We start from the raw sequence: 57671 nt of genomic DNA, 5'->3' as shown, positions 1-57671 counted from the left end.
TCGGCATGCCACGGTGCTATCGCGCGAATACCGCGACGCGCGCAGCCCTCGATGATGCGCTCCAGCGGCCATTGCCTGAGCGTCGCGGTGTTGAGGGCAAAGTGCTCGAGATGCTGTGAAAGATCGCGCATGACGAGTGCTTCCCTCACGCGAGCGTAGTCGGCATCATCATCAGCGTTTCGCCTTCCTGCACGACTTCGCCGCGCTGATTCAGCACCTTCAGGCGCAACGTCGCGATCCCGCGATCGGGCCGCTTGGTCGGACGTTTGCCGATGACTTCGATATCGACATGAATGCGATCGCCGATCATCAATGGCGCGCGAAACGACCAGTTCCAGCCGAGTGTCGCGAGCCCTTTGAGCAGCACCGGGCAACGCGTCTTCAGTCCGTCGGCGAGCGACAAACCGAGCAGGCCGTGGGCGATGCGCCCAGGAAAGCCGGCCTCCTGCGCGGCCACGTCATCAACGTGAATGTCGTAGTAGTCGCCCGAGACGCCCGCGAAATTGACGACGTGTGTTTCGGTCACGGTGACGCCAGCGGTGAGGTAGTAGTCGCCGGCCTCGATGTCGTTCAATCCGTAAAGGCCCGGCTTCAGCAGACGCCGCGTGTCACTGGCGACAGAGTCGCTCATTGCTGGATCTCCTTCCCGTTAGAGGGCATTGGGGGCATTGAGTGCGTTCACCCGTGCAGATGTGCCGGCGGCATGGCAAACGTGGGGGCATTGACTTCCGACAATGCCGCCGTTGCGCGCATCAGCAGCGGCGCGAGTTCCTGCATGCGCTTCGCGGTCAAGCGGAACATCGGCCCCGCAATCGTCAGCACGCCAATCGGCTCGTCGTCCTTGCCGCGAATCAACGCGGCCATTGCCGAAGTGGCCGCCTCGACACTATTGGTCACCGTTGCGTAGCCGTTCGCGCGTGCACGGCGCAGTTGCTTGAGAAATTCCTCCGGGGTACGCGGTGCGTTCGGGCCGTAATCCTCGTCCCGGCCGAAGCCGGTCTTCATCACCCGCGCGAGCGCTTCTTCGTCGCTCATCGTGGCGAGCCAGACCAGCCCGGACGCAGAGCAGAACAACGGGGCTTCTGCGCCGCTGTCCGGGTCGTAGCGCAGACCTACCCGCGTGCCTAGCGACTTGGACACCCACACCAGCCGCTCGCCGTCGATCAGGCCGAGCCGCGACAGCTCACCCGAAACGCTCGCGAGTTCGTCCATCAACGGCCGCGCGAGGTCGATCAGATTGTTCTTCGATACGAAACGGATGCCGAGCGACACGGACTTCAGCGACAGGCAGTACTGCCCCATCTCCCGTGTCTGATGCACGTAACCCATTTCGATCAGACTGGTCAGCAAGCGATGCATTGCGCTTACCGGAATATCGAGAGCCTCCGAAAGCCGGCTCAACTGCATGCCGTTGCGATCGGTCGACAGCAACTCGAGGATGGCCATGCCACGTTCCAAAGCGACGCTCATACGTTATTTACTCATTGCATGTGAATTGAATGGTTCGCACCGGACCGCGTTTATACACGATGCCCAAAAAATCCGGCCAGCGCGCGAGCCTGCCCTTCAATCATGCGCTTGCCGCCAATCGTCGTCACGCCTTGCGATTGCGCGGCGCGCATCAGCGCGGTCACGTCGGGTTTCGGCACGATGTCGAAAAGCACATGCTGCGCGTTCATACCCGCGATGTCGACGGGTAATGCGTCGTCAGGCTTCATTCCGAGCGGCGTCGCGTTGACAACGAGGTCGTGGCCGTCGAAGGTCGGTTCGGACGCTCGACATACGCACGACGGTGCGGCGTTTGCCACCGCCTCAACGACCTGCCGGACGCGTTCGCCGTCGATATCGCTCAGCGCTATCTCGCGCACGCCGCTTTGCGCGAGTGCGATTGCGATCGCGCGTCCGGCGCCGCCCGCACCGACCAGCAGCACGCGCTTGCCGGCAGGCGGATGACCGGCATCATCGAGCGCGCGCACAAGCCCGGCGCCGTCGAACATGTCGCCTTCCCATCGATTATCGGGCAGGCGGCGCATCGCGTTCAATGCGCCCGCCGCTTGCGCGCCAGGCAACACATGGCTGACGAGCGACATCGCATCGACCTTGAACGGCACAGTGATGACGATACCGCGCAGATTACCGATCGCCATCAGCGAGCGCATCGTCTCACCAAAGCGGTCGCGCGAAACGTGCATCGGTATTAGCAGCGCGTCGATCTGCGCCTGCGCGAACAGCGCATTGACTACCTGCGGCGAACGCACCTGCGAAACCGGATCGCCGACGATCGCGTACAGCGCCGTCGCGCCGGTCACCGGGATGAAGGAGGCCGTGTTCATACGACGCGCTGGGTCTGCGTGCCCAGCCCTTCGACGCTCAGGCGAACCGTGTCGCCACGCTTCAGATAGCGCTCCGGTTTCATGCCGAGGCCAACGCCGGGCGGCGTGCCCGTCGTAATGAGATCGCCCGGCATCAACACGACGAACTGGCTCACGTACGACACGATGGTACGGATCGAAAAGATCATGTCGCTCGTGTCGCTGTTCTGCACGCGCTCACCGTTCACCTCGAGCCAGAGCGGCAGTTTCTGCGGATCGGGGATTTCTTCGGCAGTGACGAGATACGGACCGATCGGACCGAACGACGGTGCGCATTTTCCCTTCACCCACTGGCCGCCGCGTTCGAGCTGGAATGCGCGCTCCGAAACGTCGTTGCACACGCAATAACCGAACACGTACGATAGCGCGTCAGCCTCGCTGACGTAATGCGCACGTTTGCCGATCACAAAGGCGAGTTCGACTTCCCAATCGGTTTTTTCAGAGCCACGCGGCAAGACGATGTCGTCGTCCGGACCGACGATACAGCTTGGCGCCTTATTGAAGAGAATCGGTTCCTCCGGCAGCGGTGCATTGGTCTCTTTCGCATGCTCGACGTAGTTAAGACCGATCGCCAGAAAGTTGCCAGGCTGCGCAATGCACGGACCGAAACGTGTGCCCTTCGGTACTTCAGGCAGCGTGGTCAGATCGACGTTGGCGAGCCTGCTTTCGAGGCCGGCCGCGATCGTTGCGGGATCGATGTCGGCGATCACGGCAGACAGATCCCGATGCGTTCCGTTCCTGTCGACGACACCGGGTTTTTCCGCACCTACGGGACCAAAACGAAACAGTTTCATGCGATTTCCTTGTGTTGAACATCAGCGCGAGGCGCTGAGGCTGTATTGCAGTTGATAGTTGCCGCGAGCGATCGCGCCGACGCCGGCTTGTCGCAATGAATCGTCGGCCAGTTCACGTTCGGCGAGTGAATCGAGTGTCGCTTCGTCAGCGGCTTCGATCAGCAGTACACCGTCGATCTGTGCATCGGGCGTGCCGCGCAATTCGAGCTCGCGCGTCGGCTTCGTTTCGCGCTGCACGCCGTCGAGCAGATGCGCGCCGACCAGGGCGGTACGTGCCGGCAAATCGTCGAGTATCCGAATCAGCGTGCTGATCGCCTTATCACGCGCGACAGACGGAAACGCAAAGCGGATTGTCTGCATCCACGCGCCCTCGCCGATACCTCGTGTGTGCGCGACGCGGCACATTGTTCGCGACGTGTCGACGAAAGTGGCGACTACCCTGGCGGTCCACGGCGTCGGATGATCGAGCCGGTCCCGATAGACCGGCGATTCGAGCACCCCGAGCGACTCGGTTTCGTAGAAGTTGAAATAACGAGGCGAGCCGCGACTCGCGACGTAGCGGCGGCCGCGCAGAAAACCCGGCAGACCGACACGCTCGGGGATATGTTCCGACACATGCCATGCGAGAAATTCCGCGTCGCCACCCGGTGCGATGCCGTTCCAGAATGCGAGCGCTGCGTTACCAAGCATCACGACGAATGCCCTCCTGTTGTGATTGCGCGGACTCGTCGTCTTGCGCGCCCGCATGTTCGATCGGGATGCCGCGTGTTTCACGGGTTGCCAGATAGATAATCAGTACGCCCAGCACATCGCCGAGCAGCGTGTAGAAGAACATCCCTTTCGGCAACGCAACCTTGAAATAGTCGAGCGAGGCCAGCACGATGAACGGCGCAATGCCCCCGCCGATCACGCCGATGTTGTACATCAGCCCCACGCCGGTTGCGCGCACGTTCGACGGCAGATTCTCGGCGAGGATCGTCGGATAAATGCCGGACGCGCCGACAATCCAGAAGCCCGACAGGAACGCGAACGTGCAGCCGAGCGCGATCGAGACTGGCGCGAGATTCACGAGCGCGAACACGCAACAGCAGCCGATCGCGAGCATCATCGCAATTGCATTCTTGCGGCCGACGCGTTCGGCGATAAAGCCCGAACAGAAGAACCCGCAGATCTGTCCGACCGCACCCGCGCTGGTGATCATGCTCACCGACGCCGGCGGCATATGCAGTTCGCGCAGATACGTCGCGAGCAGACCCTGCAGCGGCCACGAGCCGAATTGCAGCAGGAATTGCACGAGGCTCAGCACGAGCACGAGCTTGAGATGCTCGCGAAACAGCGTTGCGGCGGGCGATTTGCGCTTCGACACGAGACCTTTCTCGCGCGCCTTCAGCCACACCGGCGATTCCGGCACGAAACGCCAGATATACAATCCCACGAGCAGGCCCGGAATGATTCCCGCAAAAAACAGAGGACGCCAGCCGAAGTGCGGATAGATCAAACCGTAAAGCGTCGCCGCGAGCACGCTGCCAAAACCCCAACCCGTGTCGAGAATGCCGATACCGATCGCGCGATATTTTTCCGGCCAGACCTCGGCGATCATCGTCGAACCGAGCGTAAGGATCGGTGCCATGCCGAAACCGAGTAACAGCCGGAACGCGAACACCGCCGTGAAACTCCACGCGAGGCCGGTGAACGCTGCGCCCGCCGTGAACCACACGAGCGCGATCAGCATGGGAATCTTGCGGCCGATACGATCGCTCAGATTGCCGAACAGCATACCGCCGAGCCAGCGCACGCCAAAGGTCGCGAGAATCAGCAGCGACGCAGTGTGCAACGTGACATCGAAGGTTTTCGCGATGTCGATCAGCACGAAAGTGATCAGCAGAAAGTCGACGGCGTCGAGCGCCCAAAGGCACCACGCGCCCGCGAGCGTCAGCCATTGCGCGCGATTGATTTCCTGATACCAGCGCCGCTTTGCGGGCGCCGTTGCCGGTTGGTTCACGTTTGTCTCCTTGATTTGTCTATTAGTGGTTCAGCAACGCTTTGACTTTCGGGTGCATCGGCAACGGCTCGTTTTGGAGCCGCGCCTGCAAACCGAGCGAGCGATCGGAAAAGACTTCAGCGGGCATCGTTTTCAGATCGGGCGACACGTCGATCTCGAACGGAATTCGGTCGAGCACATCTTTTTGCAGGTCGATACCCGGTGCAATTTCAATCAGCGTCAAGCCATCGCTCGAGAGCGAAAAGACGGCCCGTTCGGTGACGTAGAGCACAGTCTGCCCACCCTCTCGCGCGTTCTTCGAACTGAACGATATCTGCGCGAGCGACTCGACGAACTTCGAATGACGCCCTTCCGCGACGATCCTCAATTCGCCGCTCTCGACCGCAACCTTCAGACCGCCCGCGGTGAACGAGCCGCCGAACACCATCTTCTTGGCGTTCTGGCTAATGTTGATGAAGCCGCCGACACCGACGAGGCGATCGGCGAAACGCGTGATATTGACGTTACCGGTATGGTCGATTTCGACGCAGGACAGGAATGCGATGTCGATGCCACCGCCGTCATAGAAGTCGAATTGATACGGTTGATCGACGATTGCCGCATAGTTGCGTGCCGCGCCCGCGTCGAGTCCGTTTGCAGGCGCACCACCCGTCAGGCCCTGTTCGTTGGTCAGCGTGACGAGATCCAGAACGTCTTCGCGCGCGGCAACCAGACCGATCCCCGTACACACGCCCGAGCCGATATTGCAGACGGCGCCGCGCCGCAATTCCAGTGCGGCGCGCCGCGCGATTACGCCGCGTTCGTCGAGCGGTAGCTCAGGGAACGTTGTGAGCGGCGTCTTCAGTTCGCCGGCGAAGGAGGGGTCGTAAAAAGTCTGGTATGTCTGCATCTGGTTCGGTTCGACGACGACGAAATCCACCAGATTGCCGGGAATCTTCACGCTTTTCGCGGGCAGCATGCCGCGCTTCGCAAGCCGCTTGACCTGCACGATCACCACGCCGCCGCAGCGCCGCACCGCTTGCGCCATCGACAGCATTTCGCCAAAGATTGCCTCGTGTTCGTGCGAAATGTTGCCGTCCTCGTCGGCAGTCGTGCCGCGCAGCAACGCCACATCCGGTCTGAACGACTTGTAGAACAGCCACTCGCGCCCATCGCGTTCGACCAGCTCGACCAGGTCTTCAGTTGCAATCGAACTTTGTTTGCCGCCCTGATGACGCGGATCGACGAATGTATTCAAGCCGACATGGGTTGTCAGACCCGGCCGCCCACCCGCGATTTCGCGGACCAGTTGCGAGAGCACGCCCTGCGGCAACGTGTACGCCTCGATGCGATTGGCCATGGCCAGTTTCGCGATCGGCGGTGCGTCAACGATAGTCCCGCACACCACGCGCTTGAGCAGCCCCTCATGCGCGAAGTGACTCGCACCCAGCTCATCCCCGCGATTACCGAGACCCACCGGGTGAATCGCCGTGATCTTGCGCGGTGCCCCCTCTTCCTTGAAGCGTCGCTCGATTGCTGCGAGCAGTGCCTCGGGAACCGCCATGCCCGAGCCGGAGCCCGTGATCAATACCGTGTCGCCATCGCCAATCAATCGTGCGGCCTGATCCGCCGTACCCAGCTGCATGCTCGTCTCCGCTCTAATGTTGGAAATGTTTTCCAGAAAGTTTTTTCAGGTTACGACAGGGAATGGGATTCGTCAACGTTTCGACGCGTTTAGACCGGGGCAACACGGTCCGGACAAACCCTGGCAAAAATCCGCTTGCTTTCCGGTCCGTAGACCGCCCTATAATTATTGGAAATTTTTTCTGGAAGAGTTTTCCAGTTTTTTGCCGACGCTGAACCACATTTGCGTTTTGAGCCGGACACCTCACCTCGCGACAACCACAGTCAGGAGTTGGAGAGACATGAAAAAGCACGCGATGACCGCTGCCTTGACGTTGCTGTGCGCGTCTTACGCACATGCGCAAAGCTCGGTGACGCTGTATGGGGTGATCGACGAAGGACTGCAGTTCGTCAACAACAACAAGAACGTGGTGAATGGCCACAACGTCGGTGGACGGCAATGGACGCTCGACTCGACGAATGGCATCAACGGCAGCCGCTGGGGCTTAAGAGGAGCGGAAGGTCTGGGTGGGGGACTGGCCGCTATCTTTACCCTGGAGTCGGGTGTGAACCTGAACAATGGCGCGCTCGGACAAGGCGGTGCGGAGTTCGGCCGGCAAGCCTTCGTTGGAATTTCCAGTGCTACGCTCGGCGCTATAACGCTCGGCCGTCAATACGACTCGATCTTCTGGTACGTGCAGCCCGTGACAACGCTTGGCTACCTCGGCAGCGCCGCCTTCGCTCATCCCGGCGACCTCGACAACACGAACAACTCCCTGCGTCTGAACAATACGATCCGCTATGCCAGCGCCAACTATCGTGGCCTGACCTTCGGTGGCGAATTGAGCCTTGGGGGACAGGCGGGCAACATCACTGCGGGCAGCGGATACAACGCGGGTGTCGCGTACACGAACGGCCCGCTCGCGCTCGGCGCAGCCTACGAGTACTTCAAGAATCCGACCGGCGCAACAGGCAGTACCGGCTTCTTCACCGGAAATCCGAATGGCGCGACTCAGTTGAGCGGTGTGCTGAACAGCGGTTATGTGAGCGCGACGTCGTACCAGGTCATCGCCGCAGGCGCGACATACAGGATCGGCAACGCGATCATGAATATTGGCTACTCGAATGTCGAGTACGGGAACATTACGGCACTCCGGGGCAACAGCGCGAAGTTCAACACTGCTGAAGCGGGCATCAAATATCAGTTCACCCCCGCTTTCTCCGCTGGACTTGGCTACACGTACACAAAGGGCAACGCGGTCGACAACGGTGCGGGCGGCACCGTCGGAAACCAGCATTTCAATCAGTTGGCGGCGCTTGCGGACTATTTCGTGTCGAGACGAACCGACTTCTACGCGGAAGCGTCTGTTCAGAAGGCGTCCGGCGTATCGTCGACCGGAGGCGCTGCGGTCGCGAACATCGGCAACCTGGGCGACTCATCGACGCCGCACCAGGTCGCGGTCAGGCTTGCGATGCGGCATCGATTCTGATCATCGTCGCATCAGTACGCCGTCGCGCCGTCGCTGGTGCCGCCGCGGAAAACCGCGACGATGATTCGGCTCACATCAAAGCAAACGATGCAGTGGCTCAGCGAGTTCCGATTCCAGAATGTTTATCTCCCATTGAATGATGATGCAAACAATCGACCATGTTGGACAACGCAATCAAAGGCTCGGTCTTCGGTGGGGCATACTCGGTGCAGCCACGATTGCGGATTCGGTGATCATGCCCTCGATCCAGCGGATTGGCAGTCGCATCACCATTGTCGCTAGCAGAGACATTGAAAAAGCCTCGCTTCTTGCTCGTAAGCATGCGGTCGATCACGTGACCGCGAAATATGAAGACGTCCTTTCGCATCCTGAGGTGGACGCAGTGTATGTCCCGGTTCCAAACGCGTTGCATTTCCCGTGGACCGTTGCAGCACTTCAGGCTGGAAAACATGTTCTTTGCGAAAAGCCGATCTGCATGAATGCCTCAGAGGTACGGCGGCTGATTGAAGAACGTGATCGCAGCGGCCTGGTCTGCGCGGAGGCAATCATGATCGTCCATCACCCGCAGTGGGAGAGCGTTCGTAAAGCAATCTGCTCTGGTGAGATCGGTGATATTCGGCAGGTTGGAGGCGCCTTCACATACTTTCGCGCGGACCCTGCATCGATTCGCAATAACCTGTCGCTTGGCGGTGGAAGTCTCCGCGATGTCGGCATGTACCCAATCGTGGGGACAGCATTCGCAACCGGTCGGGATCCAGTCGGAGCACAAGGCGATTTGAGCTTCAGTGCGACGTCAGGAACCGATATCGCTTCGGACTGTGTTATTGATTTCGGCGACTTCAAGCTTCGGTCGTTCTGTAGCACGCTAATGGGCCGGAGGCAGTCGATGCTCTTCCATGGAGAGAAAGGCTGGATCGAAATGACAGCACCATTCACCACAAATAACTACCACGACGCGAGCGTGATAAAGCATATCGATGGAGCCGATCAGCTACACATCGAACATTACGGTAGAACGCAAGAACAGTATGAACGGATGTTGCTTGATTTTGAAAAGTCCGTTGAGACTGGCACACCGGTGGCGTATCCGCTGGAACGCTCGCTTATTGTTCAAAGTCAGCTTGACGCTTTATTACAGTAAAAAATCACGCGAGCGCGAGCAGATCATGTTGGGAGCGACGCACGCTGTCGAGGCATTGGAAGTGCCTTTCGCAAAGTACTGACAACTTGAGAACGTCACGCGGACGGTATGATAATCGTCGGAGAACCGGAGGGAGAAAAGAAGAAAATGACGGACATTCGCCGAAGCACCCTACTCCCCGGGCTGGCTGTTGTCGGCCTGTCTGCCTCTCATACGGCATTCGCCAAAGGGAATCGCATCGTCTGTCAGTTAACGCAGCCCACTGGGTCATACATCGGCCATTGCGTTCTCCCCTACGATGTCCATGCATTCAAGATCGGCTTCGACGGTCGCTCCGACAAACTTGGCTATCGCGCACCGCAGCGGTTTCGGTTGACCGCCCCTTCTAGTTGAGCGTCGCCTGCTTCAGAGGGAGCAAACCGTCACCGTCCAGCGGTGTGTCCTCTCGCTGCATTGCGCGACCGTCTGTGTGTCACTCGGCGCCGGACGAAGGGTTTGTCCGACCGATCGTCCATTGGTAGCGTTCCACCACTCGCGCGGCAGCGTACCGAGCTCTATCATTCCAGAACGCTTCAGCTGCCTGGATACGAACATCCTCTCGCTCCAGCGCTTCAGGTGCCCAATAGGCTCTAACGTCGCCAACGGGAAGATCGCCAGTCTCCGATGCAATCGCACGGAACAATTGAAATTCCGGCTCTCCATCAACCTTGGTCCATCGTGCTAATGGCAACATGGCCCTCGCAGTTTCAATGAGACCTAGACGACCTTCAAGAAAATCGGCTGCTCTGGCGCGAATCTTTCGACAATGCTTGCGCCAAAGCTGCTCATTCTTGATTCCTGCTGGGATTCTAAGTTCCTGCGACATCGGTCACTTTGGATTTTGTTAGTTCAACGGCGGGAATTGTTAACCATCTTCGGACTTGTGTCGAATGTCCTGAACTAGCCGAATATCGTCGGACGTAGCAACCGACGCTCTAACGGTCAGATGCTTTGTCATTGGCACGCAAGCCAGTTCCAGTCCACGCGAGCTACGGTAGGTCGATATGGAATCTCCCGCCCAACCACAACGGCGATAGAACGCCGCTGCGTTCAGCGTTGCATCGAGACGCATTGCGGCAAGGCCATGAACGCCGGCCAACCCCTCGAGAAATTGCAGCATCTTGCGCCCAATGCCGAGTCCCATATGAGACGGTCTCACAAAGATTGCATCGATTTGCCCGTTTCCGACCGTAAGCATTCCTGTGCCAACGACTAGTTCTTCATCGATGGCAACGTAAAAGTCGTTTTCGACAACGCTAGCCCATTTATCGGTGGGCGTGCCATCGACCCATTCAGAAAGGGTCGCCTCGGGGTAATACTCGGCGCACGCGGCATGCACCGAGGTTTTGCGGATATCCCAAGCGTCGCAGACGTCATGGCGATTCGCTTTTCGTATCGTCAGCATGCCACGCCCCTCGGCTCGAACAAACGAGTGGACATGCGGGCATAGCCCTGATAGACGGCACCACGTATTGTGTAATGCATGCAATCACTCCTATCTGCGCCAATGGCATTCGGAGCGACTAAAAAGACTCGGCCCCGTCATGACTGGCGGGGCCGTTGAGGAAGTCTATATGTGATGTAAGAACGTCACGATTCCCACGACTCGCCGCCGGGCGTCATGGTGCACATCATCGTTTTGAGCGTGTCGGAGTTCATGCAAACATATTGCATCTCTAAAAGACCACAGTCAACGGGGATCGCCGATTCTCACCAATGTGAACGGCCGACGCCAATGCCTCAGAGACGGCCGCACCTACCCCACAGTCGTGCGCGGCGATCGCACCAGGTGTGCATCGTGGCTTTTTCTGTAGCGGACTCCGGTCGAATTGTTGACGAAAAGTTTCTGATTAACCATACTTCTCCGCCCTTTCAATGGGAGGACAATGTGACGAGCGTTCACATCGATGCACTACCGCGTGCAATGTCAACGGCACGCCTGAAACTTGTGCCGGCATGTGAGCAGTTCACCCCAATTCCGAACTTTCTATCTCCGCAGTCCGAACCCGCTTTCCCATTTCAAAGGCGCGAACCTCATAGCCAAGTTCCCGGTACAGGCTGACCGCCTGTTGGTTGAACTCCCAAACGGCTAGTCTGATGTCAGTGGCACCCTGCTTCCGCGCCCACTCTTCGGCGAGCTTGATAAGAGAACTGCCGACCCCGCGTCCTCTGATTTGTTCTGAAACTGCGACGGACCCGATACGCCCAACGACCATCGGCTGCAACAGCGGGCTCATCGGCTTCACCACCTGAATCGTAATGAAGCCGACAGTTTTGCTACCAAGCTCTGCAAGGAACGTCGCTCGATCTTCTCCCTGGAGGCTGGAAAGCCAGTGCGGCTCGTCGCGGCTGAACTCTGTGGTGGCATCTGCGTAGATGTCAGGGCGTGCTGAGTGATGGCTCGCATTCAGAATTTGACCCAATTCGCAGATTGTCAAAACGTCTTCGATGGTTGCACGTCGATAGCTTATCGGGTTGGTCATCGTCAACTCTTGGGGGAGAAATACGATAAGGGCATCAGACGCTCCACGCCGCGTTTTGCAAGACGAGCCGATAGCCGTCGGCATCCTCGAATGTCCGTCCCGACACGTCCCAATCTGGATTGAACGACTTTACGCGAACAAATCCATTTTCGACAAGACGATTGCCCATTGCACTCCAATCTTGTCGATCCGGTACGTAAAACACGAGCAAGTCCTCAATCGTTGGTCGAGGCAGCACGGGGTGTTCGCCGCAATGGGTGAACTCAAAATGATAGTCCATGCCGGGACTTCCAAGCATCACTCCGTCGAAGCCCTGATGGTCCTGAAACCTCGCGAGCACGGCCAGGTCAAGCCCTACGCAATACATGCGTTCGGTACGGACTAGATCGCGAACGGGCCGAGCGACTCTGAGATGCATCTTCATCGAACAGGCCTTATGAATATGGTTGCAAAGGTATCAAACATCGGCTTGCGATACCAGGCGAGCGAGCGGCCGGAGTTGGCCCGAAGCCAGTCGGTTACCCTAGCTCTTAATTCGCAGGGTCATGGTAATGTCGTCGACTGAGCGCCCGGAAATACGAAATCTGTCATCGCGCCGTCCAATTTCAACAAACCCAAAGTATCGATAAAGGCTGATCGCAGCGTGGTTATCGCTGAACACAGACAGGTCGATCCATTCAATGTGGTTACGTGTCGCGAATTCTATGGCTTTGTTAATGGTCAAACTTTACCAGGTACCGTCGGGCCTACAATTAATCTGGATCGACTCAACGCGCTGTTGCATTGCCCGGTTCCTGACACAAGCTGGCTAATCGCCCTTGTTGCCGAAAACCCATCGCCTTGTATATTGCTCCGGCATGGCTGCTTTCGTCTGCGACCATGACGAGCCGGTCAGACCGTCCGGCGGCCCGCCTGATAACCTCGGTCACCAAGGTTTTGCAAACATTCCGGTTTCGATGCTGTGCCCCTGTAATAACGGACTGGAAACGCCCAATGCCGTCAAGAAAGAACAGGCCAAGGCTTCCTACCTGCTCATTATCGATAAAGGCTCCCCACCAGTTTCCGCGACCACGTTCAATCAGGCTCCTGTAAGCCCTCTGTTGATGCGCCATGTAACGTTGTGAGCTAATGCTCGTTGGCTTTGGCGTGTGGGCGAGTTGCATTCGGGACCAATCGTCCCAGTCGCGCTGCATGGTAAAAGGTCGCACGTTGACCAATGGGTTGGTCGCAACCGGAATGATCTCATCCGGATGGGCCACCAGCACCCGGTAGACAGTCGCGTCGTAACCTTGTTCCACGAATGCGTCGAAGGTCACTTCGCTGTTGGCGCTTTCCGGCCACATAAACGTCCGGTGTGCAATCAGCGGTGGTGTCCCAACGAGGTCGCCGAAGTCATGCTCCAGCAATTCCAGGTCACTTGCTGAGGGTCGCTGCCGCAGAACAAGCATGTTGCCGAAAAAGTATTCGGGCGCGTCCGGTGTGCGGACGACGATATAGTCATCCCGTGACTCGACCACCCCGATATCGCTGTGCAGCAATAGGTCAGTAGCGAGACCAAGGTTACCGGCAAAGTGTCGCATTTCTAGCATCGTTAACAACGAACGGAATTCGTTCCTTCGATTTTATGCGGATTGATCGTTTAGCCAATTGGATCAGAACGTGTTGGCGGCCTCGTCGAAATCCAGCCGCATAAGATGCGATTGTCAGCGATCCAGCCGGTCGTGTCGACCGGCCGAAATTAGTCGATCTTTGCCGACTCACAAGACATCCCAGCGAGGCGCAGCATCACAATGCCGGGACTCATGCCATGGCTGACTCAGCGCACCGGTAACTGGCCCGCGTTCGCACGGCTCGCACACTGGACTTCGTGACTGCGCTGCCGGATCAGCCGATCCTGCCGCAGTCCCCAGAAGTACGTGACAGCGAGACAGGGCAACAGCGACACGATCGAATACGCGACGCCCGCAAGCGGGTTGCCCGTCAGATTGACGAGCGAGAGACTGATCAGCGGAAGGAAGCCGCCAAACAACACATTGCCGAGCTGTTGCGACAATCCGAAGCCCGTGGTTCTGCTTTGCGGCGGAAAGCATTCGGCGATGAACGCCGGCAGCGGCGCCATAATCATCGCCGTCAGGACGGCCAGCAACGCGACGAGCAGCGTCACCATGGCCCAGCCGCCCGCAAGCGCATTCGTCCTGATGCCCGCGAAAGCCGGATACGCCGCAAGTATCCACAGCACGATGCCGATCAGCATCACACGCGAGCGGCCGATCGCATCGGATAGACGGCCGAACACCGGATAAAGCGGCGCGGCCACGACGATAGCAATCCCGAGACACAGGTTCGCGCGCGAAGGTTCGACCTTCAACACGTTCTGCAGGAAGTAAAGCATATACACGATCGACGTATAGAGCGACACCGACGTTCCGCCTTGCGCGCCGAACATCGCGACAAGGATCGCTTTCCACGACGTCGCGCTCGACAAGGTGTCCTGCAGCGGCGATTTCGACAGACGGCCCGCCTGCTTCATCTCGGCGAACACAGGCGTCTCCGTCATGCCGAGCCGGATCCACGTCGCCACCGCGACGATCGGCGCCGAGATCAGGAACGGGACGCGCCAGCCCCAGGATTCGAATGCCGATGCATCGAGCGCGAACTTCAGCGCCGACACGATCGCCAGCGCCAACAACAGTCCGAGGCTCGCGGTACTTTGAAGCACGCTCGTCGCCATACCTTTTCGGCCCGCGGGCGCATGCTCCATCACGTAGACGACGGCAGAGCCGTATTCGCCGCCGAGCGCGATGCCCTGCACCACGCGTAGCGTGACCAGTCCTATCGGCGCGAGCAAGCCGGCCATCGCGTAGGTCGGCAGACAGCCGATGCCCACTGTCGCGATGCCCATGATCGCGAGCGTGATGACGAACGTCTTCTTGCGTCCAATGCGGTCGGCCATCGGGCTGAAGATGATCGTGCCCAACGGCCGCGCTACATACGCGATGCCGAAGGTGGCAACGCCAGCCATTGTGGCGACGGTCCGGTCCGTCGATGGGAGAAACAAGTGCGTCAAAGTCGATGTCAGCGCGACATACACGAAGAAATCGTAGTACTCGAGCATGGTGCCGATGCTCGATGTCGCGATGATTCGCAGCATGCCGGGCTGCGGATCGCGGGCTCCGGAAGTGGTGGACATGGTCGTCTCCTGTGATTCAGTTTGTAAGGCCCCGCGCGATCGACGCGGTGGCCGTATCGCGCATCACATGTGTGTGCGCTTCTTCTCCGCCTGCCGCTCCAGAAACCGGCCAACAGCTTCTTTGTGCTCGCGGCCGCACAATAGAATGGCTTGCATGCTTGCCGCCATTTCGAGCGTCGTCGAAAGCGATGCATCGGCCGCTTCGCGCACGAGCCGCTTCGCCATGCGCAGCGCCGTCGGCGGGTTTTGCGCGATGCGCTTCGCCAGCGACCGTGCGTCGATGTCGAGCTCGTCCTCCGGCACCACCTTCGAAACGATGCCGAGACCCAGCGCCGCTTCAGCATCGATGAACTCGCTGGTCAGCGTCAATTCCAGCGCCTTCGAATAGCCCACGCTCCGCACGAGGAACCACGATCCGCCGATGCCCGACACCAGTCCGAGCCGCAAGAAACTCTCGGCGAACACAGCTTTTGTGCTCGCCACGCGGATATCGCACATCAGCGCAAGATCGCATCCAGCTCCGACTGCGGCGCCATTCACCGCGCACACGGAAGGCACATCGAGACCGCTCAATGCGCGCGTGATTCTGTGGAGGCTGCGATGCAGGCGCTCGCGTACATCCTCGACACTGCCGCTCATGAGATCGGTGCCGCTTTGCATGTCCTTCACATTGCCGCCCGTGCAGAAGTGCGGCGACGACGAACGCAGCAGCAAGCAGTGCACGTCGGGCCGGTCATTGATCTGTTCGAGCACGTCCGACAGCGCCTCCGTCATCGCGACGTTCAGCGCGTTGCCATCGCTCGGGCTGTTGAGCGTGAGCGTGAGCACACCGTCATCGACGGACGATTCGACCAGTGAACCGGCATGATTTGCATGAGTTGACACGAAGAAGTCTCCTGTTTGTTTTCCCGGCCACTACCGGTTCTGAAACGCGGCCTGACGGCGTTCCAGAAACGCCGCCATGCCTTCTTTCTGATCGGCGAGCGAAAAGCCCGCGTGAAATAGCCGTCGCTCGAACAACAGTCCTTCCGACAGCGACGACTCGTACGCGCGATCGACGGCCTCCTTGATCGCGACGATCACCGGCAGCGAATGACGCGCGATCTGTTCGCCGACGCGCATCGCTTCGTCGATCAACCGCTCGCGCGCGACGACCTTCGACACGAGTCCGTAAGCCAGTGCCTCCTGGGCGCCAAGCGGCTCGCCGGTCAGACACGCGAGCATCGCGGTCGATTTTCCGACCGCGCGCGGCAGACGCTGTGTGCCGCCCGCCCCCGGCACGATGCCGAGTTTGATCTCGGGCTGGCCGAAGAGCGCGTCGTCCGCGGCGATGACGATGTCGCACATCATCGCCAGTTCGCAACCGCCGCCGAGCGCATAGCCGCCTACCGCCGCGATGATGGGTTTGCGGACCGTGCGGATACGATCCCAGCTACGGCCGATGTAGTCATCCGAGAAGGCGGTTGCGTAATCGAGCTTCGACATCGCGACGATGTCCGCGCCGGCAGCGAAAGCTTTGTCGGACCCAGTCAAAACGGTCGCGTGAACCTGCGGGTCGGCTTCATTGCGCAGCAGCACGTCGATCAGTTGATCCATCAACGCGTCGGTCAGAGGATTCAGCGGGTTGTCCGACGCGAGACGCACGAGCGCGACCCGCCCGCGTCGTCCGCTGCAGATCATCGCGCTCATGCGCTCACCTTGCGGTCTTCATCGCAGGTGTCGCGCGTTGCGCGGCCCACGCGGATAACCCCGGCGTTCAGCAGGCCCGCGATCTCGCTTTCAGCGAAGCCGTATCGCTCCAGCATCTGCAACGTGTGCTGGCCCGTCAGCGGCGCGGGCAAGTCGGGCGCGCTCGGGCGATCCGATGGACCGAGCGCGAAACCGTGCGTGCGCATCGTGCCCGCGACCGGATGATCGATCGTCTGCGCCAGTCCGCATTCAGCGTACTCCGCTGTTTCGATGACATCGCCGTAGGTTGCGACGGGCGCGCATAGAATGTCGCGCGCCGCGAGCCGTTCCATCCAGTCCGCAGTCGTGCGTTCGACGAAACGCGCGGCGAGTATGTGATGGAGGATCGCGCGATGGCGCACGCGATCATCGTTGGTGGCAAACCGCGGATCCGCTTCGAGCGACGACGAATCGAGCACCTCACATAGCGCGTGCCATCGCTCCGGATGGTAGGCGACCACCATCATCCAGCCGTCCTGCGTTGGGAACGCTTCGTTTGGGCACGCATAAGGCGCAGCACTGCCGGTCTTCTCCGGCTCTCTCCCGGACGCGAAGAACGCGGCGAAGCCGATTTGCTGCAGCATCAGCGTCGCGTTGTAGAGACTCACGTCGAGGTGCTGTCCGCCACCGCCCGCGCGAACCTGATGCAGCGCGCCGAGAATCGCGATCGACGCGAGATAGCCGCCCATCATGTCAGCGACGGGGATCGGGACTTTAAGCGGTTCGGCGTTCGTCGTGCCAAGCGTGCTCATCAGACCGCTGACGGCCTGGATCACGCCATCCACGCCAGGTCGCTTGCGATTCGCGCCCGTCTGGCCGAACGCGGAGATCGAGCAGTAGACGAGCCGGGGGTTCAGTTGCCGCAATGCCTCGAAGTCGAGTGCCATCGACGCCATTACGCCCGGCCGGAAGTTTTCGACCAGCACATCCGCCTCGAGCACCATGCGGCGAACGGCATCGCGCCCTGCATCGGTTTTCAGATCGATCGCGACGCTGTACTTGTTGCGGTTGACGCTGATGAAGGCCGGGCTTTCACCGCTTATCCACGGCGGTCCGATGCGCCGCCCGATCTCGCCGCCGGGCGGCTCGATCTTGACGACGTGCGCGCCGAGATCGGCGAGCGTCATCGAGCAGACCGGTCCGGCGAGGACGTGCGAGAAATCGATCACCCGCACGCCGTTGAGGCTGTCTCTTGGCATTTGTGATTGTCCTGTCTCGTGACTCGCCACTGCGACGAATCATGCTGATGAGAATAGGTACTCACCGGCCTGCCGGACAATCTACAATTTGGAAACAAGCCGTTGACTTTTTGTTAAAAGGTCGGCGACTCGTCAAAGTTATTCGCTGAGCAACGTAAGCAGCCATCGGCGAAAAATCTTCAATGCATCCGATTGCGGACGCCCCGTTGGCCACGCGAAGTAGTAAGTGTGATGCCCGCGATCGAGCTCGAACGAAAACGGTGTGACGAGCACACCGCTTTCCAGTTCACCACGCACCAGCGCCTTCTGCGCGATCGCGACACCGTGCCCTTCTATCGCCGCCTGGTACGCGAGCAGCGACGTTTCGTAGCGCATCTCGCGGCGTCGCGCGTTCAAAGGAAGACCCGCCGCCTTCAGCCACAAGGTCCAATCTTCCGGGCGCGCGAGCGTGTGCAGAAGCGTTTCGCCCTGCAACTGCGCGCGGGCCTTGACCTGTCTGGAAGGAGCTGCGACAGGCACCAGCTCGTTCGCGATCAGACGTTGCACACGCAGGCCGGGCCACTTGCCGTCGCCTAGCTGAATGCCGCCGTCAATGTCCTCACGCGCAAAATTCAGCGGAGCCGGGGATGTCGTGAGTTGCACGTCGATGTTTTCGTGCAACCGATGAAAGCTCGCGAGACGCGGAATCAGCCAGCGCACCGCGAAGGTCGCGGGCGAGCGGATCTTGAGCACGCGCGCACGCCGCTCGGACGATCGCAGGCTGCCGGTGGCTTCGCGCAGCGATGCAAACAGCGGCATGAGTTCCGCCAGATACCGCGCGCCTGCCGACGTCAGTTCCAGCCGTCCTTTCACCCGTTCGAATAGATCGACGCCCAAGTAAGCTTCGAGCGTACGCACCTGCCGGCTGACGGCGGCGGGCGTTACGGCCAGCTCGTCAGCGGCTTTGGAAATGCTCAGCAGGCGCCCGGTCGCCTCGAACGCCCGGGCGGGATTTAACGGGGGAAGCAGTGCTCGACGTTCCATGGCCTATTTGTGTAGAAGCATATGGGGATTGTGGCTCGAAATGCCCGCAGGAAGATCCGGCAGGTGCCAGCTCGCCGAATAGTGAAGCACAGAAGAGCGAGGACGGAGCAAGAGGCTATTCCGGCAGCGTGCAAATCGCGCAGCGTCTTGCCCAACAGAATGCCGGGGCAGAGTCGCGAGGGCCTTTTTTGGTGGCTGAACGGCAAACGGCAGCATACGCCACGGTGCTCGGCTTGACCATTGGGCCGCTTTGGCACTGAATGAGCCGTTCGAATGGCAGCTAACCGCTGCCATTCCGATATGTTCGACTGTGATTTGGCGTTTGCTTCGGGCACGTCGTTGATCAGACCGGAGACCGCTCCCCCTCTCGCAACATACCGATCAAAGCGCGCAAGCCCGCCGGAATGTGTCGACTGCCAGGAAAGTAAAGGAACAGGCCGGGTAGAGCCGGGCACCATTCGTCCAGCACCACCGATAACCGCCTGCGCGCCAGCGCCGCGCACGCATATGGCTCGGGAACATACGCAATGCCAAGTCCATCGATCGCTGCCTCGACCATCAGCGTGCTGTTATCGAGCGTGAGCGCGCCGGGTGGATCGATGACGCACTCCTGCCCATGCTGCGCAAACTCCCAGCGATAGCGTTTTCCGCTAGGAAGACGCTGCCGGATGCAGCGATGCGTGTGCAAATCCTCCGGTGATCCCGGCCGCCCGAATTTGCGCAGATAACGCGGCGACGCCACCGCAACGAAGCGCATGTCCTCGCTCATGCGTACGGCGATCATGTCCTTGGGCAAGGCCTCGCCCAGTCGTACGCCCGCATCGAACCCTTCCGCGACGATATCGGAAAGCCGCCCGTCCGCCACCAGATCCAGTTCCATAAGCGGATATTTCGCGAGAAACGCCGGCACTACCGTGCGCAGCAGATGACGGATCGCACCTTCACTGCCGTTGATGCGCAGCGAGCCGCGCACTTCACCCTCAGAGCGCGAGACGTCGTCGAGCGCATCATCGAGCTCGCTCAACGCGGGACGCAGACGCGCGAGCAGGCGTTCGCCGGCATCGGTGAGCGACACGCTTCGCGTTGTCCGGTGCAGCAAACGCACGCCGAGATCGGCTTCGAGACCGCGCATGGCATGACTCAGCGCCGAGCGCGATACGCCGAGTTCGCCCGCCGCCTGAGCGAAACTGCGCCGCGCGGCAACAGCCATGAAAGATTGCAGGTCCGCTAAAGTGGGTTTGGCCATTGTTGAATATATTTCACCTCGTCATGCCGATTGATAGTGATTCTCACACATATGTTAACGGCCTAGCATAGGGTTTTGATCGTCGAACGGAGATTCGCAATGAGCAAAAACTGGCTGATTACAGGCGCGTCGAGCGGACTGGGGCGCGGACTCGCGGAACGTGTTCTCGCCCGGGGCGACGGCGTGGTCGCGACACTGCGCAAACCCGGCGCACTCGACGATCTGCTCGCATCGCATCCCAGGAGGCTCCGTATCGTCGAATGCGACGTGACGGATCTGGACGCCATGCGCCGTGCCGTCGCCCAAGCCTTCGACGCATTCGGGCGAATCGATATCGTCGTGAGCAATGCGGGGTACGGCCTCTTCGGCGCGGCGGAAGAACTCAGTGATGCGCAGATCGACCGGCAGATCGCGACCAACCTGACCGGCTCGATGCAACTGATCCGCGCTGTCGTTCCGCGTCTGCGCGAGCAAAGCGGCGGGCGCATCGTGCAGGTCTCGTCAGAAGGCGGGCAGATCGCGTATCCAGGCTTCGGCGCGTATCACGCAAGCAAGTGGGGCATCGAAGGTTTCGTGGAGGCCGTGGCGCAGGAAGTCGCGCCCTTCGGCATCGACTTCGTGATCGTAGAGCCAGGTCCGACGCGCACGAATTTCGGCACGGGACTGGATGTCGCGGCGGCGCTGCCGTGTTATGCGGATACGCCTGTTGGTGAAATACGCCGCGCGCTCGACGGCGGCTACTTCGAATTTGCTGATGCTGCGAAGACCGTCGAGGCGATGCTTGCCACCATCGACGAGCCGAATCCGCCGCGGCGTCTAGTGCTCGGCAGGCTCGCCTACGAGCACATTCGTGACGCGTTGACCGGGCGCCTCGCAAGCGTCGAAGCGCAGAAGGCGATCGCGTTGTCTGTGATGGAAGACGCGTAACGAAGCAGCCCTGCAATACTGCGGCTCTTTTACTGAGGATGGCGAACAATCCAATTCATAAGGCGGCGCGGGCATTCGACCCACCTTTTCTATCGGACGGCTCCGCGTCCCGTGCTTACGCGCGGCGGACCACCGGAGACTTTTTGCCTTTACGTGAGACAGCGCGCTGGCCGGCCTCCTTCGCGGAGCTATGACAGCTGCCAAGGAGTTCCACCAGGCGCGTCTCGCATTCGGAAATCGAGTATCCGCGCCGTTGCGAGATCATGAAAGTAAGCGGGCGCATGTGCCATGCGCGCCGTTTAAGTTCGACAAGTGTTCCATTCGCGAGGTCATCGTCAACCAGATGATGCGGCATGTGTCCCCAGCACAAACTTCCTCTCAGCAGATCGTGTTTCGCGCCCAGGTCGTTCACCAGCCACTGGCGTTCACTGGCGACACCCTGTTGCGTCTTTTCCGCATCGGGCTGATTGTCGGTTACGACGAGCTGGATGTGCCGGCCAAATTCCTCTCGCGGGATGGACCCCGTGATTGCGGCCAGCGGATGCGATGGCGCACAGACGGTCACCATTTGCGCTTCGCATAAATGCTGCCTTTCGATGGTCCCAGGGCTTAGCTCCGGCACGTCTGTGATCGTCACCGCCAATGCGCACGTACCATCGAAAACGAGACGCTCTCCGCCCTGCATGGTGGTCATGCGCAAATTGATTGCAACCGTCGGGAAGTCTGCCTGCAAGGTGCGCAGGCATTCGATCAGGTGCGCACGCGGGAAATAGACATCGACGGCAAGCGACACTTGCGGCACCCCGGCTTCGGCAATCGAAACCGCACGCATCTTCATCTCTTCGGTGCGCGAGATCACCCCCCGAGCATCCGGCAGAAGGCTGCGGCCCGCGGCTGTCAGCGTCGCTCGGCGAGTGTTGCGCTCGAACAGCACCACATCGAACGCACCTTCGAGCGCGCTGATCGCGTGACTGATCGCCGACTGTGCACGTCTTAATTCCCGTGCGGCTCCTGAAAAGCTCCCCTGATCGCAGACCGCGACGAAGGCCCGGAGCTGGTTGATGGTGACGTTGTCGAGCATTGTTATCTAAAAAGTAGATGGTTTTAATGCATCTTTAGTCAATTGTCTTCATGGGTCAAGAGCTAGAGAATGGTCTTCTCCATTTTTGAAGGACGCACGACGTGAACAGACTGAATGGCAAGACTGCTGTGATTACCGGCGGCGCGACCGGCATTGGCCTCGCCGCGGCCCGGCGCTTTATTGACGAAGGCGCATTCGTCTTCATCTTCGGCCGCCGGCAGGAAGCGCTCGACGCTGCCGTGGCCGACCTCGGGCCTCGTGCCCGCGCGGTGAAGGGTTCGGTCTCCGACCAGGCCGATCTCGACAGGCTTTACGCAGCGGTGAAGGCCGAGCGCGGCAGCCTCGACATCGTATTCGCCAATGCCGGGGCAGGAAGCGCGCTTCCGCTCGGCCAGATTACTGCCGAGCACATCGACGAAACTTTCGATACCAATGTGAAGGGTGTGATCTTCACGGTTCAGAAAGCGCTGCCGCTGATGGGCGAAGGCGGGTCGATCATCCTGACTGGATCGAGTGCGGGCACCACGGGCGCTCCGGCAATGAGCGCTTATAGCGCGAGCAAAGCGGCCGTGCGCAATCTTGCGCGGACCTGGGCGGTGGATCTGAAGGGCACCGGCATCCGCATCAACGTGCTCTCACCCGGGGCGACGGCGACCGAACTCGCGAAGGAGGCGCTCGGCGAAGAAGGCCAGAAGGTCTTCGCCTCGATGACTCCGCTGCAGCGCATGGCTGATCCCGCCGAGATCGGAGCGGCCGCTGCCTTTCTAGCGTCGTCGGACAGCAGCTTCATGACTGCCAGCGAGCTCGCCGTCGACGGCGGCCTCGCGCAAATCTGACGCGCGATCCAATCATCAACACATCCACGGAAGAAAATCAGATGGGACAAGCTCTTAAAGGAAAAACTGCCCTCGTTACTGGGGCATCGCGAGGCATCGGCCGCGCCATTGCTGAGCGTCTTGCAAAGGATGGCGCGACAGTCGCGCTGACCTACAACGCCAGCAAATCGGGCGCCGACGAGGTGGTCGCGGCGATCGAAAAAGCTGGGGGCACTGCGTTCGCGATCCATGCGGACCTCGTTGATGCGGCGGCTGTCCCGGCGCTATTCGAGAAACTCGACGACGAGTTCACCAAGCGGAACGGAAGCAGAACCCTCGACATTCTGGTCAACAACGCGGGAAATTCCGGCTGGTTAGGCTTCAAAGACGCGACGCCAGAAAGTTGGGATACCTTAATGGCGGTCTATGCCCGTGCGCCCTTCTTCATTGTTCAGGCCGCTCTGGACCGTCTCGCCGATGGCGGACGCATCATCAACATTTCTTCCGCTGCCTCGACCAAGCCCGTGACCGTTGCGCCGGTCTACTCGATGGCGAAGGCGGCCATCAACAACCTGACGCATGCGCTCGCGTCCGAACTTGGGTCCCGCGGAATTTCTGTGAACGCCGTCGCGCCGGGCTACACGCGAACGGACGCGAATGCCGCCTTGCGGGAGGACCCCAAAGTCGTCAAGGCGGCCGAGGCCAACATCGCGCTGGGACGCTTTGGCGAGCCGTCGGAAATCGCCGCCGTCGTGGCGTTTCTCGCTTCCGATGATGGCCACTGGGTGACCGGCCAGACAATCGAGGCGAGCGGCGGCTACAAGCTCTGACCGCGCCGAAAAATCGAAGGAGGAAAGATGAGTTACGCAATTATCGGCTTCGGCAAGATCGGTCGTGCTCTTGCCAGGGCATTTGCCCGAAGCGGCATCGAAGTATCCGTTGCAACCACGCGCGACCCGGAGAGCTTCGCCTCCGATGCGGCGTCGATCGGACCCACGATCGTCCCCCGGACACTGGCGGACGCCGTCATGGCGGACACGATATTCCTGGCGGTCCGTTTCGAGTCGTACCCGGAGGTTGCCAGGGCGCTTCCCACCTGGGAGGGAAAGACCATCGTCGATGTGACCAATGCTTACGGCGTGCCTCCTGAGGCTCTGGGGGGAATGCCTTCTTCCAAAGCCGTCGCACAAGCCTTCCCGGGCGGTCGGCTGGTCAAGGGCTTCAATCATTTGCCTGCTGCCGTCCTTGAAAAGGATCCCGCCGTAAATGGAGGAAAGAGAGTCGTGTTCCTCGCGAGCGACGATAACGGCGCCGCAGCGGAGGTCGGCGCGCTTGCAGAAAAACTCGGTTTCTCGCCGATTACCCTCGGCGGGCTTTCGGAAGGAGGACTGCTAGTACAGGCGCGAGGAAACAGCTGGGGTCAGCTGATCTTTAGGGACCTCGTCAGGTTCGGCTGATGAATCAGACCGTCGCCGGATTCTTGGCCCGCGGGCACATGTCATGAATTGGAACCGGAGAACTTCGATGAGCATTGAAGAGAATGTCCAGGTCGTCAAAGACTTCTTTGCAGCAATCAGCGGCGGCGATAAGCAACGTCTGCTGGAGTTGTGTGCCGAAGATATCGAGTGGATCATTCCGGGCGACAACTGGCCGCTGGCCGGTACGCGCCGCGGGCATGCAGGATTAACGGATCTGCTTCAGACGCAATCCGAAACGGTGGAGACTTCGTTGACGCAGCCCAGTGAATTCGTGGCGCAGGGAGACCGGGTTCTGGTCATCGGCTTCGCAAAGGGAAGAATCATAGCCACCAATAAAACGTTCGAGGACGATTGGGTGTTCGCCATTACCGTTCACAACGGCAAAGTGTCGAAGATCCGCGAGTACATCGACACGCAAGCATTGGCACGGGCTTCGGCACCGGCATGAGCGGCGCCGGTCATTGCTCGCGCAGATAGTCGTACCGGTGCGCGAGCCATCGCGTACCGGTTTCATTCGCCAGAATGAAGTACTGGTCCTTGGTTTCGTGGTCGCGACCGTCGCGCGCAATCACCTGCTCCATGCGAAGCAGTCGTCCAGACCAATCGGGCGTTATTAGCGGCGCGGCCGAGCGACGATGCCCCTTGCCCCGTCGCCTCTTCGATTGTGTACTTCGCCATCGCCGACCAGTCGCGGTCTCATAACCCGGTCGCGACCGCACAGCCACCGCTTTATGCCTGCCAGGAATGACTGTTATCGACGGCGCCTGCCTTCTTCGACAAGGCGCTGACCTCCATCATTTGCTCACCGTCAACCAACAGGACAAAAACGATGAGCAACTTCCAAACCTACACGATCGATAACGCACCGGCCGCTTCGAAGGCCGGCCTCGAAGACACGAAGCGGGCCTTTGGCTTCGTGCCCAACCTTCAGGCGCACATGGCGGAGTCGCCCGCACTGCTGGCCGGTTACTCGGCGCTGTGGGACCTGTTCTCAAAGAGCACGCTGACGCCGCATGAACAGCAGGTCGTCTACCTGACCTCGAACTTCGAGAACAACTGCCACTACTGCATGGCCGGTCACAGCACGCTGGCAAAGATGATCAAGATGGACGCAGGCGTGATCGCCGCGCTGCGCGCCGGCACACCGCTGCCCGATGCAAAGCTCGAAGCGCTGCATCGCTTCACGACGCTCGTAGTGCGCGAACGTGGCTTCGTCCGGGACGCCGATGTCGACGCGTTTCTCGCCGCCGGATACACCCGTCAGAATGTGCTCGAAGTGATTCTGGGCGTGGCGACCAAAGTGATGAGCAACTACACCAACCACATCGTCCACACCGAACTCGACAGCTTCATGGCCGGTAACGAGTGGACCAGGCCGGTCGCCGCCTAAACCGTCTCGGGGAGCCGTTCGCGGCTCCCGTCCGACCCGATACTGAAGCTCAAATACACGAGCATCGCAGCCTCGCAGATCGCAGCCCGAATCTGCGGCCACCCGCTTCCTCAATTTCATACTCCCTCTCACCGAGAACACTCATGTCACTGCAAGACAAACTCGATGCATTCCGGGCCGACTTCAAGGCAGGCAAGCCGCCGTTCAATGCACCGCCGGAGATTCATCCGGTGATGGAGCGCGCTACCGCAGAACTGATAGCAAGCGGACAGGCGAGCCGTGCGATCAAGGCGGGCGACCGCGCGCCGCATTTCAACCTGAAAGATCAGGACGGCAACGACGTGTCTTCCGCTGCGTTGCTGGTGAAGGGCCCGCTGGTGGTGACGTTCTATCGCGGCGTCTGGTGCCCGTACTGCAATATCGAATTGCAGGCGATCAACGAAGTGCTGCCGCAGATTCAGGCCTATGGCGCGAACGTCGTGGCGATCTCGCCGCAAACCGCGGTCAATAGCCGAAAATCGGTGCGCACCAACGAACTGGGCTTCCCCGTGCTGAGCGATGTGAATGGGCAGACAGGCGCCGACTTCGGATTGCGCTTCGCGTTGCCCGACTATCTGGTCGAGTTGTACAAGAATCTGAGGAACGATCTGCCTGCGTTCAATGACGACCCGGGCTGGACCTTGCCGATGCCGGCGCGCTACGTCATCGGGCAGGATGGGATCGTGCTGTATTCGGAGGTCAACCCGGACTACACGCGTCGTCCGGACCCGTCGGACATGTTCCCGGTTCTGGAAAAAGCCGCCTTCATGACGGGTCAAACGCTTTACGTCGACGGCGGAGCGTCAATCGGCAAGCTCGCTTTCTGAGGGTGCGCCGCCGGTGCCGCTGCCAACGACACCGAGTGTTTCTTCGACGAAGGCGACGAACGCTCGCGCCTTCGCACTCACCAGCCGTCCAGCCGGGAACACCGCCCACAGGTCGATCGAGGGCAATTCCCAGTCGGTCAATACCGCTTGAACCGAGCCGTCGGCGAGTTCCGGCGAGAACATCCATTCCGAGGCAATTGCAAGGCCTAGTCCGCCCAGCACCGTGGTGCGCATGCCTTCGGCGGCGCTGACGCTGACGCGCCCGGACACGACTACCGCCACTTCCTTGCCGCTCTGGCTGAACGCCCACGACTCCCCGCCGCCTCGCAACGAGTAGACGATGACCTGGTGCTGACTGAGATCCGCGGGCGTCTTCGGCACGCCTGCTTCGGCGAGATAGGCAGGCGTTCCGACAACCAGTCGACGGCTTTGCGCAATGCGGCGTGCCGTCATCGTCGAATCATCGAGCGATCCCATGCGCAGTGCAACGTCCACGCCTTTTTCGAGCAGGTCGATGGTGCGATCGTCCAGCACGATATCGATCTGCAGGTTCGGATGCCGGTCCAGAAACGTCTTGAGCGCAGGCAGGATGTGCAGGCGCGCGAAGGTGACGGCGGCACTGATGCGCAGCACGCCGGATAGTCCGGTCGACGCGTCGCGCGCGACGTGTTCGGCGAGATCCACCTCTTCGATTGCGCGCCTCGCGTGCTCATAGAAGCGCTGTCCCGCATCGGTTGGCGTAAGGCCGCGCGTCGAGCGCAACAGCAGCCGCACGCCGAGTCGCTCCTCGAGTTGCGCGATCGACTTCGACACGGCCGGTTGCCCCAGTTTGAGCCGCTTTGCGGCTGCCGAGAACGAGCCCGCCTCCACGACGCTGACGTACGTTTCCATTGCTGCCATCCGGTCCATTCGGCTGCTTCCCCTTGAAGGACGATGAAGTCCGTGTCGTGGCTAAGATGTGTTCAGCCGGAAGTCTAGCGCGTCAGGGCATGGGGTCGATGAAATTGCTGGGGACCGGTCTTTGTGATCTGTGGCCGATCACGGTGACAGTCCGCAAAACGGTCGGCCCCGCCGCAGGCAATGCTGCGGCGGGGCCGGTTGGCGATGCGTGCAGGCCGGTTCAGATACCCGGCGCTGCTTTATGCCTCACTGCTTACACATTCGGCGTCGCGCTTTGCGGGTCCGCCGGCGTGGCGGGATCGGGACTCTGAAGCGCCGGTGCATAGAGAATCTCGTTGGGCAGCCGCGGGTTGGCCGTGTCGGTGCTATCTCGCACGCGCGACTGGATGGTCGTGTTATCCGTCAGGCCCCAGAAGTTGTTGGTGAAGTCCAGAGAACGAAGCGTGGACGCGTTATAAGTGCCGTGAGACTCGATCACGAGGCGGTTTCCATTCGGTGAGTCCTTCTTGAAGAGGAACGAGTTCCGCTGCGCAACGCCGGTGGGCGCCTGTCCATTGGCAGGGAACGCGTCGATCAACACGAGTGGATCGACCATGTTGATGAACAGATTGTTTTGCACGAAGACCGACGGATCGAAAGCGAAGGCCGCGGAGTCCACGAACGTATTGCCTTTCACGGTCGCCGACCTGCTCAAGCGCGGGTAGCCGTTCGTGCCGGCTTCATAAGTCGTCACTCCGTTGCGAACAATTGGCGTCACGTTCATGTGCGTGGCCTGGCTGTATGTCATCGAGAACGGCGCGGCGTCGTTGATCTGCACGAACGCGTCCTGCAACACCGCATGCGTGATGCTGACCGTGCCGTTACCCGCGTCCTGCGCCAACGACGTGTTAGCGGCCGTCACGCCCAGCAGTTGAACCGGACCCTGGCTTCCCACGTTGAGCGTGCCCGCCACGTTGATGATGCCTTTGGTCGGAATCGTACCCACACAATCGGCCGTGCATGGCACTGAGCGGTAAGTCTCCACGATCGTGTTATCGAGGATCGTCAACGTGACGCCCGGCGCGACCCGCACCGTGCCGGCGAGGAAATACGGAGAGCCGCTCGCCGGCCACGTGGTGTCCGCGGTGATCACGGTTCCGTCGGGAATGACCGTCTTCGGCTGCACGTAGACATACCCGGTGACGAGATTGCCGCTCGCGTCGGTGCAGACTTTCGTGGGGTCTGTCGTATACGGACCGTCGGTACATGCCTTGGGACTCGTGGACGAAGGTGCCGAAGATGCCGTGGTGGCGCTGTTGCCGCCTCCCCCACCGCCGCCACAGGCCGCGAGCAGAAGGGCAAAGAGTAAGCCTGGATATTTTTTCATTTGAAGGTCCCCGTATCGCGCTTATCGTTTTCGAATCTCACTGGTGTGTACACATCAGCGATTCGTGCGACGGATCTTCACATGCCCCACCTGCGCCAACTGCGGTCTAGGACACAAAACATCGCGATTGGCGATGTCGCTGCCCGAATCGCCTCGCGCGACTGTCAGGCACTGCATATGCTCTGTTACGCCTGCGGCGCGGTGACGGTCGCTTCGCCCCAGCGACGGGGATCAACTATCCAAGGAGCAAAACATGCGAGGCATTCAATCGATGCTTGTACTTCTGGCCGCATTGGCCGTTTCCGGCACGGCGAGCGCGCAAGCAGGCGGCAATGGCAACGGCGGATCGGGCGGCGGCAACGCCCACGGCGCAGCGACGGCGGGCCCGACTGCCGGCGGAGACAACACGTCCGCGCCGACAAGTACCCACTCGACCCATCATCGTTCGCACAAGCACGCCAAGCATCAGAAGCAGCCAGACACGCAGTAATGCGAGGCACAGCGGGCGTGACCACGACGGCATGGCGACGCCCGCACAGCCGATTCCGACGAAGCATCGGTTCGCCACGGCCTCTAGGGAGGTTTGTTTTCAACCCTCCCTGGAGGCTCGCTTCCGCTAGTTTCGCCGCTTGGTTTAGTTGAGCCGCTTCAGCTCGCCATCGTCCGCGTACCAGTCCACCGTCTTGCCGGATGTGTTGATCGTCACCGCGCGAGGCTCGCTGAACTGGTCGAACGACTCGATGCCCGTTTCGCGGCCCACGCCGCTGTTCTTGAATCCACCCCACGGCGACGCCGGGTCGAGCCGATGGTGGTCGTTCACCCACACCATGCCGAACTCCAGCCTGCCGGCGACGCGATGCGCCCGCGCGACGTCCTGCGTCCAGATTGAAGCGGCGAGGCCGAACGACGTATCGTTGGCGATACGGATCGCGTCGGCTTCGTCTTCGAACGGCATGACGACCGTTACGGGCCCGAACACCTCGTCCTGGCCGATCTCCGAATGCGGGTCCGCATCGTAGACGACGGTCGGCTCAAGAAAGTACCCCGACGTCAATTCTTGAGGCACGCGTCCGCCCGTGAGTAACTTTGCGCCCGCCTGCTGCGCGCGTTCGAGCATCGCGAGAATGCGTTGACGCGAACGCTCGGAAATGACGGGACCAAGCTGTGTCTTCGCATCCGTCGGGTCGCCCACACGGATGCCCTCGACCTTCGCGCGGAAACGTTCGAGGAAGGCCGCATACATCGATTTCTGCACGAGGATGCGCGCCCCGCAGACACAGGTCTGCCCAGCGCCGATGAAAGCGGCGAACGCCGCGCCGTTCACTGCGCGCTCGATATCGAAGTCATCGAACAGGATCACCGCGCCCTTGCCGCCCAGTTCCAGCGTCGTGAGCGCGAAATTACGCGCGGCAGCCTCGCCGATCGAGCGCCCCACTTCCGTGCCTCCTGTGAATACCACCTTCCGGATCAGCGGATGTTGCGCGAGCGCCGCGCCCGCTACGCGCCCTTCGCCGTTCACAACGTTGACGACGCCTTTGGGAACGCCCGCGTCCTGCAACAGCTTCACGAGCCGCACGGTGGTCAGCGGCGTCTGTTCCGACGCCTTGATGACGACGCTGTTGCCTGTAGCGAGTGCGGGGGCAAGGCTCTTCGAGAGAATCATCAACGGATGATTGAACGATGTCATCAGCGCGACGACCCCCAGCGGTACACGCTGCGTGTAACACAGGTACGGTCCTTCGATCGGAATCACGTCGCTGCGGCGCGTGAGCGCGAGCGCCGCGAAGTAGCGATAGAACTGCGGCAGGCGTGAAATCTGCGCGCGCGTTTCCGCAATGGGACGGCCGTTATTCAACGTTTCGAGCTTGTAGAACTGTTCGAGATCCGCTTCGAACAGATCGGCAAAACGGTTCAGAATGCGGGCGCGTTGCTGGATCGACATGTCTCGCCACGCACCGCCTTCGAATGCGCGATGACCGGCTTGCACGGCCCGATCCACATCGCGAGCGGAAGCCGACGCGAGCGCCCCGATCACTTCGCCCGTCGCGGGATTCACAATGTCTAGCGTGCGGCCGTCTTCAGCATCCGTCCATTCACCGCCAATCAACAATTGCGCGTCATAGCGCTGTGAGTTGCCTGTATTCATTACATGGTTCCTGTCGATTCATTTGTTAGGCGAAGCGTGCGCGTCGGCATGAAGCGCGTCGCGCGCGAGGGTGTCTTCCGGTTGAAGGTCTTCGAGGCGCTGTCCGGTCGGCTCGACCCCCAGCCATGCAACGACGACGATCTGCACGGCGAGCAGACCGATCATCATTGCCAGCACGCCGACGATGCCGTACTGCCCAAAAAGCGATACCACGATGAAGGGCGTCACGATGGTTGCGCCGCGGCCCAGCGTATTGCAGACGCCCGACGCGCGCAGCCGCACTTCAGTCGGGAAGAGTTCCGGCACATAGACTGCAAATAGCAGCGCGACCAGCACGTAGATGGGAATGGTCAACAACAGTCCGACGATGGGCAATATCACGGGGCTCGTGATGAACGGATACATCGCGCCAAAGACGATCGCGGCGAGCGACGAGCCGATGATCGTCGGCTTGCGGCCCCACGCGTCTGCGGTGAGCGCACCGATTGCGGAGCCGATAGGCGCGCCGAGCGACATCACGAGCGCGAACCCGAACGACTTCGCGATGCTGAAGCCCTGATGCACGAAGAATGTCGGAAGCCAAGTGACGAAGCCATACAGCAGCGTGTTGATGACAATGAGCGTCACGCAGCCGACGATCATCCGTTGCAGCATTGCGCCGCTGAACAACGAAGCGAACGACAGCGCCGGTTGCGCCGTCGCGCCGGGTCTCGTGGACGCTGGCGCAGGCAGCGGCTTGCCGCCTCGTTCAGCGGTCACTTCTGCTTCGACGCGACGCAGGATCACGTCAGCCTCGTCGTGGCGTCCAACAGAATCGAGCCAGCGGGGCGACTCCGGCAAGGACTTGCGTGCATACCAGACGCCGAGTGCGCCAACACCGCCGAGCACGAACATCGCGCGCCAGCCGAACGACGGAATCAGCAGCAACCCGATCAGCCCCGCGACGGGCAGTCCGGACACGACGAAGACCGCCATCAAACCCTGCAGCCTGCCGCGCTTCTGCGGCGGCACGAATTCGGCCAGCGTCGAGTAACCGACCACGTTTTCCGCGCCCAGTCCAAGTCCCATCACAAAGCGGCAAGCAATCAACACGCTCATGTTCGGCGCGAGTGCCGCGCCGAGCGAGGCCAGCCCGAACACGGCGAGATTCGCCTGATACGTGAAGCGCCGCCCGAACCGGTCGCCGAGAAAACCGGTGGCGAGCGAGCCGAGCATCATGCCGAGAAAAGTGAGCGACACGAACAGCGCGTTCTGCCCGAGCGTGGAGAATCCGGACTTCAGCGTTGCGCCAAGAACCGTCGACGCAACGTAAATATCGAAACCATCGAAGAACATCCCAATGCCAATCAACCACATGATGCGCCGGTGAAATCCCGACATCGGCAAACGATCGAGCCTCGGCCCTGCGTTGACGTTCATGTCTGTCTCCAGTCGACGTTACGGTGTCAGCGAAATAGCGCTTTCATCGACATCCGCACGTCGTGTTGTATCGAGCGGGTGAAGCACGGCCACGCTCAGCGGGTCTGCATCAACCGCAATGCGTTGACGGTCAGCATGTCGGTCGCGGCGCGGAAGTTCTGTTCGACGCTGCCTTCCTGCGCGGCGAGGAAGAACGCCTTGCACTGTTTCGCGCCGGCTTCGTCGAGCGAGAGAATGCGAGCGGCAAGCGCGTCAGCTTCGGCGTGCAGGTTCGCGCGATCGCATACTCGCGTGACGAGCCCGGCCTGCAAGGCCGCTTCAGGTGTAATGGGATCGCCGAACAGGACCATCGGAAACAAGGCCTTGGGCAGCGCATAGCCGCCCAGGTAAGCCATGATCGCGGCGGGCGGCAGACCGTTGCGCATCTCAGGAAACCCGAGCCGCGCCGACGATGCGACGAGCGTGAAGTCGCACAGGATCGCAAGCCCGAAGCCGAAGCCCAACGCATCGCCCTGCACCTGCGCGATTGAGATCAACGACGTGTTGCGTACGAGCCGCTTCAGTTCGATCAGACGCGCGACTTCGGTGCGGATCGACACGGCGTCCCGCCCCGCTCGCTCGCGCCCCGTGCAGAACACATCGCCGTTCGCGCGGATGCGCAGTACACGCGCCTTCGGTTGCACGGCCTCACTGCGCAACGCGTCCGACATCGCGTCGAACATTGCAACCGACACTTCGTTGCCGACGTCCCGGCGGTTCAGCGTGAAGGTGAGCACGTCGCCGGTATGCTCTATGACAACGGGGGCTTCCAATGCACTGCGATCCATGTCGTCTCCTGTTGTATAGTCTGTATACAGAGTATTCACAGAAATCCGAGGTGTCAATGCCCGCTGCTAAAACCGCTTCTTCAAAATCCACGACAGCGCACACGCGCCACGCGCCGAGTCTCGAATCCATTGCCACGCGGTATCACGCGCGGCTTCGCACGCTGGACTCAACCGGCGATTCGTTGAGCGATGGCGTTGTCGTCCCCGCGTTGCGCGAGGCGATCGTGGAAGGCGTGCTCGCTCCGGGTAGCCGTCTGTCCGAAGTGCAGGTCGCAAAACAGCTGAACGTTAGTCGCACCCCGATGCGCGAGGCGTTCGCGCAGCTCGAGCGTGAAGGGCTCGTGACGGTTCTTCCGCGAGTGGGCGCATATGTGCGTTCGGTCACGCTTCGCGATGTGGAAGAGATTTATACGGTGCGGGCCGCGCTCGAATGTCTCGCGGTGCAGCTTGCATCCGAGCGCATTACATCGCTCGGTGCCGCTCAGCTAGATGATGTGATCGACACGATGCGAACGAGCGTCGATGCCGGCGACGCTGCCGGCTATGTCGATGCATTGGACCGCTTTTACGCCATAGTCATGACGATCGCCGACAACCGCACGTTGCAGCAGAATCATGCCTCGCTGATCGGGCCGGTGCGGCGACTGCGCCGCATCGCAATGACGCAAGGCGGGCGGATGCGCGCATCGTTCGAACAGGCAGTGCGAATTCGCGATGCTGTCGTCAACGGCACCGGGGATGCGCAGGATCTGATGAGGGAACAACTGCAGCGGGCGTGCGAGGCCGCGCTGGATGTGCTCAAGAATGCAGGGAAATAGACGGCCGTCGCTACGCTACGCCGCGCAACGGCCCACGAACAAGTGCTCCGTTGCTCCTGCCGGCCGTTCAGCACCCGGCCGGCCCGAAGAATTTTCTCCGGATACAACGATCGTTCGCCCCGTGAGCTAATTGCCCGGGCAACGATCGTTGCGCCCTCTTTAAACGCGGACCGTCGGCTTATCCTGGTCGAATGCAGGCTCAAGGAACCGCTCGATCCAGACTGCAAGGCGGTCGGCCGCAAAACTGGCCCGCGCACCGGCACGGCAGACGATAGCGTCACCTTCCCGGAAGAACTGCAGCGCGCCGCCGGCTTCTTCTAGCCACAACAGGCAGGCCAGCCACGCAGCGTGCTCGGCGGATACCGCGTGACCCACCGGGCGCGTGAGGAACTCGCTCAGCGTTGAGGGCGAAGTCCAAAACAGCGCCTCACCATTGCCGCGCACCGTGGCGCCGAGGACATCCATCAAGACCGGCAACGCGTCGGCAACGCCGCGCCCCGCAGTCTGCGCACGCAGTTGCGCGAGACGCGTACCGACCGCGTGACCGAAGCTGCCGCTGCATTCGCTCTCGGCATGCACCAGATCGGCGTAGTCCATACGCCGCCAGTCCGGCTCGGCATTGCGCGTACCGGCCAGTTCGGTGCCGGTCAGGTAAGTTTCCACCGGCTGGAACCGGCCAGGGCCAATCAGGCTCGCGCACAGCGTGTGCACTACGCCGATACGGGTGGCCACCGTCTGCGTCTGCAATACGCCAAGCTTCTCGCGCACGAGTTCGTCGCGTTCCTTGCGCAGCCCCGACAACTCCAGCGCCTGCTTCATCTCCATGCGCAGCGCTGAGATATCCCACGGCTTCTTGATGTAGCGATGTATCTGGCCCTGGTTGACGGCCTCGACGGTCTGATCCAGCTCGGAATAGGCCGTTGTCAGTATCCGGACGATGTGGGGATAGCGCTCTCGCGCATAGCGCAAAAGTTCGTTGCCATGTTCGCCCGGCATGCGCTGGTCGGACACGAGCACCGCCAGACTGGAGGCGTGGGCGTCCAGCATCGCCTTGCCGTCGTCCACCGAGGCGCCCGTCACCACCGGCGCAATGGAGCCGATGGCGCGTTCGAAGTATTTGACCGCGGTGGCTTCGTCGTCGACGAACAGAATCGCCGGAGGCGGCGTCTGGTTGGCAATCGTATGGCTCATTGGTAACTCCTGTGCATTCGATCCTTCAAATTTGGAGATTCCAGCGTCGCGGCCGTACCGCCGCCGACTGCGGATCTGATCCCGATGTTCCCGACAAGCTGCGCGACGCGGTTGCTGAAGATCATGCCGAAGCGGCTTGCGCCGGTCTTCGTGATAACCGGGTCGACCGGCAAGCGCTGCGTCACGTCAGTCGCGACACTTGGGCTGTCGTCGCCGATGTCAACACCTCGCGGACCGTGCTCACGCCCAGGGGCTTCTCCAGGATTCGGAACACCCCATCGGAACTGACTGCGGCCGGCAACGCGTTGTTGTCCGCGTAGGCCGTCACCAGGATCCGGACGATATGCGGATACTCCTGAGCGACCTGGCGCAGCAGATCGTCGCCGTGACGGCCCGGCATGCGGAAGTCGGTCACAAGCACGGCCACGCGCGCTCCTTCGCGGCGAAGGATCGACATAGCCTCCTCCGCGCCGCTCGCGAGAAGTACTTCGTAGTCACTGCCCGCCGCGCGCGCAAAGTACTTGCGGGCTAAATCTTCGTCATCGACATAGACGACAGTGTGCGGGCTCTGCTGCGTATTGCTCATTTCGATATCACTCGGCACGCGGCAGGTCGAAGTTGAACGCGGTCCACTCGCCCAACTTGCTTTCCGCGAATAGTGTGCCGCCGTGCCGCTCCACCACCGCATAACTAATGGACAGGCCAAGGCCGAGGCCCTGGCCGACTTCGCGCGTAGTGAAAAACGGTTCAAACACTCGCGCGAGATTTTCTGCGGCGATTCCCGGTCCGTTGTCGCGCACATTCACATGCAGGCGGTCGTCGCGCCATTCCGCCGCGACGTGGATGCGCGGCGACGCGGTGCCGGCCTTCTGCATGGCCAGAGCAGCATTTGAAAACAGGTTGATGAGCACGCCGATAATGGCGGCTTCGTCGCCCAGCACGAGGGTGTCGTCGGACAGCTCACGCGTGACGCTCACGCCGCGCAGTTCATGCGCGCTCAAGCGGATCGACGAGTCAAGCGCCTTCTCGAACAGGAACGGCACGTCGTCTGCCGCCGCGCCGGGTCGACGGTAGGCAAAGGTCTTCAGGTCCGACACGATATGCTGGATGCGTTGCATCCCCTGCTTGACATCCGTCAGGCACTCCATCAGCGAAGGGCTGCTTTTGGCCTGCGGTTCCTCCATGCCGATTTCGATCGCCATCAGGCAGAAGTTCACCGGGTTGTTGACCTCGTGAAGCAACCCCGCCGACAACGTACCGATTGCAGCCATCTTCTCCTGCTGCAATAACTGACCTTTGATCTGCGCGAGGCTTTCGTTGGTACGGGCGAGCTGGTCGTTCTTGTGCGCCAGCTCCTCCTTCAGCCGGAAAAGCTGGAAACGGCCCTTCTCGTTGAAGTAGGTGTACACCGAACTGGCCAACGCACAGAAGAAGATCAGGATGAGCTGAAACAGAAACTTGCTCGGGTCGTGTATGCCGCCCGCATGAGCCACGCAGGCTATGTAATAGAGCGCGACCGTGGCCAGCCCGAAAGCGAGCGTCTGCCAATAGCCGGAAGGGAACAGGATGCCGACCGCAAAGATCGTCAGCATGAGCCCGGCATAGAACAATGACTGCTCGCCCTGCGTGACATAAATCATCCAGGAGATCATTGCCTGCGGCAACAGCAGCCAGAGGAAGGTGATGATCTGCACGTGGCGTTTGCCCGTTGTCGTGTAAAACGACAGCAATGCCAGGCCAATGGCTGCGCTGGTCAGCAACCGAATGATCGCAAAGCGCTTCTGCTCGTCCGGATACACGACATAGTCGAGCGCAACGCCCATCAGCACCAGCACGATCACCGTCAGGCCGCCGGCCTTGCTGCACAGCAACCGGTAGTCGCGCAGCTCTTCACGATAGTTCGACTGTAGCCCACCAAGGGAGGTCGTCATCTCAGGCTACTTGTTGCAGGCCGATCACCACCTCGGCGAACACATTAACCCCGGTCGAGTCCGTGTACAGGCGCGGCTCTCCGCAGTTCTCCGGCATGATGTCGGCCATCTGTGCCTCGTTGCGATAGATCAGGTACCACTCGAGCACGTGCTCCATGCTCAGGCGCTCCGGGTTGTCGGCGTGGACATTGGTTACCAGCAGGCGGCCGCCCTGTCGGGTCCGGCTGGCGAAATGCTGGTTCAGCCGCGCACACACCTTGTCCGACAGGTAGTCGAAGAGGCCGGCGCAATACACCGCGTCGAATTCACGAACGTCCGATGCGTGCGCATCGATCCGGCGCTTGAGCAGGTGGTGGACAGAATCGTGCGTGTAGCTAATGGTCATGCGCCTGCCCATTTTCTGTGAAATGGACGCGAGGCGTTCACGTGTCCAGTCCAGTGTCTCCTGGCTGAAGTCGAGCAGTTCGAACGTCAGCCACTGCGGTTCGTCGTATTCGTGGATGAAACGCTGGATCTCCTGAGCGGGGCCGCAACCTACGTTCAGCACACGGAACGGCCGCTGCGCGGCGCGCGCTTCGTTGGCGAGCCGGGTCAGGTAGTCCACCAGCAGGTCGACGCGATTGCGGTGCGCGCGCGCAACGGCCGTCTGCAGGAAGGCAGCGTTGACGATCTGGAAATACGTGCTCGGCCCTTGGCGCGGATCGTCGAGCATCTGATTGACCATCTGATAGTCGCCGGCATAGCCCAGCGGCTTCGTGAACGTGCGAAAGACAAACGGCGAGCGCAGCAGCAGCGGATGTAGCGCAGCCTGGGCAAAGGCACGGTGTGCCGGCGCCAGTTCTTCGTCGACCAGACGTGCCTCGCCTTCGAATTCGTCGAAGTAGAGCTTGGTCTTCTCCATTAATGGCGATGCCAGTTCGAAGAAGAAGTCCTCGCGCAGGCTATTGCCTTCCTTCGGCATGGTTTCGCCGAGGTCTGCCTGCTCGACCCATCGCGACATGTCCGAGAGAAAAGCGCGGATCTGGTTGACTGCGATCTGGTAATCACGACGGATCTGGAAACGGCCGGTCCAGTCCTGCACGAACCGGCGCGCTTCTTCGCCGACCGTACGCGCTTCCAGCGCGCCGCCACTCAGTTCGCGCCACTCGGCGATCAGCGTTACCGAAACGATTGCTGTGAGGCCGGTATTGACCATGCTGATGACGACTGCCTTGCCAGAATAGGCGTGTTCCACGCCCATCTTGACGGACAGGTCGCTCAGCACCTCGCTGACCTGCACAATCGAGTACGGGTTATAGATCTCCATCACCAGCGAGTTTCGCTGGAGATTGATGATCGTGCCTCGTACCTGCTCGCCCTGCGAGTTCCGGAAGCTGACTACCGGATCGATTTGCGTTTTGGAATACACAATATTGCGGCCAGGTAAGTATCACGACTAGTTGGTTTGGGATCCGACGCCCTATCCGGCCAGCAGGTCGGCCAGGTGAGCGCCGATGGCGTCGTTGGTCCAGGTGACACGTGTCGCCAACGGTTTCAGTTGTGGCGACGGCGATCCATTGTTCGTGGCGGCGTGCGATTCACTCCCGTTCGCAGCGGCCACACAAGTTTTGCATTCGACATGACTGCGTCGCCTCGCGACGACACGCGTGCTGATAGCCTCACGGTCTTGACGAGACCGTGAAACTGATGAGCCCGAGCGTCGGTTGCGGCAACACTGAATCGTTGCGGTTGCAGCATTCTACTGATAAAAAAGAATGCTGTCGTCCACTGTCATCTGGTCAGTGAAGCGGGATGGAGGCATGCGGCGAACGGCGCAGAAAGCGCGTAGGTCCACGGCCGTGCGGCATGCATGATAAGGCTCTTGATGCACACCTGACATTGAACAAATGCGTTACGCATGACCTGGTTGCCAGGCGCGAACGGCGTGCGGTGCGTTCGTCGATCGAGGTTATTCGAATAGCTGCGCCGCCGAATCAGGCCGCCAGCTGTTCCCTGATATACGCAGCGGTGCGGCTCTCCTTTTTGCGCGCGACTTCAGCGGGTCTTCCGCTCACCACGATCGTTCCGCCAGCGTCTCCCGCCCCTGGGCCCACATCGATGACCCAGTCGCTTTGTGCGGCCACTCGCATATCGTGCTCGACCGCGACGACCGTGTTGCCCGCATCGACAAGTCCTTGCAATTGCACCATTAGCCGATCGACGTCGGCGGGATGAAGACCCGTCGTAGGCTCGTCCAGGATGTATAGCGTGTCGCCGCGTTGGGCCCGTTGCAGCTCGGTCGCTAGCTTGATGCGCTGTGCTTCGCCGCCGGATAACTCCGTGGCCGGCTGGCCGAGTCGCAGATAGCCGAGGCCGATGTCGCGCAGCGCGGTGAGGGAACGCATCACGCCGGGCTGGTCGGCGAAGAAACTGCACGCGGCGTCGACCGTCAAGCCCAGCACCTGCGCAATGTTTTTGTCCCGCCACGTGATTTCCAGCGTCGATTCGTTATAACGGGTGCCGTGGCACGTCGTGCAAGGCGCATAGACGCTCGGCAGAAAAAGCAGTTCGACGCTGACGAACCCTTCGCCTTCGCAGGTCGGGCAGCGGCCCTGCGCAACATTGAACGAAAAGCGACCCGCGCTATAGCGCCGCTTGCGGGCGGCGGGCGTGTCCGCGAAAAGCTTGCGCACCTGATCGAAAAGGCCTGTGTAGGTGGCCAGATTGGAACGCGGCGTGCGTCCAATCGGCTTCTGGTCGACCCGTACAAGCCGTCTGATCGATTCCATCCCGTCAACGATGTGGCCGCTCGCCGGCATGCCGCCATCGGCGAGCAGCGGGTCCTGTTCGTCATCGTCCGGGTTTTCGATTGCTTTCCCTAGCCGGCTCGCAACCAGTTCCGGCAGCGCCTGGCTCACAAGGCTCGATTTGCCCGAGCCGGATATGCCGGTCACCGTCGTCAGGCAGCAGAGTGCAAACGCGACGTTCAGCCCATGCAGGTTATTACGCGTGATACCGGCAAGCCGCAGCCAGCCCTTCGCGTCGCGCTGCGTGCGCTCAACGCTTGCCGGCGGCGCGAACAGATGCCGGCGCGTCTGTGACGCTTCGACCGCCGCGAGTCCGTCGGGCGGTCCGCTATACACAATGTGACCGCCCTCCTCGCCTGCAGCGGGACCCACGTCGACCAGCCAGTCGGCGCGCCGCATCATCTGCAGATCGTGCTCGACGACGAACAGCGAATTGCCCGCTGCTTTCAGCGCCTGAAGCGCGCTGAAAAGCGCTTCGCCATCCGCGGGATGCAGGCCGGCCGATGGCTCATCGAGCACATACACGACCCCGAAGAGCTGCGACGACAATTGCGTGGCGAGCCGCAAGCGCTGCAGTTCACCCGAAGACAGCGTCGGCGTACTGCGATCGAGCGAGAGATAACCCAAGCCCAGGTCGATGAGCGTGGTCAACCGTTCCTGAAGTTCGGCCGCAATGCGTTGCGCGGCGAGGCGCTTCTCGCCGGACAGGTTCGGCGTACGTCGCACGTCAGGAGAGGCCTTGTGCGCCGAGCCGCCAGCCGCCACGCGCCGCTCGACGGCGTCGCGCATAGCGCTCCTGCTGAGCACGTCGCCCTTGCCCCGTGGTACCTCGACCGGCTCCTGCCATTCTCCGCGCGCGACCGGTTCAAGAAGCGCGGCGAGTCCTGAGAGAGGCAACTGCGAAAGCTCGGCGATATCGAGTCCGGCGAATTTCACCGATAGCGCTTCTTTCGTGAGCCGTTTGCCGCCGCACTCCGGACAGTCGCTCGACACCATGTACTTCGACACGCGCTTTTTCATCAGCGCGCTTTGCGTGTTGGCGAAGGTATGCAGGACGTATCTGCGGGCGCCGGTAAACGTCCCCTGGTAGCTCGGCTCGTCTTTCCGTTTGAGCGCTGCGCGCGTCTCTTTGGGTGTGAGACCGGCGTAGACGGGCACGGTCGGCTGCTCATCGGTGAAGAGAATCCAGCCGCGATCTTTCTTCGGCAGATCGCGCCACGGCGTATCCACGTCATAACCAAGCGTCACGAGGATGTCGCGCAGATTCTGTCCATGCCATGCGGGCGGCCACGCAGCGATCGCGCGCTCGCGGATGGTCAGCGAGTCGTCGGGCACCATCGAGCTTTCGGTGACTTCATACACGCGCCCTAGCCCATGGCATGTCGGACAGGCGCCTTGCACCGTGTTCGGCGAAAAGTGCTCGGCAAACAACATGGGCTGTTTGGGCGGGTATGTTCCAGTCCGCGAATACAGCATGCGCACGAGGGTGGACAGCGTAGTCACGCTTCCTACCGACGAACGCGCCGACGGCGTGCCGCGTTGCTGTTGCAATGCGACAGCGGGCGGCAATCCTTCGATTGCGTCCACTTCGGGCACGCCGACCTGCTCGATCAGACGCCGCGCGTAAGGCGCGACCGATTCGAAGTAGCGTCGCTGGGCCTCCGCGTACAGCGTGCCGAATGCGAGCGACGACTTGCCCGAACCGGACACGCCTGTAAATACGACCAGCGCGTCGCGTGGAATCTGCACGTCGACGTTTTTCAAATTATGTTCCCGCGCGCCGCGCACGCTGACGAACCCCGTGTCTGTGCGGGAAGACGCCGAGGACGAGCGGGGTTTGCGGCTGCTTGCATCCATATCGGTCGGTAGCTATGGGCCAGGAACCCTACAAAGACGCACAACCCATGCCACACCGGGCAGCCGGCCCGGCGTCCGCGATCACATCTTCCGCTGCGCCACCGCCGCAGGCCACCCTGTGCGCGCTTCGACCCACTCGGCGAGTTTCAGCAAATCGGCGTCACCGTGAGCAGCGCCTACCAGCTGCGCGCCGAGAGGCAAGCCCTGCGGCCCGAATCCCACGGGCACGGTCACGGCCGGCACGCCGAGAAACGTCCACGGTGCACAGAATGACGCGTCGCCCGTATAGTCGAGCCCGCGCGGCGGTTCGCCGGTGGCCGGCGCGACCAGCAGCGCATCGAGCGCCAGCGCGCCGGTCAGCCAGTCGTGGAAGCGGTGCGCCATCGGCATCTGCGCCGCCTTGATGCTCGCGTAGACGGTCGCGGGCAGCTTGCGGCCCTCTTCGACGAGGCCGCGCATTGCCTCGCTCACCAGTTCGGGTGTGCGATCGACCAGTTCGCCGTGCGTGATCGCGGCTTCAACCGACATCAGTTTCAACGCATGCGCAGGCGTTTCGAAGATCTCGGCAGGCAGATCGACTGTGACGATCTCGGCGCCGTCTCGTGCCAGTTGAGCCGCGAGCCTGTCGAGCGCGGCCTGCTGCGCCGGCTCGATTGCCCCGCCGGCCTGTTTGGACAGCACGCCGATGCGCCGCGTCCCCGTGCCGCGCGCCGCAACATGGGCAGCGGACCGAACATGCGAGACGTGCGGATCGGCGGCGTCCGCGCCAGTGACGAGCGCCAGTGCATAAACCACGTCCGCGACGCGTGTTGCAAACATGCCGACGTGGTCTAGCGACCACGCCAGCGGCAACACGCCCGTGCGCGCAATCGCTCCGTAAGTCGGCTTGAAGCCGACGATGCCGCAGTACGCCGCCGGCCGTATCACCGATCCCTGCGTCTGCGTGCCGAGCGCGAGCGGCACGATCCCCGCCGCGACGGCCGCCGCCGAGCCGCTCGACGAACCGCCCGGCGTGAACGCGTCATTCCACGGGTTGACGGTCGCGCCCGGCTTCCGCCACGCGAATTCGGTCGTCACCGTCTTGCCGATAATCGACGCGCCCGCCGCACGCAAACGCGCGACCACCCACGCATCCCGCTCGGGCCGCCGTCCTTTGTAGGCGAGCGAGTTGAATTCGGTCGGCATGTCGGCGGTATCGATCACGTCCTTTACCGCGACTGGTACGCCCGCCAGCGGCGAGGCGACATCCGCGGCATTGACGCGCGCGGCGTCCGGTAAATAACAGAACGCATGCAACGACGCCTGCGATTTGCACGCCGCCTCGTAAGCCTGCGTGACGTACTGCTCGAGTCTCGCCTTGCCCGAGGTAACTTCAGCGCGAATCTGCGAGATGGACGGAATCGGCGCAGCTTTTGAAGAAGAAGAGAACATGGTCATGTAAGCGTCGCGAACGGTGTCAACGGTGTGAGCGGTGTTATTTCGCGGCAAGCGCCGGCTGGATGTAATTCTGCACGATGAACCTGTCGTAGTTCGGCTGCTGCTTCAGATTGCCGAGGGCGATCTGCGTATCCATCGCGACAGTCAGCGCTTTCGGCGTGATGCTGACGTTCTTCGGATACACGCCTTCGTCGAGCATACGCTTCACCGCTGCGTCGACCACTGCGGCGTCGAGTGTCGGGAATTCCTTGCGCGCGATGGCCGCCGTTTCTGCAGGATGGCTTTGCATGTAGAGCAGCGCGTTTTGCAGCCCCTTCACGAACCGCGCGGCTGCATCCGGATCGACGCTGCGCTTCGCGGAAATTGACGAAAACGCGTATTCGCCATAGAGCTTCGGAAAACCGAGCACGACTTTCATGCCCTTAGCGACAGCCTGATCGAGACCAGGCTCATACATCACCGCGATCTTCGCCTGGCCGGCAACGAGCGGTCCGATCTCCGAGCCGAGCGGCACCTGAACCAGCTTCACGTCACTTTGCGACATGCCGTTCTCCTTCAGCAGCTTGAAGAACAGCGACGTGCTGGTGGTCGGCATCTGTCCCGACACGACCACCTGATCTTTCACGTCCTTGATGCCGCTGAACTTCACATCCGGCGCAACGGCGATCCACACCGCCGCACCGTTCACGACATTCGCGATCACATCGACATCGGCGCCCTTCTCCGCGGCCACGGCCGTCCACTCCGGACCGTGTAGCGAGAAGTCCGCGCTGCCGGACAGCACAGCCGAAAGCGCCGCGCTCGGACTGCCCGCCGTCTGCTTGGTGACGTCGAGTCCCGCCTTTTCGAAAAATCCGCCGTCTATTGCCACATAGAGTGGCAAATAGAGCATCGACTGGAACGCCTGCGAAACAGTCACTTTCTTTCCGTCGGCCAGAGCCGGTGTTGAAACGACTGCAACGCTCAGTGCCAAAGCGGTCGTGAGCGCGACGAGCGCCTTTCTTGCGGTGAATGCCATCGTCTGTCCTGTCATGAAGTGGTTGGACTGCCGGAATGCGTTAAACCTTGAGCGTGGTGGTATTCGACGCCTGCCGCCAGGGCAGCAGTTTGCGTTCGAGCATGTCGATCAGAAAGTACAGGACGAAGCCGATCGCCATGAGCACGAACAGCCCCTCCCACACGGTGTTCAGGTCGTACAGGCTGGACGCGGTGAAGATCATGTGTCCGAGGCCCTTCTCCGATGAGATGAATTCACCCACCACTGCGCCCACCAGACCGAAGCCGACGTTGATGCGAAACGTGGAGATCACGTAAGGCAGCGTGAACGGCACTACGACTTTCATGAACACGTCGTTCTTGTTGGCGCCGAGCGTGACGAGCAACGCCTGCAGGTCGGGATCGGCGTCCTTGGCCGCTTCATATGCGGCAATCAGCGCAACGATCGCGGTCAGCGAAATGGCCAGCGCAACCTTCGAGATGAGTCCGGTGCCGAACCACAGAATCACGATGGGTGCAAAAGCGATCTTCGGCACACTATTGATCGCGACGATAAACGGCTCGATGAGCCGCGCGACGAACGGCGAATACCACAGCGCGAGTCCGCACACCGACCCGACTGCGGTGCCGAACACGAAGCCGAGAATTGCTTCAAAAAGCGTATAACCGGTGTCGATGAAAAGCTGATGCGATTGCACGTCGCGCACGAGCGCCGCGAGTATTTTCGAAGGCGAGCCCACAAGAAAATTAGACACCCAGCCGACGCGCGCCGCGCCTTCCCATATCGCAAAGAACGCCACTACCGCCGCGAGTTGCAACAGCGAACGCCCCCAGCCGCTGTCGAGCACGAAGCGCGCGCGGGGCTTTGCTGTGCGTTGTGCAGGCGCCGGTTTATTGATGGAAGCGGATTGCGTCATGCTGCTTCCACCTCCGTCTGAATGTCGAGCTCGCCGCATAACGCGTGAAAGTACCCGGCGAAGTTCGGGTCGCTGCGTGCACCGATTGGCGAGCGAGCGGCTATGTCGATGTCATAGATCTTCTTCACCTGCGAAGGCCGGCCGCCCAGTACAACGACGCGCTTCGACAAGGCCACCGCCTCGTCGATGTCGTGCGTGACGAGTACGACTGTCTTGTGAAACGTCTCGACGGCCTCCATCAGCACGCCTTCCAGATACAGGCGCGTCTGATAGTCGAGCGCCGAGAAAGGCTCGTCCAGCAGAATGATGTCGGGATCGTTAATCAGCGTGCGGATCAGCGCCACGCGCTGACGCATGCCGCCTGACAGCATGCGCGGATACGCATTCTCGAAGCCGGCGAGCCCATAGGTATTGAGGTATTCCATTGCCATGTCGCGTGCTTGCGCAGCGGGCATCTTCGAGAGCTCCGGCCCGATCAGCACGTTTTGCAGCACGGTGCGCCACGGCAGCAGCAGATCGCGCTGCATCATATAGCCGACCTTGCCGCGCAAGCCATCGACGCTTTGCCCGCGATAGACGATGTCGCCGCTATCCGCTTCGAGCAGGCCGGCGATCACGTTGAACACCGTGGTTTTGCCGCAGCCCGAAGGCCCGATGATGCTGACGAAATCGCGCTCGTGGATATCGAAGGTCAGACCGCCGAGCACGTCGACGGAACCCAGTTTGTTCGAAAACGATTTACGGATATTGCGTAACGCAAGCTGAACGGACATGTCTGTTCCTCGACGACGTTTTCGGAGTGCATTGCGACAAAGCGATTGAAATCACGCGCTCTGCTGTGCCGCCAGAAAGCGCCGGCGCATCGGCTTGAGCACCGCAATGGCAAGCAGCGCGGTCGCGATGTCGAGCGTGATCGCGGTCGAAAAAACCGGCACCCAGCTTCCCGCGTGCTGATGCATCAACGCCGCGAGCGGGCCGCCGAAAATAGAACCGATCCCTTGCGAGATATAGAGCCAGCCGTAATTCTCGGTGGCGTGCCGCGTGCCGAACGTGTCAGTGAGCGTCGACGGAAACAGCGAGAAGATCTCGCCCCAACCGAAGAACACCACGCCCGACAGCAGCACGAACAGCACGGCGTTATCGCGCGTGAGCAGCCATAGCGCCATGGCCACACCTTCGAGCGCGAAGGCAAAAAACATCGTGTTCTCGCGCCCCATTCTGTCCGACACCCAGCCGAACAGCGGTCGCGTGAGTCCGTTCGTGAAGCGGTCGATCGTCAACGCCAGCGGCAACGCCGCCATGCCGAACACGAGAACCTTGGTCACGCCGAAGTCGGCGGCGAAGGTGGCCATTTGCGAGGTGACCATGAGGCCCGACGTGGACATCATGGTCATCATCGCGAACATCAGCCAGAAGATCGGCGTCTTCAACGTCTGCGAAGGGCGGAAATTCCTAACGGCAGGCGCGGAAGCGGAGCCCGGGGAAGCCGCGGCATCGTGCGCAGGCGGCACGCGCAAACCCTGCGAAGCAAGCAGGCCTACCACTGCGAACGCAATGCCGAAAATCCAGAGCGTTGCATCGATGCCGCGCACTTGCAGCGACGTGGCGATCGGGAACGTCGTGACGATTGCGCCCATCCCATAGCCCGCCGCGACGGCGCCCGCAGCAAAGCCGCGATTGGTCGGGAACCAGCGCACCATCAGCCCCACCACGCCGACATACACAATACCGGTGCCGAGACCGCCGACCAGTCCATAAGTGAGGTAGAGCATCGGCGCGCTATGCACCTGTGAGGCCAGCACCCAGCTCAGGCCCGACATGACGGTGCCGATTGAAATCAGCATGCGTGGTCCGAAGCGGTCGATCAGCTTGCCCTGAAACGGCGAGAAGAACGTCTGCAATATGATCAGCAGCGAAAACGTGACCTGTAGCTCAGGCAATGCAACGCCGAGTTTCGCGGCGAGCGGCTTGGTCATCAGCGTCCATACATACTGCGGACTCGAAATCGCCATCATGCAGACGAGACCGAGCCCGAGTTGCAGCCAACGATTGTGGGTCGCGCCCGACGAAACGGCGCCGGCTTCCGTCGACGCGATGGGTGGCAACGAAGATTGCAAACGTGTGGTCATGGTGACTCCATTACTAGGCGAATGTCTGCCGGCGCCCGGCAGACGTGCAGCGTCCTCCGGGCCTCGAAGGCCGGACCTGCAATCCGATTGAAAAATAGCGCGCGTGTGCGTCTACCAGCCCGCGGCTGCCCCGTCACTGCGCGGGTCGTAGCCCGCTTCGATCAATCCATCGGGATACCGAACGATTGCGCCGGCATGTCCCATTGCTTCGTCATACGCTTGCATCGTCTCGACTTCGTGGCCGAGCGCTGCAAGTCGCGCGATCGTGTCCGCAGAGAAACGCGCTTCGAGTTTAAGCGTGTCGGTCGATTGACCCCATGTGCGGCCGAGCAGCCAACGCGGCGCGTCGATCGCGGCCTGCGGATTCCAGCCGAACATCGCAATGCGCGAGAACACCGCACTTTGCGACTGCGGCTGCCCGTCGCCGCCCATGTTGCCGTAGACCATCGTGCGGCCATCCGCGAAACGTGCGAGCGCGGGGTTCAGCGTGTGAAAAGGCCGGCGCAGCGGCATTAGCGGATTGCGGGAGCGCTCGTCGAGCGAGAAGCTGCATCCGCGGTTCTGCCAGTTGATGCCCGTCCCGGCCAGCACCACGCCGCTGCCGAACTCGTGATAAATGCTCTGGATGAAGCTCACCGCCACGCCGTTGCTATCGGTCACTCCGAGCCACACCGTATCGCCCGGCCCGCGACCGGCGCCCCACGGCGCGGCTCGAGTCGATGACACCTGCGCAGCCATTGCGTCGAGCGCGGCAGGCTTTAGCAGTTCGCGGGGATCGACGCGCATGTGATCCGGATCGGTGATCTCTGCATCGCGCACCGCGAACGCGAGCTTGGTTGCTTCGACACAGGCGTGCACGAACTCGGGACCCAGCGGGTCCATCTCTTTCGTCAACACGCGATCGAGAATGCCCAGAATCAGCAACGACACGAGCCCTTGTGTCGGCGGCGGCATGTTGTAGATCGCGCCCAGCGAATGATCGAGCGCGAGCGGCGTTCGCACGCGTGCCTCGTGTCGTTGCAGGTCTGCGAGAGTCAGCAGCGAGCCGGCCGACTGAAGATCACTCGCGATGCTGCGTGCAAGGTCGCCGCGATAGAAGTCGTCGAAGCCTGCATGGGCGAGACGTTCGAGAGTGGCGGCAAGACGAGGTGCGACGAAGCGCTCGCCTGTAGCCGGCACCTGACCATCGCAGAGAAATGTCTCTGTGAAACCCGGGATCGAGCGCAGTTCGGCGAGGCGGCTTTCGACACATTGCGACTGGCTGCGCGTGACCGGCACGCCGTGCTTCGCGTAATGGATCGCGTCTTCGAGCAGGCGTTCGACCGGCAGCCTGCCGCCCAGCGTTTCAGCCGACCAGCGATGCGCGCGCTGCCAGCCGGACACCGTGCCGGCCACCGTGTTGGCTGCGAGCGGGCCGCGCGTCGGTATGACCGAGAGTCCACGCGAGCGGTACTCGTCGACACTCGCCGCCAATGCCGCCGCACCGCAGGCTTCAATACCGACAGGCTCGGCGCCGGGACGCGAGATAAGCCAGAACCCGTCGCCGCCAATGCTGTTCATATGCGGATAGACGACGGCGATTGTCGCCGCGGCCGAGATCATCGCTTCGACGGCGTTGCCGCCTTCGCGCAAGATGGCGAGCGCGCTCTGCGCGGCAAGCGCATGAGGCGCGACCGCCATGCCGCGGGTTCCGCGGGCCGGGTTCAGGAATTCGGAAGGCATCGGGTGCACGGGGCTTTTGCTTGTATACATACCCGGTGCATATGCGAATACCATGCCAACGTCCGCATTCCGCGCAAAGGCCGATTGCAGAAGGCGCTTAACAAATTGCCGCGCCGAAAAGCGTGTTGCTAGATGGTGCCTCGCAACCTCGGTGGTGCATAAGGCGCACTGTGAGGCTCCGAGGCGGTGCGGGCGCGCTGCAGGCGCTCGGTGGTCAGTGTGCGCACTTCCGCCCTGCTTCCTTCTATGTGCCGCCCCAATAACTCGACTGCCCGGTCAGCCGCAAGATCGCGGATGGCGGCGAGAATCGCAATGTGTTCGTTGTAAGTGTCGTCGATGCAATCGCCGTATACGAGGTCGAGCCGCCGCACCACGCGGATGCGGTCGGTCACGCGCTGCATGGCCGCGCTCAGCTCTTCATTGCCCGCGGCGAGCACGAGCGCCTCGTGGAACGCCTCGTCGAGCGCCACCATCTCCCGGCCGTCGCGAACGCGTTGTGCGCGAGGGACGTTCCAGATGCGGTCGAGCCGCTCAAGCATCTGCAAAGCGGTGGCGGACAGGGTGCCGTCAGCGCCAAAGAGCCTGGTGACAGAAAACGTCTCGATCAGTTTGCGCATTTCGTACAGATCTTCGAAGCGCTTGAAGTCGATCGGCACGACTTCCCAGCCGCCGCGTACATAGCCGCGCATCAGACCGTCGCTTTGAAGACGTTGCAGCGCCTCTCGCGCTGGTGTGCGCGAAACGCCGAAGCGGTCAGCGATGCTGCCTTCAGTCATACGGTCGCCCGGAAGCAGGCGCATGTCGAAGATATCGTCTCGCACGCTGAAATACACGTGGTCAGCGCGGGACGAGGGAGAGCGGGTTGTGTCTTTCACGCACGAGCCTGGGATTAACAGATCTTCCGGCAGTGACTATCGGTCACCGTCAAAAGATCCGTCAACAAGAATTTAATCTGCGGGCGGCGTTGTTGAACTGACGTTCGCAACTATATGCATGCACCGAACAGCCTGTCGACCAGATCTTCCTTGTCCAGTTGTTCGATCCACCAATCCAGCGCATGTCCGCCTTTATCTTCGCGCCACGCGAGATAGCATTGCGTGTGCTCACGCACGCCGGCAATCCGTCTCCCGACGAGTTTCCGTTCGCGTATGAGGCCTTCGGCCACGCGTTCAGGCAGCATGCCCACGGCGATTCCTTCGCACAGCGCGCCGACCTTGGCCGCCAGCGTGGGCACTACGATGACGGGTTGGCCGTCGTACGTCGCCACCGATTGAGGCTGTAACTCGCGCGACGTGTCGCTTATGACAGCGCCGCGATATGCGGCAATCGTGCCGCGGTCCAACGGCTCGGTCATCGCGGCAAGCGGATGATCCGGCGCCATCACGAATAGATGCCGCAACGCTCCAATTGGCCGCGCCGCGATATTCGCCGCGTGAGGCGGCTCACCGACTGCGCCCACGGCGAGATCCGCGCGCCCTGTAATCAGCGCATCCCAGACGCCGCCAAGCACTTCGGTGGACAGGCGCAACCGCGTGATCGTCTCCATTTCGTAGAAGCTGCGAACATACGGCCACAACGATTCAAACGGCAGGATTTCATCCAGACAGATGCAAAGTTCCGACTCCCAACCTCGCTGGATGCCTTGCGCTTTCATTTCGAGCTGTCGCGCCGCCTTGAGCAACTGACGCCCTTCTTCCACGAGTACCCGGCCGGCTTGCGTGAGTCTCGCGCGTCTTCCGCTGCGGTCGAACAGTTCGACGCCCAGATCGCTTTCAATCTTCTGCACGAGATAGGTCAGTGCCGACGGTACTCTGTGCAGCAACTCGGCTGCCTCGGCAAACGTCTCTGTTCGGTCTATTACATCCAGTACTTCAAGCGCTTCAAAGGAGAGCTTTATCGGCATTCGGCATCCTCGGTCCCGCCCAGGTGTTGATACAGTGCATCACGATGCGCAGATCACGGCGACACCGCTCATTGCAATTCGGAAAAGAAGACATGGAGCGCAACGTCCGTACATGCCGCTACGGCAGGCCAGACTGAACTGCGACTCATGCGAGGGACGGGATTGTAGAGCGGATATAAAGAAGAAGCGACAAATACCGATAAAGCAGACAATTACTGAACAAGCAGACAAATAGCCACGGCGGATTCCCGCTGCCGGAAACCCGCCGCCGGTGCTTCAGAACGAATGGCGCATGCCGATACGCACATCGGCCTGCGTGCTCGTGCTCGACGGCGTGAAGCTATAGCCGATCACCGCGTTCACGCCATCGGAAGCGCGCAGATAATCACCGGAGATATAAACGTCCGTGCGTTTGGACAGCAGATAGTGAAGCCCGAGCGAGCCCTGATTCCAGTGGTTTCCTTCAAATCGCGTGTGTTGATAACCGCCGTATAGCATCAACGCCGGCGTGAACGTGTATGACGCGCCGCCCTCGTACACCTGCATATGCGACGTTTGTCCGAGCCCCTTGATCGTGGTGTAGGTGAAGTTGCCGCTCAACATCACGTTGCCGATCGTGTATGCGGCGCCGACCGCAAAGGCGCCTTGCTTGTCGACGGGGAATGCGGAGGCACTGTACAGATCTGTTACCGCGCCGGTTGCAGGATCGACCGAGACGGTAGGCTGGCCGAGGAAGGTATGCGTGCCGATCATCGCATACGGATCGAACGCGTAGATACCGAACGGATTGTTCAACTGCGTATAGGCGGCGCCCATGTTGAACGCGCCGTGTTCATAGCGTGCGCCCACGCTCCATGCGCTCTTCTGGTGAAAGTCGCCCGCCGTATTGCCGAACGAGTACATGCCGCCAAAAGAAAAACCGGAGATGTCGTTGGAGAGATACTTGATCGAATTCGGCAGCCGGTCGCCGTTCATCCGGTCGAAGTCGCCCTGGTGAATCGCGTAACCGCTCGCCCACGCCGATATGTTGTACAGGTAAGCGAATTCTTCCGTCATGTCGAGCTGGTTACCGAACGACAGCGTGCCCCAACTGTTCTTCAGGCCGACATATGCCTGGCGGCCGAACTCGGCACCGCCGAATCCAAGCTGTCCATTGCCCAGGTGGAATCCCGACTCGAGCACGAAGATGGCCTGCAAGCCGCCGCCGAGATCTTCGACGCCTTTGAAGCCGATACGGTTACCGTACGAAATGCCGTCGTCGAACTTGACCTGGTGGGAGCCACCAGCGTTGCTCACGTACGTGATGCCGGCGTCCAGAACGCCATACAGCGTGACACTGCTTTGCGCGTGGACAACCGTTGGCGCGCACACGGCGCTTGCTGCAATAGCGAGTCCCGAAAGACTGACGGCATTTCTCTTCTTCATTGAATTCTCCCCTGCTCTTTGCCTGCGCAATTCGTTGGATAAAGCGATCCCTGCCGCGGCCAATAGCAGGCGCGCGGCGCTTCTCGCATGACGGGCAGTTCGAAACCGGTTGAGACCGATCGATATGGCCTGGCTGTTATTTGTTCAGCATGAAAATTCCGCCAAGCCCGCATCGACGCGTCAAGAATACGGTTCCAGATTTACGGCGAGTCGATTGGATGCGACATGAATCTGTCGCCTTGCGACCTTACGAGCGAACAACTGGCATTGCCTTTTCTACTTCACGCCAAGAGCCGTCTGAACGGCTTGCAGGCCATTCGCACCGCTCGCGGTATTGACGCCATCGAGCCACGACTTGAGCAGTTCGGGGTGGCGCTTGAGCGCTTCGGTTGCGGCTACGTCGACACTGGTCTTCTTTTCGAGTACTTCGGTGATTACTCCGTTCTCGATGTCGACGTTGAATGTCAGCTGCTTGAAAAGACGATCCACGTTAGGGCATTGTTGCGCATAGCCGCTGCGCGCAACGGTGTTGACCGTGGCGCCGCCGTAGTTCGGACCGAAGTACTTATCGCCACCGTCAAGATAAGTCAGCTTGAACTTCGTGTTCATCACATGCGGCTCCCACGCAAGGAACACGATCCACTTCTTCTCGCGTACTGCACGTTCGACTTGAGTAAGCATGCCAGTCTCGCTCGATTCGACGAGCTTCCAGTTGTCGAGACCAAACGCTTTGTCATCGACCATCTTCTTGATGTTCTGATTGGCCGGCGCGCCCGGTTCGATGCCGTAGATCCTGCTATCGAACTTGTCGGCATTTTTGGCAAGGTCCGCAAACGAGTGAACGCCCGCCGCCGCCACGTAGTCGGGCACTGCGAGCGTGAACTTCGCATTGCTCAGATTCGGATGAACGACCACGATCGATTTTTCTTCTTCAAAGGGTTTGACGACCGGTGCTTGCGCGGGCATCCAGTTGCCGAGAAACACGTCGATTTGCCCTTTTTTCAGGCCCTGATACGTGATGGGCACAGACAGGTTAGCCACCTTCTGTTTATACCCGAGCGCCTTCAGCACGACGCCCGTCATCGCATTGGTGGCGTCGATATCGGTCCATCCAGGCCCCGCCATGTTCACCTGCATGCACGATTGCGGCTCCGCGGCCGACGCGAAACTGGCTGCCGCGCATAGCAGCACAACGCTGGACATCGCCTGTTTGAATAGCTTGTTCATCATCGCGACTTTCCTGTGAGTGAGTGAGAAGTAAGCACGTAGCGACCGTCAGTGCGCGACCGCCGGGAAGCGCGCCATTGCTTCGAGCGTGTCCAGATCGATGTGATTGCGCATGTAACGCTGACTGGCATCGACCCGAGGTTGCCAGTCCCATGAAGCAACTGTGCCTTGCGTGGTGGCGGCGAAATGAAAGCGGCGACGGCGCTGACTTTGCAGCACTTCATCGTGCAGCGCGGCAAGATCCCAGCGCGCGGCAATCTCGTCGCGCAATTCCTCTATCTGGGCGGAGTACTCGGCTTTCGGCGCGAGGTTCACTCGTTCGAGCGGATCGGCTTCGACGTCGTACAGCTGGTCGGGGTCGGCAGGCGAGTGTATGAACTTGAAGCGCCCGCGCCGCAGCATCACAATCGGCGCAATAGCGCCTTCCGCAAGGTACTCGCCTACTGCTTCATCATGACCGCCCTGCTCTCCTCGAAGATGCGGCACAAGACTGTGCCCGTCGAGCGAATCGGGCCATGCGGCCGGTTGTTCGCCGCGCGCCAGTTCGACCAATGTGGGCAGCAGATCGAGATGCGACACGGAAGCCTTCACGCGATGCGCATCGAATTGCGGCGGTGCGTGCACGATCAGCGGCACGCGGCAGCCACCTTCAAAAAAGGTCATCTTGTACCAGAGGCCACGCTCGCCGAGCATCTCACCATGATCGGAAGTGACGACAATAATCGTGTCCTGTGCGAGCCCGGCCTGGTCGAGCGCTTCGAGAATCGCACCGAACTGGTCGTCGACATAGGAAATCGCGCCGTAATAGGCGCGGCGTGCGTTGCGGATCTGCTGGTCGGTCGGCGGCGTGCGGTCGGTTTCGCAAACGTGACGCAAGCGCCTCGAGTGAGGATCGGCTTCGTCGAACGAGTCGCGATGCGCGGGCATGTCGATATCGTCGTCCCGATACATGTTCCAGTACTTTTCCGGAATCGCGTAAGGATCATGAGGATGTGTCAGCGAGGCGACCATGCAGAACGGCCTCGCGTCTTTTCCCGCGTGCCGCTCACGGGCAATGTCGAAGAGCTTCTGGCGCGTTGTGAACGTGACCTCATCGTCGAAATCTAGCTGGTTCGTGCGCACGCACGGCCCGGCGTCGATAACGGAACTCATGTTGTGATACCACGTTGGGCGCGCCTCGAAATCGTCCCAATTCGGCGTCCAGCCGAAGTCGGCCGGATAAATGTCCGTGGTGAGGCGCTCTTCGAAACCGTGCAACTGATCCGCGCCGCAGAAATGCATTTTTCCCGAGAGAATCGTGCGATATCCTTCAGCGCGAAGATAATGCGCGAATGTCAGTGTTTGCGACGGAAATTCCGCGGCATTGTCGTACGCGCCGATTGCAGACGGCAATTTGCCGGATAGAAAAGAAAAGCGCGACGGCGCACACAGCGGGCTTGCGCAATATGCAGAATCGAATACCACACCCTGCTGTGCAAGGCGGTCGAGGTTGGGTGTTCTGGTTAGCGGGTGTCCATAAGCGGCGAGCGCAAATGGAGTCATCTGGTCGGCCATCAGAATGAGAATATTCTTTTTGCTGTCAAGCATGGAGCGCGCCTTGAATAGAATCATGGATGTCAGTGCAACTACCTATGCCGGTGCGATCGCAGACACAACTCGAAGCGCTGGTGGCGGTCCGCGTGCGGCATCTGCACCACTATTGCCGGTCAATTCGGCGCTGTGAAGACGGCAATTCGTTATGTGCCTATAAGGGGGCGTTATGTCGAGGCAGGACCGCTTGCCGCCAATGCAGGCATTGACAATGTTCGAATCCGCCGCGCGTCTCGCGAGTTTCACCGCGGCCGCGCGAGAGTTGGGTTCTACGCAGCCGGCAGTAAGCCAGCGCATCGTGCAGCTCGAAGAGACGCTGGGCGCACCCCTTTTCGAACGCGGCCATCGCGGTGTCCGGCTCACCGAAGACGGCGAGCGGCTTTTCGATGCAGTGCGTCTTGCGCTCGACACCATCCGTCATGCCACTGCCGAAATCCGCGCGCGCCGTACGTCGCAAACGCTCACCCTGTCCACCGACTTTGGTTTCGCTACTTACTGGCTGATGCCGCGGCTTTCGCAATTCAAGGCGCTGATGCCTGATGTCGACGTGAAGATCATCACGTCGCAGAGTGTGTTCGATCCGTCGCACGATCACGCGGACGTGGCGATTGCGTTTGGCGACGAACATGCGGACTGGAACGCGCGCAGCGTCATCAAGCTCTTTCCGGAGCGTGTCACGCCAGTGTGCAGCCCGGCGTTTCTCGCAGCACATCCACCGCTGAGGTCGCCGTCCGAACTGCTCGCGCTGCCGCTTCTGCACCTTGAACCGACGCAGCCCGCGCGCTGGGTGTCGTGGGCCGACTGGTTCGCGGCGCACGGCCTCGTCGCTCCCGCTGCGCATCGCGGCATCACGTTCAACAGCTTCACCCTCGTCGCCCATGCGGCGATCATGGGCCAAGGCGTGGCACTCGGCTGGGCGCCGCTCATCCACGAACTGCTCGCCACCGGCCAACTCGTCGAGCTGTTCGACACCCCGGTGGTCACCGAGCGCGGCTACATGCTGGTCACGCAGCGCGCGGCAACGCCCGCAGTCGAAGCTTTCCGCCAATGGCTGCTCGGCGAATGCGGGCTCGACGCGGAATAGCTATCTGGCGTTCCGGTTCCATTGCCACGGCGATTCGCTTCTATCCGCGCCGCGTGTGAATTTGCTCTACTGCGACGATGCATGCCGCGCCCCGCGGCATCCCCCTTCGTTTATGTGGAGAGCGCATGTCCGCCGATTCCCGTCCTGATCAACTGGTTCTCACCGTCGCGTGTCCGAGCGCCGCGGGCCAGGTTGCCGCCGTTGTCGGCTTTCTCGACCGGCATCATTGTTATATCGACGAACTCACCGTTTTCGACGACGACCTCGGTGAGCGGTTTTTCGTGCGCTGCGTTTTTCACGGCGTGGATGCGAACGAGACGCGAAATATCGCCGCGCTCAAACGGGAGTTCGAGCCGATTGCCGAGCGCTTTCGTATGACCTGGGCAATGCACGACGTCAGCACGCGTCCCAAAGTACTCATCATGGTGTCGAAGCTCGAGCACTGTCTCGCGGACCTGCTATTTCGGTGGCGAATGGGCGAGCTCAAGATGGACATTGTCGGCATTGGCTCGAATCACCGCGATCTCGAACCGCTCGCGCAGCAACACGGCTTGCCGTTTCACCATTTGCCCATTACCGCCGATACAAAACCGCAGCAGGAAGCGCGCTTGCTCGATCTATTCGAGACCTCCGGCGCCGAATTGATGATTCTTGCGCGTTACATGCAGATTCTTTCGGGCGAGACGAGCCGTGCACTCGCTGCACGCGCGATCAACATTCACCATTCGTTTCTGCCCGGCTTCAAGGGTGCGAAACCCTATCACCAGGCGCATGCGCGTGGCGTCAAACTGATCGGCGCGACCGCGCACTTCGTGACCGACGATCTCGACGAAGGTCCGATCATCGAGCAGGTTGTCGAGCGCGTCGATCATTCGTACAGTCCGGAGCGCCTGCTCGCCACCGGACGCGACGTCGAGTGCATTACGCTCGCTCGCGCGGTCAAGGCGTTTATCGAGCGGCGGGTGTTTATCAACGGAGATAGAACTGTCGTGCTGCAATAGTGCTGCAATAAGCACAATCGGCATAGGGGACGGCCATAAGGCCGTACCCCTGCCACACCACCCGGCATGCGGGTCCGCACCGGGCGGTTCGGGAAGTTGAGGTCAGGAGAGCCGGGGTACGCCAAGCTGGTCG

At 61.0% G+C, this 57671-nt stretch carries 55 protein-coding genes (1 of these 55 running past the window's edge); 13 read left to right on the top strand and 42 right to left on the bottom strand.

Annotated features, from left to right (window positions below):
* The 8 genes in view from ACTJLB_RS26990 to ACTJLB_RS26955 are tightly spaced (at most 50 nt apart) and all read right to left on the bottom strand, a layout consistent with a single transcriptional unit that may run on beyond the window.
* Positions 1-131: the start of a sugar phosphate isomerase/epimerase family protein gene (locus ACTJLB_RS26990; RefSeq protein ID WP_310357419.1), read on the bottom strand. 733 nt of this gene lie to the left of the window's left edge; 131 of the gene's 864 nt are visible here — the first part of the coding sequence; it begins with the start codon at positions 129-131; its stop codon lies off the left edge, out of view.
* 14 nt (positions 132-145) lie between these two features.
* Positions 146-631 carry a MaoC/PaaZ C-terminal domain-containing protein gene (locus ACTJLB_RS26985; RefSeq protein ID WP_088176281.1) on the bottom strand — a complete coding sequence of 162 codons (486 nt, stop codon included), beginning with the start codon at positions 629-631 and terminating at the stop codon, positions 146-148.
* A gap of 47 nt (positions 632-678) precedes the next feature.
* Entirely contained in the window at positions 679-1470 is a 792-nt protein-coding gene (locus ACTJLB_RS26980) for an IclR family transcriptional regulator (RefSeq protein ID WP_027776233.1), read from the bottom strand.
* A gap of 50 nt (positions 1471-1520) precedes the next feature.
* Positions 1521-2333, bottom strand: coding sequence for a shikimate dehydrogenase family protein (locus ACTJLB_RS26975; RefSeq protein ID WP_440785098.1), 813 nt, complete (start codon positions 2331-2333; stop codon positions 1521-1523).
* Positions 2330-3166, bottom strand: a complete 837-nt coding sequence (locus ACTJLB_RS26970) for a fumarylacetoacetate hydrolase family protein (RefSeq protein ID WP_440785097.1) — start codon at positions 3164-3166, stop codon at positions 2330-2332. The genes ACTJLB_RS26975 and ACTJLB_RS26970 overlap by 4 nt, the downstream gene beginning before the upstream one ends.
* 21 nt (positions 3167-3187) lie before the next feature.
* Positions 3188-3859 carry a DUF4286 family protein gene (locus ACTJLB_RS26965; RefSeq protein ID WP_027804555.1) on the bottom strand — a complete coding sequence of 224 codons (672 nt, stop codon included), beginning with the start codon at positions 3857-3859 and terminating at the stop codon, positions 3188-3190.
* Positions 3846-5168 carry an MFS transporter gene (locus tag ACTJLB_RS26960; RefSeq protein ID WP_310067018.1) on the bottom strand — a complete coding sequence of 441 codons (1323 nt, stop codon included), beginning with the start codon at positions 5166-5168 and terminating at the stop codon, positions 3846-3848. The genes ACTJLB_RS26965 and ACTJLB_RS26960 overlap by 14 nt, the downstream gene beginning before the upstream one ends.
* Before the next feature lie 22 nt (positions 5169-5190).
* A complete protein-coding gene (locus ACTJLB_RS26955) occupies positions 5191-6792 on the bottom strand; it encodes an acyl CoA:acetate/3-ketoacid CoA transferase (protein ID WP_440785096.1) in 1602 nt (533 codons plus the stop codon).
* A gap of 280 nt (positions 6793-7072) precedes the next feature.
* Between ACTJLB_RS26955 and ACTJLB_RS26950 the strand changes: the two genes are divergently transcribed.
* Positions 7073-8260, top strand: a complete 1188-nt coding sequence (locus ACTJLB_RS26950; protein WP_440785094.1) for a porin — start codon at positions 7073-7075, stop codon at positions 8258-8260.
* 136 nt (positions 8261-8396) lie between these two features.
* A complete protein-coding gene (locus ACTJLB_RS26945; protein ID WP_440785093.1) occupies positions 8397-9401 on the top strand; it encodes a Gfo/Idh/MocA family protein in 1005 nt (334 codons plus the stop codon).
* 472 nt (positions 9402-9873) lie between these two features.
* On the opposite strand, the gene ACTJLB_RS26940 is transcribed toward ACTJLB_RS26945, so the two are convergent.
* The 11 genes from ACTJLB_RS26940 to ACTJLB_RS26890 all read right to left on the bottom strand — a co-directional run bounded on the left by ACTJLB_RS26940 (position 9874) and on the right by ACTJLB_RS26890 (position 20309).
* Positions 9874-10266 (bottom strand): hypothetical protein, encoded by a 393-nt coding sequence (locus tag ACTJLB_RS26940; RefSeq protein ID WP_440785092.1) that lies wholly within the window; start codon positions 10264-10266, stop codon positions 9874-9876.
* A gap of 39 nt (positions 10267-10305) precedes the next feature.
* Positions 10306-10845 (bottom strand): GNAT family N-acetyltransferase, encoded by a 540-nt coding sequence (locus ACTJLB_RS26935; RefSeq protein ID WP_440785091.1) that lies wholly within the window; start codon positions 10843-10845, stop codon positions 10306-10308.
* A 562-nt stretch (positions 10846-11407) separates the two neighbouring features.
* On the bottom strand, positions 11408-11923 hold the full coding sequence (locus ACTJLB_RS26930) for a GNAT family N-acetyltransferase (protein WP_440785090.1): 516 nt from the start codon (positions 11921-11923) through the stop codon (positions 11408-11410).
* Positions 11924-11957: 34 nt separating this feature from the next.
* Positions 11958-12347, bottom strand: a complete 390-nt coding sequence (locus ACTJLB_RS26925) for a VOC family protein (protein ID WP_440785089.1) — start codon at positions 12345-12347, stop codon at positions 11958-11960.
* A 343-nt stretch (positions 12348-12690) separates the two neighbouring features.
* Positions 12691-13503, bottom strand: a complete 813-nt coding sequence (locus ACTJLB_RS26920) for a GNAT family N-acetyltransferase (RefSeq protein WP_440785087.1) — start codon at positions 13501-13503, stop codon at positions 12691-12693.
* Positions 13504-13739: 236 nt separating this feature from the next.
* Entirely contained in the window at positions 13740-15113 is a 1374-nt protein-coding gene (locus ACTJLB_RS26915; RefSeq protein WP_440785085.1) for an MFS transporter, read from the bottom strand.
* Positions 15114-15176: 63 nt separating this feature from the next.
* Complete coding sequence (locus tag ACTJLB_RS26910) at positions 15177-15998, bottom strand: enoyl-CoA hydratase-related protein (RefSeq protein WP_440785084.1); 822 nt, start codon at positions 15996-15998, stop codon at positions 15177-15179.
* 30 nt (positions 15999-16028) lie between these two features.
* On the bottom strand, positions 16029-16802 hold the full coding sequence (locus tag ACTJLB_RS26905) for an enoyl-CoA hydratase-related protein (protein ID WP_440785083.1): 774 nt from the start codon (positions 16800-16802) through the stop codon (positions 16029-16031).
* Entirely contained in the window at positions 16799-18040 is a 1242-nt protein-coding gene (locus tag ACTJLB_RS26900) for a CaiB/BaiF CoA transferase family protein (RefSeq protein ID WP_440785082.1), read from the bottom strand. The genes ACTJLB_RS26905 and ACTJLB_RS26900 overlap by 4 nt, the downstream gene beginning before the upstream one ends.
* A gap of 138 nt (positions 18041-18178) precedes the next feature.
* On the bottom strand, positions 18179-19063 hold the full coding sequence (locus tag ACTJLB_RS26895; RefSeq protein ID WP_088176268.1) for a LysR substrate-binding domain-containing protein: 885 nt from the start codon (positions 19061-19063) through the stop codon (positions 18179-18181).
* A gap of 343 nt (positions 19064-19406) precedes the next feature.
* Positions 19407-20309: a LysR family transcriptional regulator gene (locus tag ACTJLB_RS26890; RefSeq protein ID WP_440785081.1), complete on the bottom strand. Its 903-nt coding sequence runs from the start codon at positions 20307-20309 to the stop codon at positions 19407-19409.
* Positions 20310-20408: 99 nt separating this feature from the next.
* On the opposite strand from ACTJLB_RS26890, the gene ACTJLB_RS26885 reads away from it, so the two are divergent.
* A complete protein-coding gene (locus tag ACTJLB_RS26885; RefSeq protein ID WP_440785080.1) occupies positions 20409-21236 on the top strand; it encodes an SDR family oxidoreductase in 828 nt (275 codons plus the stop codon).
* Between the two features lie 115 nt (positions 21237-21351).
* Here ACTJLB_RS26885 and ACTJLB_RS26880 read toward each other — a convergent pair whose 3' ends face one another.
* Positions 21352-22317, bottom strand: a complete 966-nt coding sequence (locus ACTJLB_RS26880) for a LysR family transcriptional regulator (protein ID WP_440785079.1) — start codon at positions 22315-22317, stop codon at positions 21352-21354.
* Between the two features lie 101 nt (positions 22318-22418).
* On the opposite strand from ACTJLB_RS26880, the gene ACTJLB_RS26875 reads away from it, so the two are divergent.
* The 4 genes from ACTJLB_RS26875 (at position 22419) to ACTJLB_RS26860 (ending at position 25058) form a co-directional block, all read left to right on the top strand.
* Positions 22419-23153 carry an SDR family NAD(P)-dependent oxidoreductase gene (locus tag ACTJLB_RS26875; RefSeq protein ID WP_392395143.1) on the top strand — a complete coding sequence of 245 codons (735 nt, stop codon included), beginning with the start codon at positions 22419-22421 and terminating at the stop codon, positions 23151-23153.
* A gap of 41 nt (positions 23154-23194) precedes the next feature.
* Positions 23195-23962: an SDR family NAD(P)-dependent oxidoreductase gene (locus tag ACTJLB_RS26870; protein WP_440785078.1), complete on the top strand. Its 768-nt coding sequence runs from the start codon at positions 23195-23197 to the stop codon at positions 23960-23962.
* Positions 23963-23989: 27 nt separating this feature from the next.
* Entirely contained in the window at positions 23990-24589 is a 600-nt protein-coding gene (locus tag ACTJLB_RS26865) for an NADPH-dependent F420 reductase (RefSeq protein ID WP_440785077.1), read from the top strand.
* A 67-nt stretch (positions 24590-24656) separates the two neighbouring features.
* Complete coding sequence (locus ACTJLB_RS26860) at positions 24657-25058, top strand: nuclear transport factor 2 family protein (RefSeq protein ID WP_087750761.1); 402 nt, start codon at positions 24657-24659, stop codon at positions 25056-25058.
* A gap of 10 nt (positions 25059-25068) precedes the next feature.
* On the opposite strand, the gene ACTJLB_RS26855 is transcribed toward ACTJLB_RS26860, so the two are convergent.
* On the bottom strand, positions 25069-25191 hold the full coding sequence (locus tag ACTJLB_RS26855; protein WP_440785075.1) for a hypothetical protein: 123 nt from the start codon (positions 25189-25191) through the stop codon (positions 25069-25071).
* A 248-nt stretch (positions 25192-25439) separates the two neighbouring features.
* Between ACTJLB_RS26855 and ACTJLB_RS26850 the strand changes: the two genes are divergently transcribed.
* Positions 25440-26000, top strand: coding sequence for a carboxymuconolactone decarboxylase family protein (locus tag ACTJLB_RS26850; protein ID WP_204521284.1), 561 nt, complete (start codon positions 25440-25442; stop codon positions 25998-26000).
* A 143-nt stretch (positions 26001-26143) separates the two neighbouring features.
* Positions 26144-26866, top strand: coding sequence for a redoxin domain-containing protein (locus ACTJLB_RS26845; RefSeq protein ID WP_440785074.1), 723 nt, complete (start codon positions 26144-26146; stop codon positions 26864-26866).
* Here ACTJLB_RS26845 and ACTJLB_RS26840 read toward each other — a convergent pair.
* Together ACTJLB_RS26840 and ACTJLB_RS26835 are read right to left on the bottom strand one after the other, a co-directional pair.
* Complete coding sequence (locus tag ACTJLB_RS26840) at positions 26843-27775, bottom strand: LysR family transcriptional regulator (protein ID WP_204521281.1); 933 nt, start codon at positions 27773-27775, stop codon at positions 26843-26845. The genes ACTJLB_RS26845 and ACTJLB_RS26840 overlap by 24 nt on opposite strands.
* Positions 27776-28019: 244 nt before the next feature.
* Positions 28020-29132, bottom strand: a complete 1113-nt coding sequence (locus tag ACTJLB_RS26835) for a hypothetical protein (RefSeq protein WP_440785073.1) — start codon at positions 29130-29132, stop codon at positions 28020-28022.
* Between the two features lie 253 nt (positions 29133-29385).
* On the opposite strand from ACTJLB_RS26835, the gene ACTJLB_RS26830 reads away from it, so the two are divergent.
* Positions 29386-29622 carry a hypothetical protein gene (locus tag ACTJLB_RS26830; RefSeq protein WP_020067532.1) on the top strand — a complete coding sequence of 79 codons (237 nt, stop codon included), beginning with the start codon at positions 29386-29388 and terminating at the stop codon, positions 29620-29622.
* A 144-nt stretch (positions 29623-29766) separates the two neighbouring features.
* On the opposite strand, the gene ACTJLB_RS26825 is transcribed toward ACTJLB_RS26830, so the two are convergent.
* The 3 genes from ACTJLB_RS26825 to ACTJLB_RS26815 form a co-directional block, all read right to left on the bottom strand.
* Entirely contained in the window at positions 29767-31278 is a 1512-nt protein-coding gene (locus ACTJLB_RS26825; protein ID WP_440785072.1) for an aldehyde dehydrogenase, read from the bottom strand.
* Positions 31279-31296: 18 nt separating this feature from the next.
* Positions 31297-32697 carry an MFS transporter gene (locus tag ACTJLB_RS26820; protein ID WP_020067530.1) on the bottom strand — a complete coding sequence of 467 codons (1401 nt, stop codon included), beginning with the start codon at positions 32695-32697 and terminating at the stop codon, positions 31297-31299.
* Positions 32698-32792: 95 nt separating this feature from the next.
* Positions 32793-33524 carry an enoyl-CoA hydratase/isomerase family protein gene (locus tag ACTJLB_RS26815; RefSeq protein ID WP_088176254.1) on the bottom strand — a complete coding sequence of 244 codons (732 nt, stop codon included), beginning with the start codon at positions 33522-33524 and terminating at the stop codon, positions 32793-32795.
* A gap of 56 nt (positions 33525-33580) precedes the next feature.
* Here ACTJLB_RS26815 and ACTJLB_RS26810 point away from each other — a divergent pair, with 56 nt between their 5' ends.
* A complete protein-coding gene (locus ACTJLB_RS26810; RefSeq protein ID WP_440785070.1) occupies positions 33581-34342 on the top strand; it encodes a GntR family transcriptional regulator in 762 nt (253 codons plus the stop codon).
* A 159-nt stretch (positions 34343-34501) separates the two neighbouring features.
* On the opposite strand, the gene ACTJLB_RS26805 is transcribed toward ACTJLB_RS26810, so the two are convergent.
* The 16 genes from ACTJLB_RS26805 to betC all read right to left on the bottom strand — a co-directional run bounded on the left by ACTJLB_RS26805 (position 34502) and on the right by betC (position 55450).
* Positions 34502-35533 (bottom strand): response regulator, encoded by a 1032-nt coding sequence (locus tag ACTJLB_RS26805; RefSeq protein ID WP_020067527.1) that lies wholly within the window; start codon positions 35531-35533, stop codon positions 34502-34504.
* Between the two features lie 181 nt (positions 35534-35714).
* Positions 35715-36119 (bottom strand): response regulator, encoded by a 405-nt coding sequence (locus tag ACTJLB_RS26800; RefSeq protein ID WP_020067525.1) that lies wholly within the window; start codon positions 36117-36119, stop codon positions 35715-35717.
* A gap of 7 nt (positions 36120-36126) precedes the next feature.
* Entirely contained in the window at positions 36127-37464 is a 1338-nt protein-coding gene (locus ACTJLB_RS26795) for a sensor histidine kinase (protein WP_087750769.1), read from the bottom strand.
* A 1-nt stretch (position 37465) separates the two neighbouring features.
* On the bottom strand, positions 37466-38872 hold the full coding sequence (locus tag ACTJLB_RS26790; protein WP_440785069.1) for an SAM-dependent methyltransferase: 1407 nt from the start codon (positions 38870-38872) through the stop codon (positions 37466-37468).
* Between the two features lie 565 nt (positions 38873-39437).
* Positions 39438-42107: an excinuclease ABC subunit A gene (locus ACTJLB_RS26785; RefSeq protein ID WP_440785067.1), complete on the bottom strand. Its 2670-nt coding sequence runs from the start codon at positions 42105-42107 to the stop codon at positions 39438-39440.
* An 81-nt stretch (positions 42108-42188) separates the two neighbouring features.
* A complete protein-coding gene (locus tag ACTJLB_RS26780; protein ID WP_440785066.1) occupies positions 42189-43544 on the bottom strand; it encodes an amidase in 1356 nt (451 codons plus the stop codon).
* Between the two features lie 37 nt (positions 43545-43581).
* A complete protein-coding gene (locus ACTJLB_RS26775) occupies positions 43582-44562 on the bottom strand; it encodes an ABC transporter substrate-binding protein (RefSeq protein WP_440785064.1) in 981 nt (326 codons plus the stop codon).
* 40 nt (positions 44563-44602) lie between these two features.
* Positions 44603-45457, bottom strand: coding sequence for an ABC transporter permease (locus ACTJLB_RS26770; protein ID WP_408414545.1), 855 nt, complete (start codon positions 45455-45457; stop codon positions 44603-44605).
* On the bottom strand, positions 45454-46230 hold the full coding sequence (locus ACTJLB_RS26765) for an ABC transporter ATP-binding protein (protein ID WP_440785062.1): 777 nt from the start codon (positions 46228-46230) through the stop codon (positions 45454-45456). Before ACTJLB_RS26765 ends, ACTJLB_RS26770 begins: the two co-directional genes overlap by 4 nt.
* A 51-nt stretch (positions 46231-46281) precedes the next feature.
* Entirely contained in the window at positions 46282-47586 is a 1305-nt protein-coding gene (gene oxlT / locus ACTJLB_RS26760) for an oxalate/formate MFS antiporter (protein ID WP_408493300.1), read from the bottom strand.
* Between the two features lie 111 nt (positions 47587-47697).
* On the bottom strand, positions 47698-49308 hold the full coding sequence (locus ACTJLB_RS26755; protein ID WP_440785061.1) for a gamma-glutamyltransferase family protein: 1611 nt from the start codon (positions 49306-49308) through the stop codon (positions 47698-47700).
* 128 nt (positions 49309-49436) lie between these two features.
* Positions 49437-50108 carry a GntR family transcriptional regulator gene (locus ACTJLB_RS26750; RefSeq protein WP_230985838.1) on the bottom strand — a complete coding sequence of 224 codons (672 nt, stop codon included), beginning with the start codon at positions 50106-50108 and terminating at the stop codon, positions 49437-49439.
* 185 nt (positions 50109-50293) lie between these two features.
* Positions 50294-51211, bottom strand: a complete 918-nt coding sequence (locus ACTJLB_RS26745) for a LysR substrate-binding domain-containing protein (RefSeq protein ID WP_440785059.1) — start codon at positions 51209-51211, stop codon at positions 50294-50296.
* Between the two features lie 276 nt (positions 51212-51487).
* The gene (locus tag ACTJLB_RS26740) at positions 51488-52636 is read right to left on the bottom strand and encodes a porin (protein WP_020067513.1); all 1149 of its coding nucleotides are present in this window, start codon (positions 52634-52636) and stop codon (positions 51488-51490) included.
* Between the two features lie 276 nt (positions 52637-52912).
* Positions 52913-53866, bottom strand: a complete 954-nt coding sequence (locus tag ACTJLB_RS26735; RefSeq protein WP_288830539.1) for a choline ABC transporter substrate-binding protein — start codon at positions 53864-53866, stop codon at positions 52913-52915.
* Between the two features lie 45 nt (positions 53867-53911).
* Positions 53912-55450 (bottom strand): choline-sulfatase, encoded by a 1539-nt coding sequence (gene betC, locus ACTJLB_RS26730; RefSeq protein WP_440785058.1) that lies wholly within the window; start codon positions 55448-55450, stop codon positions 53912-53914.
* A 172-nt stretch (positions 55451-55622) separates the two neighbouring features.
* Between betC and ACTJLB_RS26725 the strand changes: the two genes are divergently transcribed.
* Positions 55623-56537 carry a choline sulfate utilization transcriptional regulator gene (locus ACTJLB_RS26725; RefSeq protein ID WP_440785057.1) on the top strand — a complete coding sequence of 305 codons (915 nt, stop codon included), beginning with the start codon at positions 55623-55625 and terminating at the stop codon, positions 56535-56537.
* Positions 56538-56662: 125 nt separating this feature from the next.
* Complete coding sequence (gene purU / locus ACTJLB_RS26720) at positions 56663-57538, top strand: formyltetrahydrofolate deformylase (protein WP_440785055.1); 876 nt, start codon at positions 56663-56665, stop codon at positions 57536-57538.
* Positions 57539-57671: the final 133 nt, after the last annotated feature.

Source organism: Paraburkholderia sp. 22098 (assembly GCF_052045935.1).
Taxonomy (GTDB): Bacteria; Pseudomonadota; Gammaproteobacteria; order Burkholderiales; family Burkholderiaceae; genus Paraburkholderia; species Paraburkholderia caledonica.
Note: the sequence above shows the minus strand (reverse complement) of the source record. Positions and strands in the feature narration are given on the sequence as shown.

Coding starts and splice junctions, on each gene's coding strand:
- ACTJLB_RS26985 (WP_088176281.1), bottom strand. CDS start 631: ATGAGCGACTCTGTCGCCAGTGACACGCGGCGTCTGCTGAAGCCGGGC.
- ACTJLB_RS26980 (WP_027776233.1), bottom strand. CDS start 1,470: ATGAGCGTCGCTTTGGAACGTGGCATGGCCATCCTCGAGTTGCTGTCG.
- ACTJLB_RS26975 (WP_440785098.1), bottom strand. CDS start 2,333: ATGAACACGGCCTCCTTCATCCCGGTGACCGGCGCGACGGCGCTGTAC.
- ACTJLB_RS26970 (WP_440785097.1), bottom strand. CDS start 3,166: ATGAAACTGTTTCGTTTTGGTCCCGTAGGTGCGGAAAAACCCGGTGTC.
- ACTJLB_RS26955 (WP_440785096.1), bottom strand. CDS start 6,792: ATGCAGCTGGGTACGGCGGATCAGGCCGCACGATTGATTGGCGATGGC.
- ACTJLB_RS26950 (WP_440785094.1), top strand. CDS start 7,073: ATGAAAAAGCACGCGATGACCGCTGCCTTGACGTTGCTGTGCGCGTCT.
- ACTJLB_RS26945 (WP_440785093.1), top strand. CDS start 8,397: ATGATGATGCAAACAATCGACCATGTTGGACAACGCAATCAAAGGCTC.
- ACTJLB_RS26940 (WP_440785092.1), bottom strand. CDS start 10,266: ATGTCGCAGGAACTTAGAATCCCAGCAGGAATCAAGAATGAGCAGCTT.
- ACTJLB_RS26935 (WP_440785091.1), bottom strand. CDS start 10,845: ATGCTGACGATACGAAAAGCGAATCGCCATGACGTCTGCGACGCTTGG.
- ACTJLB_RS26930 (WP_440785090.1), bottom strand. CDS start 11,923: ATGACCAACCCGATAAGCTATCGACGTGCAACCATCGAAGACGTTTTG.
- ACTJLB_RS26925 (WP_440785089.1), bottom strand. CDS start 12,347: ATGAAGATGCATCTCAGAGTCGCTCGGCCCGTTCGCGATCTAGTCCGT.
- ACTJLB_RS26920 (WP_440785087.1), bottom strand. CDS start 13,503: ATGCGACACTTTGCCGGTAACCTTGGTCTCGCTACTGACCTATTGCTG.
- ACTJLB_RS26915 (WP_440785085.1), bottom strand. CDS start 15,113: ATGTCCACCACTTCCGGAGCCCGCGATCCGCAGCCCGGCATGCTGCGA.
- ACTJLB_RS26905 (WP_440785083.1), bottom strand. CDS start 16,802: ATGAGCGCGATGATCTGCAGCGGACGACGCGGGCGGGTCGCGCTCGTG.
- ACTJLB_RS26900 (WP_440785082.1), bottom strand. CDS start 18,040: ATGCCAAGAGACAGCCTCAACGGCGTGCGGGTGATCGATTTCTCGCAC.
- ACTJLB_RS26895 (WP_088176268.1), bottom strand. CDS start 19,063: ATGGAACGTCGAGCACTGCTTCCCCCGTTAAATCCCGCCCGGGCGTTC.
- ACTJLB_RS26890 (WP_440785081.1), bottom strand. CDS start 20,309: ATGGCCAAACCCACTTTAGCGGACCTGCAATCTTTCATGGCTGTTGCC.
- ACTJLB_RS26885 (WP_440785080.1), top strand. CDS start 20,409: ATGAGCAAAAACTGGCTGATTACAGGCGCGTCGAGCGGACTGGGGCGC.
- ACTJLB_RS26880 (WP_440785079.1), bottom strand. CDS start 22,317: ATGCTCGACAACGTCACCATCAACCAGCTCCGGGCCTTCGTCGCGGTC.
- ACTJLB_RS26870 (WP_440785078.1), top strand. CDS start 23,195: ATGGGACAAGCTCTTAAAGGAAAAACTGCCCTCGTTACTGGGGCATCG.
- ACTJLB_RS26865 (WP_440785077.1), top strand. CDS start 23,990: ATGAGTTACGCAATTATCGGCTTCGGCAAGATCGGTCGTGCTCTTGCC.
- ACTJLB_RS26860 (WP_087750761.1), top strand. CDS start 24,657: ATGAGCATTGAAGAGAATGTCCAGGTCGTCAAAGACTTCTTTGCAGCA.
- ACTJLB_RS26855 (WP_440785075.1), bottom strand. CDS start 25,191: ATGGAGCAGGTGATTGCGCGCGACGGTCGCGACCACGAAACCAAGGAC.
- ACTJLB_RS26850 (WP_204521284.1), top strand. CDS start 25,440: ATGAGCAACTTCCAAACCTACACGATCGATAACGCACCGGCCGCTTCG.
- ACTJLB_RS26845 (WP_440785074.1), top strand. CDS start 26,144: ATGTCACTGCAAGACAAACTCGATGCATTCCGGGCCGACTTCAAGGCA.
- ACTJLB_RS26840 (WP_204521281.1), bottom strand. CDS start 27,775: ATGGACCGGATGGCAGCAATGGAAACGTACGTCAGCGTCGTGGAGGCG.
- ACTJLB_RS26835 (WP_440785073.1), bottom strand. CDS start 29,132: ATGAAAAAATATCCAGGCTTACTCTTTGCCCTTCTGCTCGCGGCCTGT.
- ACTJLB_RS26830 (WP_020067532.1), top strand. CDS start 29,386: ATGCGAGGCATTCAATCGATGCTTGTACTTCTGGCCGCATTGGCCGTT.
- ACTJLB_RS26825 (WP_440785072.1), bottom strand. CDS start 31,278: ATGAATACAGGCAACTCACAGCGCTATGACGCGCAATTGTTGATTGGC.
- ACTJLB_RS26820 (WP_020067530.1), bottom strand. CDS start 32,697: ATGAACGTCAACGCAGGGCCGAGGCTCGATCGTTTGCCGATGTCGGGA.
- ACTJLB_RS26815 (WP_088176254.1), bottom strand. CDS start 33,524: ATGGATCGCAGTGCATTGGAAGCCCCCGTTGTCATAGAGCATACCGGC.
- ACTJLB_RS26810 (WP_440785070.1), top strand. CDS start 33,581: ATGCCCGCTGCTAAAACCGCTTCTTCAAAATCCACGACAGCGCACACG.
- ACTJLB_RS26805 (WP_020067527.1), bottom strand. CDS start 35,533: ATGAGCCATACGATTGCCAACCAGACGCCGCCTCCGGCGATTCTGTTC.
- ACTJLB_RS26800 (WP_020067525.1), bottom strand. CDS start 36,119: ATGAGCAATACGCAGCAGAGCCCGCACACTGTCGTCTATGTCGATGAC.
- ACTJLB_RS26795 (WP_087750769.1), bottom strand. CDS start 37,464: ATGACGACCTCCCTTGGTGGGCTACAGTCGAACTATCGTGAAGAGCTG.
- ACTJLB_RS26785 (WP_440785067.1), bottom strand. CDS start 42,107: ATGGATGCAAGCAGCCGCAAACCCCGCTCGTCCTCGGCGTCTTCCCGC.
- ACTJLB_RS26780 (WP_440785066.1), bottom strand. CDS start 43,544: ATGACCATGTTCTCTTCTTCTTCAAAAGCTGCGCCGATTCCGTCCATC.
- ACTJLB_RS26775 (WP_440785064.1), bottom strand. CDS start 44,562: ATGGCATTCACCGCAAGAAAGGCGCTCGTCGCGCTCACGACCGCTTTG.
- ACTJLB_RS26770 (WP_408414545.1), bottom strand. CDS start 45,457: ATGACGCAATCCGCTTCCATCAATAAACCGGCGCCTGCACAACGCACA.
- ACTJLB_RS26765 (WP_440785062.1), bottom strand. CDS start 46,230: ATGTCCGTTCAGCTTGCGTTACGCAATATCCGTAAATCGTTTTCGAAC.
- oxlT (WP_408493300.1), bottom strand. CDS start 47,586: ATGACCACACGTTTGCAATCTTCGTTGCCACCCATCGCGTCGACGGAA.
- ACTJLB_RS26755 (WP_440785061.1), bottom strand. CDS start 49,308: ATGCCTTCCGAATTCCTGAACCCGGCCCGCGGAACCCGCGGCATGGCG.
- ACTJLB_RS26750 (WP_230985838.1), bottom strand. CDS start 50,108: ATGCGCCTGCTTCCGGGCGACCGTATGACTGAAGGCAGCATCGCTGAC.
- ACTJLB_RS26745 (WP_440785059.1), bottom strand. CDS start 51,211: ATGCCGATAAAGCTCTCCTTTGAAGCGCTTGAAGTACTGGATGTAATA.
- ACTJLB_RS26740 (WP_020067513.1), bottom strand. CDS start 52,636: ATGAAGAAGAGAAATGCCGTCAGTCTTTCGGGACTCGCTATTGCAGCA.
- ACTJLB_RS26735 (WP_288830539.1), bottom strand. CDS start 53,866: ATGATGAACAAGCTATTCAAACAGGCGATGTCCAGCGTTGTGCTGCTA.
- betC (WP_440785058.1), bottom strand. CDS start 55,450: ATGCTTGACAGCAAAAAGAATATTCTCATTCTGATGGCCGACCAGATG.
- ACTJLB_RS26725 (WP_440785057.1), top strand. CDS start 55,623: ATGTCGAGGCAGGACCGCTTGCCGCCAATGCAGGCATTGACAATGTTC.
- purU (WP_440785055.1), top strand. CDS start 56,663: ATGTCCGCCGATTCCCGTCCTGATCAACTGGTTCTCACCGTCGCGTGT.